Origin of the sequence: Proteus hauseri ATCC 700826 (genome assembly GCF_001654965.1) — a bacterium.
Classification (GTDB): domain Bacteria; phylum Pseudomonadota; class Gammaproteobacteria; order Enterobacterales; family Enterobacteriaceae; genus Proteus; species Proteus hauseri.
The window spans coordinates 1-57,671 of sequence record NZ_LXEV01000003.1; the positions used below are offsets into that span (position 1 = coordinate 1).

The following is a 57,671-nucleotide window of genomic DNA, read 5'->3' on the forward strand; positions in this document are numbered from 1 at the left end:
TAAACATAAGAAATAATAATATTATTAAAACCACTCTATTATTAAAATTAAATAAAATATTTATTAATATCGATAGATAAAAAAATAAGAGCAACATGAAATATCATATTGCTCTTATTTTATCAAATCTATACTTTTTTATTTAATGCTCTGCATTATCCTGTTCAACAGCAAAACAGGCAATTAACTGACCATCATATTCTTTCAATGTTGGCTGTAATTGACTGCAAATACCAAATGCTCGGCGACAACGCGCCGCAAACGCACATCCTGGCGGGGGATTTAATGGACTAGGTAATTCTCCTGTCAGTTTAATTCGCTCACGACGTAATTCTGGTGTTAATCTTGGCGTTGCAGATAACAAAGCTTGCGTATAAGGATGTTGAGGGTTTTCAAAAATCTGAGCTTTCGTACCTTTTTCAACACAACGCCCTAAATACATCACTATCACTTCATCAGCAATATGTTCAACAACGGAAAGATCGTGGGAAATAAAAACATAAGAAAGTCCCATATCACGCTGAAGATCCATCATTAAATTCAACACCTGTGCACGAACAGAGACATCAAGTGCAGAGACTGGCTCATCAGCAACCACAATATCAGGCTCTAACATTAATCCTCGAGCAATAGCGATACGCTGACGTTGCCCCCCTGAAAACATATGAGGATAACGACTATAGTGCTCTGTTTTTAAACCTACTTTTGCCATCATTGATAATACTTTGTCTTTACGCTGTTGCGCAGTTAACGACGTATTGATTAACAAAGGCTCTTCTAAGATCTGTCCCACTTTTTTACGTGGATTTAGTGATCCATAAGGATTTTGAAAAACGATTTGGATCTTTTGCCGGCGCAGTTTTTCAGCTGTTTTGTCTCTAACAAGCAAATTTTGCCCAAGATAAGAAAGTTCTCCTGATGTTGGGATCTCAATCATGGTCAACAATCGCCCTAGTGTCGATTTACCACAGCCCGACTCACCCACAATAGCCAATGTTTTTCCACGTTCAAGTTCAAAAGAAACGCCATCAAGTGCTTTAACGGTTTTCTCTTTGGAAAAGATCCCTCCTTTAACGCTGTAATATTTTGCTAAATTTACCGCTTTTAATAAGGGAGTGTGTAAGTTTGAATTATTTTCAGCCATGTGTTGGTCTCCCTGTACTATCCAACGGTGTGTGACATTTCACACGATGTGTTCCTATCTCTTTCAATTCAGGCTCAAATTGATAACACTCATCATGAGCATAGGGACATCGTGGATTTAACAAACATCCTGTTGGCCTATCATAGCGCCCCGGAACAACACCAGGCAAAGACTCTAGCCGTGCTTTATTCAGCGCAAATTCAGGTAAAGCCCTTAATAAAGCTTGTGTATAAGGGTGTCTAGGCGCTTTAAAAATCTCGCTTGCAAGCCCCGCCTCAACCACTTGCCCTGCATACATCACAATAATGGTATCCGCAGCTTCTGCAACTAAGGCCAGATCATGAGTTATCAGTACCAATGCCATATTTTCTTGCTTTTGCAAATCGAGCAGAAGCTCAATAATTTGCGCTTGAATGGTAACATCGAGTGCTGTTGTAGGTTCATCTGCAATTAATAGCTTAGGACGACAGGCTATCGCCATTGCAATCATCACCCGCTGACTCATGCCTCCTGAAAGTTGATGCGGATAAACATCTAAACGAGAAGCAGGATCAGGAATACCAACTAGCGTTAATAGGTCGATGGCTCTTTGCTTACGAGTTCGGCGGCTACCCCCTTGATGCACTTTTAAGGCTTCCATAATCTGATAGCCCACAGTAAAACAAGGATTAAGGCTTGTCATGGGATCTTGAAATATCATCGCCACTTCAGCACCAACCAGATTACGCCGCTCTGACGCTGAGATTTTCATTAAATCTCGTCCATCAAATTGTAATTCTTGTGCACTCACTCGCCCGGGAAAATCAATCAATCCCATTATTGCCAATGAGCTTACTGATTTACCCGAACCTGATTCACCCACAATACCAACAACTTGCCCTTCTTCCACTTGATAGCTAATACGGTCTACCGCTCGAAACGGAGTATCTTCATCACCAAAGTGAACAGATAATTGATTTATATTTAATAGTGCCATTTTATTACCCCGTTACTGCTTCAATTTCGGATCAAGAGCATCACGTAAACCATCGCCCATCAAGTTAAAGGCCAAAACGGTAAACAAAATTGCTAATCCCGGAAACGTTACTACCCACCACGCACTTTGTGTAAATTGAAGAACATCAGATAACATTGTTCCCCATTCTGGTGTTGGTGGTTGAGCGCCCATTCCTAAAAAGCCCAGAGCCGCCATATCTAAGATGGCATTAGAAAAACCTAAAGAAGCTTGGACAATCAAAGGAGCAAGGCAGTTAGGTAATATATTAATAAACATCTGACGGATCGCCCCTGCCCCTGCCACACGAGAAGCAACAACATAATCACGATTAACTTCGATAAGCACAGCAGCTCTGGTTAATCGAACATAGTGAGGCAAAGCAACAAAAGTCAGTGCAATAGAGGCATTAACAATAGAAGGTCCAAAAATAGCAACCAATACAAGTGCAAGTAGTAAGCTCGGTAATGCCAACATAATATCAACCACTCGCATGATTGAAATATCCACAATACCACCGAAATATCCCGCCATTAATCCAAGAATAATTCCAAGAATTAATGAAAGTACGACAACAATACAGCCAACTAATAACGAGAGACGAGCGCCGTACATTAAACGAGACAAAATATCTCGTCCCACATCGTCAGTACCTAAGATAAAACTCCAGTTTCCACCGTCTTGCCAAACAGGGGGATTGAGTAAAAAATCACGAAATTGTTCATTAGGAGCATGAGGCGCTAACACGCCAGCAAGTAAAGCAATCAGCAACATAATAACAATGTAAACCAATCCAACAACAGCACCTTTATTTTGTTTAAAATAGTGCCAAAATTCTTGAAAAGGTGTCATAGGCTCCGGTGCATTGATGACCGGTATTACTTTATTTTCAGCCATTATGCATTCCTTATTTCTTATGACGGATGCGAGGATTCACGATGCCATACAGAACATCGACTAGAAGATTGACAAAAATAATCATCGTCGCAATTAATAACACGCCGCCTTGCACCACGGGGTAATCACGACGTTGAAGTGCATCAATTAACCAGCGACCTAATCCTGGCCATGAGAAAATGGTTTCAGTTAAAATCGCGCCAGCTAACATCGTTCCAACTTGTAATCCGATAACAGTCACAACGGGTAACATCGCATTACGTAAGGCATGAATAAGGATGACTCGGCCACGGCTTAATCCTTTTGCTCTAGCCGTACGAATATAATCTTCACCTAATACTTCAAGCATCGATGAACGCGTCATTCGCACAATAACCGCAAGAGGAATGGTACCTAATACTATTGCAGGTAAAATAATGTGATGGATGGCATCCCAAAAATCGCCTTCTTCCCCCCAAAATAACGTGTCAATTAGCATAAAACCCGTTAAAGGGTAGCTATCATCCAAAAAGACACTGTCATCCAATCTTCCTGATACTGGAGTGAGATCCCACTGCACAGAAACCAGCATAATAAGCATGATCCCCCACCAGAAAATTGGCATAGAGTAACCAGCTAAAGAAACGCTTATCGCAGTATGATCAAAAATAGAACCGCGTTTTACAGCAGCAAGTACGCCGACAGGAATACCCACTGAAACCGCAAATATCATGGCGCAAACACCTAATTCTAGGGTTGCTTTAAAGCGAGGTAAAAACTCATCCCAAACAGCAATTCGACTTTTTAAAGAAATACCTAAATCACCATGAAGAACACCATTTAGGTAGTTCAAATATTGTTGCCATAAAGGTTTATCTAGTCCCAATTCTGCCATTAAATAGGCGTGACGCTCAGGTGATAAACCACGCTCACCCGCCATAATCATCACCGGATCACCGGGAATAAGATGGACGAAAATAAACGTCAGTAATGTAATTCCGATAAACGTTGGGATCACAAGTCCCAAGCGTTGAAGGATAAATTGCAGCATATCCTAATTCTCTTTTTAGACATCAGCTAAAAGATAGCGCTGATAAATCAGGAGAAATTCCCCTGCGCTCACAGTGTACTGAATGTATTCATTATTATTGAATTACGGTGTCTTCTTATAATCAGCAGACACCGTACTTAAGGCAGTTCAAACGTTATGACATCTCAATTATTTAACTGAAACATTGTCGAAGTGATGCTTTCCTAATGGATCAACCACATAGTTCTCAACTTTTTTGCTGACTGGCTCATAGACTATAGAGTGAGCAATAATCAGTGCGGGAGCTTGATCATGCATGACCACTTGAGCTTGTTTATACAACTCAACGCGCTTATCGTGATCTGCCGTAATTCGTGCAGGTTGGATTAAATCTTCAAATGGCTTATAGCACCATTTTGAATAGTTAGATCCCTGCTCTTTGGCTGCACAGCTAAACAGTGTGGCAAAGAAATTATCAGGATCACCATTATCCCCCGTCCATCCCATCATTACAGCTTGGTGTTCACCCGATTTAGCACGCTTAAGGTATTCACCCCACTCATAGCTAACAATCTTGGTTTTCACACCAATTTTTTCCCAATCCGCTTGTACCATTTCAGCCATACGACGTGCATTTGGGTTATATGGACGTTGTACTGGCATTGCCCATAAATCGATAGTGAAGCCATCGGCAAGGCCCGCTTCTTTTAGTAAAGCTTTGGCTTTCTCAGGGTTATATTCATAATCTGTAATATCATCGTTATAACCCCACATAGTAGGTGGTATTAAATTCTTTGCTTTTTGTCCTGCACCTTGATAAACCGCTTCAATAATGGCGTCTTTATTTACAGCCATGCTTAATGCTTGACGAACTTTTTGATTATCGAGAGGTTTTTTCTCAACGTTAAACGAGATATAACCGACGTTTAAACCCGGTTGTTCCAGTAAATTGATATCGTTATTTTGCTTCATTTTAGCGATATCAGCAGGGTTTGGATAAGGCATCGCCTGACACTCATTTTTTTGCAGTTTTGCATAGCGAACTGAAGCATCAGGAGTAATAGAGAAAACTAAACGATCAATTTCAGGTTTTTTACCCCAATATTGGTCATTCGCTTTAAAAAGAATACGAGAATCTTTTTGATACTGTAATAGTTGGAACGGCCCAGTACCGATAGGATCTAAATCGACTTTTTCTGGTGTACCCGCTTTCAGCATATTATCTGCATATTCAGCAGAAAGAATAGAAGCAAAGTCCATTGCCATATCAGCAATAAAAGGTGCTTCTGAACGAGTGAGGACGAAACGAACAGTGTAATCATCAACCTTTTCGATCTTCTCGATCATATTGTTCATATCCATTCCAGTGAAGTACTCATAACTTCCACCTGAAACTTTATGATATGGGTGTTTAGGATCCATTTGACGCATAAAGGTATACATAACGTCATCTGCATTAAATTCGCGGCTAGGTTTGAATGTTTTACTGGTATGCCAATTTACGCCTTTGCGTAAGTGAAAGGTATATACCTTACCGTCATCACTCACATCCCAACTTTCAGCTAAGCCAGGAATAATTTCTGTGGTACCTAATTTGAATTCAACTAAACGGTTATAAAGTGGTACCGAGCTTGCATCATAGGTTGTACCAGAAGTAAATAATTGAGGGTTAAAGCCTTCGGGTGAACCTTCAGAGCAATACACCAACGTTTTTGCCTGCACGCCAGCGGAAATAGCTAATGCTAATAATCCGATAGTTGCGGTTAAAATTCCTGCCTGCTTTTTGGAGCTTTTCATCATCACTCTCCGAAATTGTTCTGTTGTGTTTTTTGGCTTCCTATTTTTTAAAACGGAATGCCTTTTTATTTTGTCATTGTTCAATTAACCAACTGAATCCCCTGCCGTCAATAAGGGGCTCTAGGGTAAAAAGAACAAGTTATAAACATAAATTAAACGAATATTGAACAATTATAGGATAATAAAGTGACTCTTCACTCACTTTGCAGTTAATAAAACCACATATTCAGAGATACTTAAGTTAAATGACTATTTTAAAAAAAACGATGATTTGTGATTAACCGCTTAAATATTGAACGAATGTTTTGAAATAAAACAAAGAACTTGGTGATTTATTCTGCTAGTCGAGTTGAATAATCACATAACCAGAAGGTAAATACCCTAATAATTGTAAGGTAAATACAAAGAGAAATAACAACAGACCCGATTAACAAATAGCTCTGCTAACAGAGCTACTTTTTTTAGTGATTAACCAATACCTATTAATGAAAAAATAGTGAAAAATAATAAGTTAAATATCATTATCAGAAGTTCCATTGCCCATTAAAATGGAATTGAGAAGAATGATTGGAGTTTTTATTTGGCATTAATAAAGGAATTCCATAAGAAAATTGATAACTCAATTTTTGAAAACTTCCTTCTAGCCCCAACGCAATACCCACTAAATATTTTTTTTCATTATGGAAAATATTTCCACGAGACTCTGAAACAGAGCCATAATCTAAGGCAGAAAAAAGGATTTGATTATTAATCGGGGTTATCCAAGACAATTTTTGTCGAAATAGAAATTGATTTGCAGCTGAATATCCTTGGTCTGGAGAAAAACCATATACACTATAAAATCCACCGATAGTGCTTTTATCTAACAAACCATCAATAGCAGATTTTGTGAGTTGTATATTAATATTTGGCTGATAAAACAGTTGTTGCGACGCAATAGAAAATGGGATCACACTATCAAGATTAAAATTAAAAATAGGTACACCATTAACGGATTTTATTGGCGAGAGACGCGCACCGTTCAAAGGAACGCTCTGTTTATAATTAAACTTGACGTGAATATTTCCGCCACGTTGAAAACGGTAATTTTGTTCAATACTTGCGGTAATATACGGACTACGACGAGTATGCACAGAAATTTCTTTATTTAAAATACGATTTTGGTATGTGTAATATTGTAACCCACCCATTAGTGTTACAGTGCGCTGTGAAGAGGGTCGAAAGAAACGCTGTATTTCAAAAGAGAGATGTTGTTGTTGAGTCGTCTGTAATTTAGTGTCTCTTTCTATAATTTTATTTTTAGATTTAATATTGTAGCCAAACAATGAAAATCGCCAATAGTGATAAGGTACTTGTAGAAAGAAAATCTGTTTACTAATTCCTTGAAGCTTCATTTTATCTATGTTGCTAGAAAGAATAATACTAGCAGAATCATTCAGTTGAAATAAATTTCCAAAACTAAATCGGGCAGTACCAAACCAATCACCATAACTTTTTTGCTCTCTATTATGGATAGCTAGTGAGCCATTAAAAGTACCCTTACCTATGTGATTAATTGAAATTACCGTTTTTTTGTTTTCTTTATTATTCTCATTTGGAGAGGCCGCTTTTAATTCAATTTTTACATCACTATTTGGTTTATCTTTCAGATTCGCGATACCTTGTTCAATATCGCGAATATTTAATACCTCGCCCACTTTCACCGGCATTGCTTGCGAGATTAAATAATGTTTTGTCGATTTGTCAGATATTACTGCATCAATCATTCCTGCTTTTAAAGTAATATCTAACAACTCTCGATCTGCGAATAAATTTACTTCACCCACTTCGCTGGTTACATATCCTGCATCATAAAGTATCGCATTTAAGATATTTATATCTTGTTCTAATAACGCTTCAAAATGGCAATATCCTTCTAATTGCTGTTTCCACTGATTCAATGCTCGCTGAATTGAATACTGATTAAATACTTTTTGATTATGTAGAATCACATTTTTAATAGGAAAGCATTGAGGAGAAGATGAGGGAAAATGAATCTCTTTAGAGAGAGGAAGCTGAGGGGAAGAACCTTTATTTTGTTGTATGTTTTCCTTTCTAAACATATCTTCTGATGGAATGGAAAACGTTGTTGGTGCAATAGCCTCATTTCCATCAGCAAAAGAAGTGCTGTGATAAACAAAAAAAATACCAGTAATTAAGATAAGTAACCCAATATGCATCCACTTTATACTCTTATGCAGGAAAATAGGGTGCTAGATATAAGGTAAATAAGAGAACATTAATTTAGGAAAAACGTCATTTTAAATTAAAGGCGAAAACGAGATGAAAAATGAATGTTTTTTAGTAGAGAGGTTTACATTTTACTGAGCTAGAAATGACAAAACCCCGCTTTAAAAGCGGGGTTTTTAATATGGTCGGCGAGAGAGGATTCGAACCTCCGACCCACTGGTCCCAAACCAGTTGCGCTACCAGGCTGCGCTACTCGCCGAAATCGAGGTGCATCTTACTGCCAGAAGCCCATGTCGTCAATACTTTTTTACTAAACCCTGACCGTTCGTATGGTTTTCAATCAAAACGATTGATTTTTAACTTTTTTATCATCATTAGCGGCCATTTTTAGCGCTATTTTAACATTTAAATTTTACTAGCTATGCTTTATATGACTTTTTTACACCAACAAGAAAAATAGAAGAAAAATGACAAAATTATTCCTTAATCTTATCGTTTCTTTTATTCAATTTTTATATAATTATTTTATGTCAAATAAGGTTGGTTGTTTAGAGAATGAAATCACTATGGTTGGGCGTTGCATTGTTGCTATTATCAACAACACTTTCAGTTCAAGCGTCAACAGCACACACATGCCGTGTTTATTTCCAAGAAGCAGATAAATTTCTTGCGTATATTTCTACTCGTGATGATTTAAAGCATAACATGCCAGAAATTAGCAGTAACTTTGAACAAAATAAAAAGCAGATAAGTGCTGCTTCATTAACAAAGCAAAAAGAGATATGTGAAAAAGGAATGCAGGAATTAAAAAGTCTCAATGAAATGTTTGGACCGAAAGAAATCATCTCTAAAAAATAACAAATAATGGCTAACTTTAATTCTTTATTTTTTAGCCATTATTTTGCGATTAATTCTTATTTTCATGAGTAACATTATTTGAATTAGTGCTATCGAGTTTTTTGATACGTTCTTTTGGTGAGTTATCACTCTTATCATCAGATATTGTGTAATAATCATAAGGTAACAATAACGTATCTAATATTGCACTAAATGGGAAATCAAGAATAACTAATGGCTTTATTGCCCAGCCTGTTTCCTCATCAGAAAGCATACTTACGTTGTTTTTAGTGCCAGAATAAAGATCTTTATTAGGCCCAGCATGGGTCATGACACTAGAACAGCCCGTAAGCGATGTCATAAAAAGGGTTATTAAGGTTAATTTTTTAGTCGTTCTGTATATCATAAGGCACCTATAAAATGACAATAAAGGAATCAACTCCCTTTAACATATAGTTAAACCTGTTTTCTCCTATAGAACAAGAGAAAGATGATGTAAAAGATCTTATTTTAATAAAATTTAGATTCATTAATTATCACACTATGTAAATTAATTTTAGTTAATAACGGCACAGTAATATAATTTATTATTATGTTTCACTAATATTAAATTTCAACCCTATTTATTTTAAATACATGTTTAACCTATTTATTTATCTTTCTTATTTTTTTGATCTGCTTATATGCTGAATTTGTGCGATAAGACACAGTGGTTTTCTTATATTTTTGCCAAAATAAGTTTATCTCTTTTTAGTTATTATCATAACGTTTCTTTTCCTTATTTATGTTAATTAAAACAGGATGTACTTTTTATGAGTGATATTGCATTAACGATGGTAATGTTGTCATTGGCAGGCGCTCTAGGACTGTGGATTGGTAATATCAAAATCTACCGAGTTAGTTTAGGAATAGGCGGTGTATTATTTGGCGGTATTATTATCGGCCACATTGCTCAACGTTATGACCTATTACTTAATGCTCAAATGCTACATTTTATTCAAGAGTTTGGGCTTATTTTGTTTGTTTATACTATCGGGATCCAAGTTGGCCCTGGATTTTTTTCCTCTTTACGTGTGTCTGGTTTAAAACTAAATGCATTTGCTATCTTAATTATTCTACTTGGTTCAATCATTACCGCCTCTATTTACCGCCTATTTGATGTCCCTTTGCCTATTATTTTGGGTATTTTCTCTGGGGCTGTCACTAACACTCCTTCATTGGGTGCTGGTCAGCAGATACTCACCGACCTTCATGTTGATCCCTCTACAATAGGGCAAATGGGAATGGGCTATGCAATGGCATACCCAATGGGGATTTGCGGCATTCTATTAATAATGTGGTTAATTCGTGTCTTTTTTAAAGTTAATATTGAACAAGAGGCAAAAGTATTTAGTAGCTTGCAACATAGTGCTAAAGATGCGCTACACACCATTAATATTGCAATAAAAAATCCCAATTTAGATGGATTGTTAATGCAAGATATTCCTTTACTTAATGAGGATGCCATTGTTTGCTCTCGTTTAAAACGAGGTGACAATATAATGGTACCAATGCCTTCAACTATCATACAGTTGGGTGATTTACTTCATATCGTGGGTTCAAAAGAAGATCTAAATAAAGTACGCCTTGTATTAGGTGAAGAGGTTGATGCCTCTCTCTCAACATCGACAAACTTATTACAATCCGTTCGAATCGTTGTTACCAATGATTCTGTATTAAGTAAGCGCTTAAAAGATCTTGATCTAAAAAGAAAATATGATGTGGTTGTCACTCGACTCAATCGTGCAGGTATTGATCTTATTCCTAGTAATAACAGCACATTACAGTTCGGTGATATTCTTAATATTGTTGGTCGTCCTGAATCCATAGAGGCAATCACCGTATTATTAGGTAATGCACGCCAAAAATTAGAGCAAGTGCAAATGCTTCCGGTATTTATTGGTATTGGTTTAGGGGTTTTACTTGGGTCAATTCCAATTTTTATTCCCGGTATTCCTGTCGCACTTAAATTAGGATTGGCGGGTGGTCCTCTTGTTGTAGCTTTAATTTTGGGGCGCATTGGTACATTTGGAAAACTTTATTGGTTTATGCCACCTAGTGCAAATCTCGCATTGCGAGAATTAGGTATTGTCATGTTTCTGGCCGTGGTAGGGCTAAATTCTGGTGGGGATTTTATTGATACTCTTGTTTATGGGCAAGGGCTAAGCTGGGTAGGATACGGTATTTTAATCACTTTACTGCCTTTGCTGATTGTTGGTGTAATAGCGCGGGTTTTCTTTAAACTAAACTATCTTAGCCTTTGTGGCATGTTAGCCGGTTCAATGACAGATCCACCCGCTCTTGCTTTTGCTAATTCAATTCATAGCTCCAGTGGTGCTGCGGCTCTGTCTTATGCCACTGTTTATCCATTAGCCATGTTTTTACGAATTATCACGCCACAATTAATGGCGATAATAATTTGGACTTTGTAGCAAAAAGAATAAATATATTAACGAGTTGCATTGAATATGTTATCAAAATCACTATTTCACTTAGCAGTGGGATAATTAAGGCACCGAATGGCGCTTATTTAAGCCATAGATTTTATCAATATCTGTTTTAATACTTCCTGTGCTAAGAAATTTAGATTGAGACGGATTGCTAACTTTAGTAATCAATTTCTTTCCGTCAAACTTATGCTCAAAAGTCCTCGTTATTGTCTTTGCCCCTTCTTCTCGCTGAAGGGGCATTTTTATTTTTTATTAAATATTCACTGGCTGATAAGCGTTTTCGATTTCTTCAGCCAGAATTTTTATTCCCTTCTCAATTAATTCTGGTTCAGGCACATAATTCATACGCATGCATTGGTGAGCATGTTCCCAAGAATCTTCTAGTCCTGGAAAGAAATAATGCCCCGGAACCATTAAAATACCGCGTTTTTTCAGTCTGTTATAAAGTTCTTCGCAGGAAATGGGAAGGTCTTTAAACCATAACCAAAGGAAAATTGCCCCTTCAGGTTTGTGAATAAGGCAACGATCCTCAGGTAAGTATCGGCGGATAATATCAATTGTTTCCAGAACTCGCTGATGGTAAAAAGGGCCAATCACTTCTTGTGACAAACGAATTAAATCATCTCGTTTAAGCATTTCTAATGCCATCGCAGGCCCAATACCACCAGGTGCTAAACTAATAATACCGTTGATATTTGTTACTGCTGAAATTATCTCCTCATTCGCAATAATAATGCCACAACGCGTTCCTGGTAAGCCAAGCTTCGATAAGCTCATGCATAAAATAGTATTATCATTCCAATGTGGAGTTGCTTGCGTAAAGATAATTCCTGGGAAAGGAACACCATAAGCATTATCAATAATTAGAGGAATATTATGTTGTTTCGCTAATTCATCTAACTTTTTAACTTCATCATCAGTAATAACATTACCCGTAGGATTCGTTGGTCTTGATACACAAATGGCGCCAATATCATCACCAATCTCTAGATGAGCAAAATCGACATGATATTTAAATTGCCCATTAGGCAGCATTTCAATAGTAGGTTTATTCGCGATAAAGAGATCTTCATCTAAACCTGAATCGGTATAACCAATATATTCAGGTGCGATAGGAAAAAGAATTTTGCGTTTTTTCCCTTCTTTTGTAGTTCCACCTAATAAATTAAATAAATAAAAGAAAGCACATTGGCTGCCATTAGTCAGCGCAATATTTTTTGCCGAAATATTCCAACCTAATTTTTCTTTTAAACTTGCAGCCAATGCTTGCAGCATGGCATCTTTACCTTGAGGGCCATCGTAATTACACAGCGCATCACTTAAGGTGCCATTTTCTGTCATTTCTTTGAGTAATTGACGAAAATAATTATCCATTTCAGGAATATGAGCCGGATTTCCTCCCCCTAACATCACAGCGCCCGGGGTACGGATCCCATCATTTAAATCTTGCATTAAGCGAGCAATGCCTGAATGTCGGGCGAACTTCTGCCCAAATTGTGATAGTTGAGTCATCTTTGCAGGTTTCTTCTATGTTGCTTTTTGTTAGATAAACACCATACCGCGAGGATTACGCTGCATCAATAGTTAAAGTTGGGATAATTGAACAGCAATATCAACACGAAGGTAAATATTGAAATAGAAAACCATCAATAATCTAAACTATAGATAACTCAGCTAAATTATTACTTCTTATTCACTATATTCTCTGGTGATAGTCGACAAAAACAAGAAAGAATATGGTCATTTACCAGACCTACGGCTTGCATAAAAGCATAGCAAGTTGTGGTACCAACAAATTTAAATCCTTTTTTCTTTAACACTTTCGCCATTTTATCTGATACTTCGGTTGAAGCAGGGACTTGTGAAATATCATTCCATTGATTCACTATCGGTTGGCCTTCAACAAATTGCCAAATAAATTCGCTGAAATCTTCGCCTTGCTCTTCCATAGCTAGAAAAATACGGGCGTTATTGATGATGGCGTTAATTTTACCGCGATGGCGAATAATAGAAGGATCTTGTAATAGTGCTTCGACATCTTTTTCTGTCATCGCAGCAATTTTGTTTGGTGAAAAATCAAAAAAACAGCGACGATATCCCTCACGCTTCTTCAAAACGGTATACCAAGATAATCCTGCTTGTTGCCCTTCAAGGCAGAGCATCTCAAATAATTTATTTTTGTTTTTTTCTGGCACACCCCATTCATTGTCATGATAAGCAAGATATTCAGGATCACTCGTTACCCAATCACAGCGCGATTTACTCATTTTTTATTCCTTGTTTTAAATAACTATTAATATCACCATTTTATATACTGTATATATATACATGTAAATAAGTGAATAAAAAATCAATTTAATTATTTGAGCATAGTCATGAATAAGATTAAGGTATTATTTTTTTAATCGAAGAAAAATTGCCAGCATTCCTTGCTGTATATCTTTCGTCTAGAAGGTATACTGAAACCTTTCTTTTTATTCTAAGTATCGCCATGCGGATATAACATGCAAAAGTTTGATACCAAAACCTTTCAGGGGCTTATCCTGACACTACAGGATTACTGGGCTCGTCAAGGCTGTACCATTGTCCAACCATTAGATATGGAAGTTGGTGCAGGTACGTCACACCCAATGACCTGTTTACGAGCATTAGGTCCTGAACCTATTGCTGCGGCTTATGTACAACCTTCACGCCGTCCGACTGATGGACGTTACGGTGAAAACCCTAACCGTTTACAGCACTATTACCAATTCCAAGTTATCATTAAACCTTCTCCAGATAATATCCAGGAGCTCTATCTTGGTTCATTAAGAGAACTCGGTTTAGACCCAACTATTCACGATATTCGTTTTGTTGAAGATAACTGGGAAAACCCAACACTGGGTGCTTGGGGTTTAGGCTGGGAAGTTTGGCTCAACGGCATGGAAGTCACTCAGTTTACCTATTTCCAACAAGTCGGTGGATTAGAATGTAAACCAGTGACTGGCGAAATTACTTACGGTTTAGAACGCCTTGCGATGTATATTCAAGGTGTAGATAGTGTTTATGACTTAGTTTGGTGCGATGGCCTATTAGGCAAAACCACTTATGGTGATATTTATCATCAAAATGAAGTTGAGCAATCTACTTATAACTTTGAATATGCTGATGTGGATTTCTTATTCTCTTGCTTTGAGCAATATGAAAAAGAAGCTCGCGAGTTGTTAGCGTTAGAAAAACCTCTGCCTTTACCTGCTTACGAACGAATTTTAAAAGCAGGACACACCTTTAACTTATTGGATGCACGTAAAGCTATCTCTGTGACAGAGCGTCAGCGCTATATTTTACGTATCCGTACTTTAACCAAAGCGGTTGCTGAGGCTTATTATGCCTCTCGTGAAGCGCTTGGTTTCCCTATGTGTAAAAAGGACTAAGAGGCTATCATGACAACTGAGACTTTCCTTGTGGAAATCGGCACAGAAGAGTTACCGCCGAAAGCGCTTCGTTCTTTAGCCGAATCTTTTGCTGCCAACTTTACGACTGAATTAGATAACGCCAACGTTGCTCATGGTGATGTCACTTGGTTTGCAGCGCCTCGCCGTTTAGCTATCAAAGTGGCTAACCTTGCTAAATCGCAAGCAGATAGAATCGTTGAAAAACGCGGTCCTGCTATTTCACAAGCTTTTGATGCTGAGGGTAAAGCAACAAAAGCCGCTGAAGGTTGGGCAAGAGGTAATGGCATCACTGTTGATCAAGCTGAACGCTTATCAACAGACAAAGGCGAATGGCTATTTTATCGCGCGGAAGTAAAAGGCGAAGCTGTTAATAATTTGCTTATTGGCATGGTAAGCAACTCATTATCTAAACTGCCAATTCCAAAACTAATGCGCTGGGGCGATAAGGACACTCACTTTGTCCGCCCAGTTCATACTGTTACCTTATTATTAGGTGATACCGTTATTGATGGCGAAATTTTAGGCATCCAAAGTGACCGTATTATTCGTGGTCACCGCTTTATGGGTGAAGCAGAATTTACTATTGATAACGCTGATCAATATCCTGAAATTCTGTATGAGCGCGGAAAAGTAATTGCTGATTACGAAACACGTAAATCAATCATTTTGCATGATGCTCGTCTTGCCGCAGAAAAATTAGGCGGCATTGCCGATTTAAGCGATAGCTTAGTCGAAGAAGTGACTTCTTTGGTTGAATGGCCAGTGGTGTTAACAGCAAAATTTGAGGAAAAATTCCTCGAAGTGCCTGCTGAAGCACTCGTTTATACCATGAAAGGCGACCAAAAGTACTTCCCTGTTTACGATAAACAAGGCGCGCTGTTACCTAACTTTATTTTTGTTACTAACATTGAGTCTTCTGATCCACAACAGATTATCAGCGGTAACGAAAAAGTAGTACGCCCTCGTTTGGCTGATGCGGAATTCTTCTTTAAAACTGACCGTAAACAACGTTTAGAAGATAACTTGCCACGCCTTGAAACTGTTCTATTCCAAAAAGATTTAGGCACATTACGTGATAAAACAGATCGTATTCAAGCATTAGCTGGCTTTATTGCCGGTAAAATGGGGGCTGATGTTAATAAAGCCACCCGTGCGGGTTTACTATCAAAATGTGACTTAATGACCAATATGGTTTTCGAATTCACTGATACCCAAGGTGTTATGGGTATGCATTATGCGCGTCATGATGGTGAAGCAGAAGAAGTGGCCGTCGCACTAAAAGAACAGTATCAACCACGTTTTGCTGGTGATGAGCTACCATCAAACCCTGTCGCAAGTGCACTGGCTATTGCGGAAAAGATGGACACTCTTGCTGGTATCTTCGGTATTGGTCAACATCCTAAAGGGGATAAAGACCCATTCGCTCTGCGTCGCGCATCATTAGGTGTATTACGCATTATCGTCGAGCAAGATTTACCGTTAGATATTGAAGAGTTAACACAAGAAGCTGCTCGTCTTTATGGTGATAAGCTGACGAACAAAAATGTTGTCAGTGATGTGGTTGAGTTTATGTTAGGCCGTTTCCGTTCTTGGTATCAAGAACTGGGTTACAGCATTGATACTATTCAAGCTGTACTTGCTCGCCGCCCAACACAACCAGCAGACTTTAATGCGCGCGTAAAAGCGGTAACTTACTTCCGTTCTTTAGAAGAAGCATCGGCGCTTGCAGAAGCAAATAAACGTGTTTCTAATATTTTAGCGAAATCAGCTAACGTTAAATTAAACGATAAAGTATTAGCATCCGTATTAAAAGCACCAGAAGAAGTTCAATTAGCGGCTAATCTTGCTGTATTACAAGATAAATTAGCGCCGTTATTTGCAGAACGTAAATATCAAGAAGCATTAGTTGAATTAGCTTCTTTACGTGATGTTGTGAATAACTTCTTTGATAAAGTTATGGTAATGGATGAAGACGAAGCCATTCGTATTAACCGTTTAACCATGCTAAGTCAGTTACGTGAGTTATTCTTAAAAGTCGCTGATATTTCCGTTTTACAATAATCTGTAAAACTTAATTAAGCGTAAACCGGCATTGTAAAAGCAATGCCGGTTTTTTTATTTATTTCAAATGAGATTTATATAAAAATTTTTATTTGCACTCAAAAAAACACTTTTAATTTATTAACAGAGCCTATGTTATATAGACTCTGTTTTTCGAGTAGAGTAATAAAAACTACAACCCCGTTTCTACCGTAAATAATTGACGATATCCGTCAATATCACGCATAAAAGCAATATATTTATTATCTGGAGAAAATACGACAGCATCGCTACTTGGTGCTTGTGCCGTTTTTTCGGTTAATCGAGTTAACTCACCTGTTTTTACATTACATAACATCACACTGTTATCGCAAATAAAGGTCAGATATTGCCCATTATTATTCCATGTAAATGCAGATTGAATATCCCATACTTGAGACGTGATTTGTGTTATTTCTTTAGTGCTTGGCGAAACGGTATATAACTGCACAACACCGTTATCATCTTTCATTAAAAAGGCAATTGCACCATCTTGTGGTGAACTTCTTAACCAATGACGAGGCTGATTTAATACACCAGGATATTTTCTATCAGCAGTATAAGTCAGTCTAACTTGATGGATCCCTTTTGCGGGTGCGGGTAATGCAAAATCGGTTCCTGCCAAAGGCTTATCGCCCTCAATATTAAAATCCGCATTATCTTCAGGTAAATCAACTATAAAAATTTCAGGTATTTTTTCACCCTGTTCACTCACCGTATCGCCAATAAAAGCAATAGCCCAGCGTTGTTGTGAACCATCCTGTTTTATATAGCCGTGAGTTCCAATCCAACACTCTTCATAAGCTTTGTTGATTTCATCACTGCCTTTTTGTGGCTGAGTCACTGTTTGGCTAATAACAGTACAAAAATATTCTCCATCATATTCACGAGGATGTGTTTTTGAAACATTGACTGCTTTTAAAGGTACCGCTACTGCCACATTACGTTGATCATACCCGCTACCCAACTGATGCATAATATGATCGTTATAAGTAAAACTAAGGCGCGTACCATCTGGGCTAAATACATGGACATGCGTGCCACCACGTAATGCACCGGCTTGATATGGCGATGTAAGGGAACATGCATCAATATTAGCAGCACGATTATTTTTTGATTCATCAACAATCACACCTCGACGATGATGAAAATCATAATGCCATTCATCATCTGGATTTTCTGGCCCGTGAATAAAAGCATAACGTACTGGTTCTGTTGGGCTTACAGTGACAACGCCGGCATGAGCCCCCTCTTTAGCCGTGTAAATGATCTGTTGCTGTTTTGTTTTCGCATGAATTTTTTCTATGGTTAGACCCGTAAAAGTTCCCCCATTAGGACGCACATCATAAACTAACCACTGGCTATCTGGTGTCCAAACATTTATATTAGTTAACTGATGATGACGGCTATCAAACGTAATCTGGTGTTCCTGAAAAGACATATTTATCCTTATCGGGAAATAAATTTCCACATTATAAAAACTAATTGATTTTACCTGGCACTAAAAAAACTCAGTCGAGACTTTTTCGCAAGGTGATTACTCTATCCTCACTAAATAGTCAGAAAATTAAAAAATCATGTTACTTAGTGTTCTCTATATTATCGGTATTACCGCAGAAGCCATGACTGGCGCGCTTGCAGCTGGTCGTCGTAAAATGGATGTCTTTGGCGTTATCATTATTGCATCAGCAACCGCAATTGGCGGTGGCTCTGTAAGAGATATTTTGCTCGGACACTACCCCTTAGGTTGGGTAAAACATCCTGAATATATCGTCACTGTTGCATGTGCTGCTGTTATTACCATGTGGGTAGCCCCCATGATGAAACATCTACAGCGGTTATTCCTCATCTTAGATGCCATTGGCCTTATGGTTTTCTCTATCATTGGTGCACAAATCGCTCTTGATATGGAATATGGCCCTATTATTGCTGCCATTGCTGCTGTTATTACAGGTGCTTTTGGTGGTGTTTTAAGAGATATGCTCTGTAATACTATTCCACTCGTTTTCCAAAAAGAAATTTATGCCGGTATTGCCTTTGGCGCAGCGTGGCTTTATATGGGACTTCAGTTCTACACGCCCCTTCCTAAAGACGTTATTATTATTATTACACTTGTCGCTGGGCTAACTGCTCGCTTACTTGCTATTCGTTATAAACTGGGATTACCTGTATTTAATTATGAGAATCAAGATTAACTAATCGCTGTTTTAACAACAGTAGTTATTGTAGATTCTGTGGTGTATCTCAAAATATAACTTATCCCACCTATTATGATAAAAGGTGATTCCTATCACTTCGCCTTTAATTGTATGTTAATATTGAGATAGTTTAATTTTTCTCTTGTTTAAATTGGCATAAGAATAATGCTATAAGAAAAAAATAGTCCGGTATTCAGCATGGACACTGTATGTGATCCGTTGTACGTGTATAATATGCTAGGGACTTGCACCCTAAACATGTATTTATACTTAATTCTCCAGTCAAATTCAGAAAGTCATCATGATCCAAGGAACACTTTATATTGTTTCCGCCCCAAGCGGTGCGGGTAAATCAAGTCTTATTCAGGCACTGTTAAAAACACAGCCTTTATATGACACTCAGGTTTCTGTCTCTCATACAACGCGTCCAATGCGACCGGGAGAGAACCATGGTGAACATTATTTCTTTGTCACTGAAGCCGAATTTAAAAGCATGATCGAAAGCGGTGATTTCCTCGAACATGCTTGTGTGTTTGGTAACTATTACGGTACTTCGGGTAAAGTTATCAATGAGATATTAGCCAGTGGTGTTGATGTTTTTCTTGATATCGATTGGCAGGGGGCTCAGCAAGTTCGCAATAAAATGCCAGAAGCCCGCAGTATTTTTATTCTGCCACCTTCAAAAGAAGAGCTTTATCGTAGACTTCGTGGACGTGGACAAGATAGCGAAGAAGTTATTGCAAAACGCATGTCGCAAGCTGTATCTGAAATGGATCATTTTAATGAGTATGATTATTTGCTCATCAATGATGATTTCAATACTGCGCTTGCTGATTTACAATCAATTATTCGCTCTGAAAAATTACGCCGTGATCGTCAAACGCTACGACATGGTGATTTAATCAGCAAATTATTGGCAGACTGAGATAAGTTTCAGTATTATGCCCAGTCATTTCGTTAATGGTGGAGTAACACAAATATGGCACGCGTAACCGTTCAAGACGCTGTAGAAAAAATTGGTAACCGTTTTGACCTCGTTCTGGTCGCTGCACGTCGTGCGCGTCAGTTACAAATTGGCGCTAAAGATCCTTTAGTTCCAGAAGAGAATGATAAAATGACTGTTGTCGCGCTACGTGAAATTGAAGAAGGCCTGATCAACGGCAAAATTCTTGATGCTCGTGAACGCCAAGAGCAACAAGAACAAGAAGCAGCTGAATTACAAGCTGTTTCAGCGATAGCAGAAGGTCGTCGTTAGTCGTTTATAAAATAGGGGTAGGTCTGCCTTGTACCTGTTTGAAAGCCTGAATCAAATTGTTCAAAAATATTTGCCTGATGAGCAAGTAGAACAACTAAAAAAAGCCTTTATCGTCGCCAGAGATGCCCACGAGGGACAAGCTCGCTCAAGTGGTGAGCCTTATATCACTCACCCCGTTGCTGTGGCTTGTATTCTTGCCGATATGCGATTAGACCATCAAACCTTGATGGCCGCATTACTGCATGATGTTATCGAAGACACACCTGCGACGTTCCAAGATATCGAAAACCTTTTTGGTAATACGGTTGCGGGTCTTGTTGAAGGCGTTTCTAAGCTTGATAAACTCAAATTTAGAGACAAAAAAGAAGCTCAGGCAGAAAACTTCCGAAAAATGATCATGGCGATGGTAAAAGATATCCGCGTCATTTTGATCAAGCTGGCAGACCGCACTCACAATATGCGCACACTGGGCTCATTACGCCCAGATAAACGTCGCCGTATTGCGCGTGAGACACTCGAAATCTACAGTCCTCTTGCTCACCGTTTAGGTATACATCATATCAAAACCGAACTTGAAGAGCTGGGTTTCGAGGCACTCCACCCTAATCGCTACCGAGTTATCAAAGAAGTCGTTAAGGCTGCTCGTGGTAACCGTAAAGAGATGATTAATAAAATCCTCTCTGAGATAGACGGGCGTTTAACCGAAGCACATATTGAGTGTAAAGTTAACGGTCGCGAAAAACACCTCTACTCTATCTACCGGAAAATGTTACTTAAAGAGCAACGTTTTCACTCGATAATGGATATTTATGCTTTTCGCGTTATCGTGAAAGAAGTGGATACCTGTTATCGCGTCTTAGGTCAGATGCACAGTCTTTATAAACCCCGTCCAGGTCGAGTCAAAGATTACATTGCAATTCCTAAAGCCAATGGCTATCAATCCCTGCATACTTCATTAATTGGCCCTCATGGTGTCCCTGTTGAAGTGCAAATCCGTACTGAAGATATGGATCAAATGACTGAAATGGGTGTTGCGGCACATTGGGCTTATAAAGAGCAAGGTGAGCAACCTGGTACTACCGCACAAGTTAGAGCCCAACGTTGGATGCAAAGTCTACTTGAATTACAACAAAGTGCAGGTAGTTCTTTTGAATTTATTGAAAACGTAAAATCAGATCTCTTTCCTGATGAAATTTACGTTTTTACCCCAGAAGGCCGCATTGTTGAGTTACCAACAGGCGCAACTCCTGTCGATTTCGCTTATGCTGTACACACTGATATTGGTCATGCTTGTGTTGGTGCTAGGGTTGATAGACAACCTTATCCGCTTTCTCAATCATTGCGTACGGGTCAGACAGTTGAAATTATTACCGCCCCAGGTGCGAGACCAAATGCAGCGTGGCTAAATTTTGTCGTCAGCTCCAGAGCACGATCTAAAATTAGGCAACTGCTAAAAAATCTAAAACGCGAAGACTCCATCAACCTTGGCCGTCGTTTACTAAATCATGCTTTAGGCAATAGTAAATTAGCCGATATTTCAGCTGAAAATATTGAACGCGAATTGAAGCGAATGAAGCTACATTCAGTCGATGATTTGATGGCTGAAATTGGTTTAGGTAACGCAATGAGTGTCGTAGTGGCGCGTAACTTACTCTTAGATTTACAACATCAAGATGAAGCCACAACAACCAATGGCGAAACACCGAAATTACCGATTAAAGGTGCTGATGGCGTACTTATCTCGTTTGCGAAATGTTGTCGCCCTATTCCGGGTGACCCCATTGTTGCTCATATTAGCCCTGGTAAAGGTTTAGTTATTCACCATGAATCTTGTCGTAATATTCGTGGCTACCAAAAAGAACCTGAAAAATTTATGCCTGTTGAGTGGGATAAAGATATTGATAGCGATTTTATTACTGAAATTAAAGTCGATATGATAAACCACCAAGGTGCTTTAGCGAATTTAACTGCTGCTATTAATGATGCAAACTCAAGTATTCAAAGCATGAATACAGAAGAGAAAGATGGCCGAGTTTATTGCGCATTTATACGATTAACCGCAAAAGACCGTATCCAACTCGCCAATATCATGCGTAAGCTGCGTATCATGCCTGACGTATTACGCGTTAGCCGCAATAAAAATTAATAATGAATCCAATTCGATATGCCCGCATCTGCCAAATGATGGCGATGCGGCAACCTGACCTCACTGTTTGCCTTGAAGAAGTGCATAAATCCCATAATGTTGCGGCCGTAATCAGAACTGCTGATGCTGTTGGTATTCCTAAAATTCATGCTATTTGGCCTGAAGAAAAAATGCGTATGTTGGTATCACCCGCAGCGGGTAGTAATAGCTGGGTGAATGTTGAAACACACCCGACGATTACTGATGCAGTGTCTTCATTTCGCAATAACGGAATGCAAATTCTTGCTACGCATCTTTCTGATAAAGCGATTGATTTTCGTGACATTGATTACACCCGCCCTACCTGTATTATTATGGGACAAGAGAAAACGGGTATTTCACAAGATGCCATTGCACTTGCCGATCAAGATATTATCGTTCCCATGATGGGGATGGTACAATCGCTCAATGTTTCTGTTGCTAGCGCCCTGATTTTATATGAGGCACAACGCCAACGTCAGGCTGCGGGTATGTATAATCGGACAGAAAGCACCCTAACAGCAGAAGAACAGCAAATTTTGTTGTTTGAAGGCGGCTATCCGGTATTAGCTGAAGTTTCTCGTCGTAAAGGATTAACTCGCCCTTATATTAATGATTGCGGTGAAATTGAAGCACCCGACTCATGGTGGGCACAGATGCAAATGACGCAGAAACAACTTAGGAAATTAAAAAAGACGGAGTGACTTTCCCATGAAAGGAAAACTGCTTGATGCAATCCCCTTAACCACTCTTCACGGCGTAGGTGCAAGTCAGGCAGATAAACTGGCAAAAATAGGGTTAGTGACTATTGAAGATTTACTTCTTCACCTTCCTTTACGTTATGAAGATCAAACTCATCTTTACGCAATAAGCGACTTACTTGCGGGTATTCCTGCAACTGTTTCAGGTGAAATATTACGTACAGAAGTCAGTTTTGGCCGTCGCAAAATGATGACATGCCAAATTTCGGATGGCTCTGGTATTCTCACCTTGCGATTCTTTAATTTTACTGCTGCGATGAAAAATAACCTTGCTCAAGGTAAACAAGTCACTGCGTATGGTGAAGTCAAACGCGGAAGTCGCGGCCCTGAAATTATTCATCCTGAATACAAAATCAAAGTTGCTGGCACTGATGTTGAATTACAAGAAACACTCACACCAATTTATTCAACTACTGAAGGTCTGCGACAAACGTCATTACGCAAGTTAATTGATCAAGCGCTTGAATTACTTGATACTTGTGCTATTAACGAATTACTTCCTGAGCAATTTATTCATGGTTTACCACCATTAGCGGACGCATTACGAACGTTACACACCCCGCCTCCTGATATTGAATTTGCTGAACTCGAAAAAGGACAGCATCCTGCTCAAAAACGTCTCATCATTGAAGAACTGCTTGCTCATAATTTAGGAATGTTAAATGCACGCGCAGGAGCGCAGTCTTACCGCGCTGAGCCGTTATTTATGCCAGAATCATCCACATTGAGACAACAATTTCTCGCTTCATTACCATTCACACCAACTCATGCACAACAACGAGTTGTACATGAAATTGAAGTGGATTTAGAAAAAAACTACCCGATGATGCGATTAATCCAAGGCGATGTAGGATCAGGAAAAACATTAGTTGCTGCATTAAGCGCATTACGTGCAATTGCCAACGGTAAACAAGTGGCGTTAATGGCGCCCACAGAATTGCTCGCTGAACAACATGCTTTAACTTTTAGAAAATGGTTTGAACCTTTTGGTATTCAAGTTGGTTGGTTGGCGGGTAAGCAAAAAGGCAAAGCCAGAGAAGCGCAACAAAATGCTATCGCCAATGGTGAAGTCTCTATCATTATTGGTACACATGCGATTTTCCAAGAACAGGTAAAATTCCATTCTCTAGCACTCGTTATTATTGATGAGCAACATCGTTTTGGCGTACACCAACGTCTTGCTTTATGGAAAAAAGGGGAAGAACAAGGTTTTCATCCTCATCAATTAGTCATGACCGCAACCCCCATTCCACGCACATTAGCGATGACCGCTTATGCGGATATGGATACGTCTATTATTGACGAACTACCACCAGGTAGAACACCCGTTACCACTGTAGCTATTCCAGATACACGACGAGATGAAATCATCGAACGAATTCGACTTGCTTGTACAGAAGAAAAACGCCAAGCCTATTGGGTATGTACCTTAATCGAAGATTCAGAGGTTTTAGAAGCCCAAGCGGCACAAGTTATCTATGAAGAGCTTACGCTAGCACTGCCTGAGATTAAAATAGGCTTAGTTCATGGCCGAATGAAACCCGTTGAAAAACAAGCCGTGATGGCTGCATTTAAAGAAAATGAGTTACAACTGTTAGTGGCAACAACTGTTATTGAAGTTGGGGTAGATGTGCCTAATGCCAGCTTAATGATTATAGATAATCCTGAGCGATTAGGATTAGCGCAATTACACCAATTACGCGGTCGAGTGGGTCGAGGAGCTATCGCATCACATTGCGTGCTGCTCTATAAAACACCATTAACACAGACAGCGCGATTGCGTTTACAGGTTTTAAGAGATAGTAACGATGGCTTTGTTATCGCGCAAAAAGATCTTGAAATTCGTGGGCCAGGGGAGCTATTAGGAACAAGACAAACCGGAAATGCCGAATTTAAAGTCGCCGACCTATTACGCGACCAAGGACTAATTCCTGAAGTACAACGAATTGCGCGTTATTTACATCAACATTATCCTAAGCACTCGCAAGCCCTCATCGAACGCTGGCTACCTGCAAAGACACAGTATAGCCAAGCTTAGGTTATTCATAATTAATCGCTGTAGCATTGCTTTAAGGCGCTAACAGCGATTATTTATCCTATGTCAGCTCATCTTGCTTATATATCAAGGCAATATTTCTGAAATTATCTCTCAATATCTCAATATGATAAATAACATGAGATATTAGTATCTTTATCTATAAAACACAGAATATTACAACAGAAAATGCCACAGAATAATCTGTGGCATTGATCAATTTACAAAGAATTTATAACGAAATAACTTACCCAGCAATAGTAGGGAAGAATGGTAAAAGTAAATAAAGCTTTATCACTATCGCATTCACTATATCAATAAAGAATGCTCCAACCATTGGAACCACTAAGAACGCGAGATGTGAAGGTCCAAAACGATCTGTGACCGCTTGCATATTAGCGATAGCGGTTGGTGTTGCACCTAAGCCAAAACCACAGTGACCCGCAGCTAAAATGGCAGCATCGTAGTTTTTACCCATAACACGGAAGGTGACAAAAATAGCGTATAGAGCCATCACACCCGCCTGCACACCTAAGATCACAATCATAGGTAGTGCCAAGGATGCCAGCTCCCATAGTTTTAAGCTCATTAATGCCATCGCTAAAAAGAGCGATAAACTAACGTTACCTAAAACAGAAACCGCCCTATCAAATACACGATAAAAACCAAGCATTGATAAACTGTTACTTAAAATCACACCAATAAAAAGAACACAGACAAACGTGGGTAGTGAGAATGCGGTGCCTTCAAGTAATTGCGATAAGAAGGTTCCCGCCATTAAACAGATAGCAATCATCGCAATGGTTTCTAGCAATACCATTGAGGTTATCATTCTACCTGTTGTTGGCTTTTCAAATGCTGTTGGCATTTCGTGATCATCAGCACCCAATCCTGGAGTAGGAATATTGCGGATAAGATAACGAGCAACAGGGCCACCTATGAGTCCCCCTAAAACCAATCCAAATGTTGCACACGCCATTGCGACTTCTGAAGCACTCTTAAAACCATAGCTTTCAACAAAGGTTTTACCCCAAGCAGCACCTGTACCGTGCCCACCAGATAACGTTATCGAACCAGCAAGTAATCCCATTAAAGGATCAAGACCTAACATTTTTGCCAGTGCAATACCCACCGTGTTTTGGACAAGCAGTAACCCAACAACAACAAAAACAAAAACAAAAAGTGCTTTTCCTCCCGCTTTTAAGCTTGAAAGGTTTGCGTTCAAACCAATGGTTGCAAAAAAAGCGAGCATTAATGGATCTTTTAATGAGAGATCAAAACTGACCTCCCAATCCATCAATGATTTAAAAGCTAATAAAAGAACTGCAACAAGTAATCCACCTGCAACGGGTTCTGGGATCGTATATCGTTCTAAAAAAGGAACAGATTTCACTAACTTACGTCCGAGCAATAGAACCAAAGTGGCCGCGACTAGCGTGCCATAAACATCGAGATGATACATTTATGTACCCCGTCTTATTTGTTAATTTTATATAAAAATACTACGACGCTACGTTCATCCATAAACAACGCCAAAAGCAGGTAACCCCGATTAGAAAAAAAATCCGCGACAAACACAAGTTAAAACATATAAAAATGTGAGCCTCTCTTATGCATTTTAATAACATTAATCTTGCGCAAACGATTGCTTTTGTGGCGGAGATCATTAAAATACGTTTTTTGTCGGATAAGAAATTCACATCATGGTTACTTCAGAAAATCAAAAATTGCCACAAAGTAGTGATCTTGCCAGTAAAGCAAATAGCGAGCTCCTTTTTGCTCTTGAAGAAAAGCCGCCATTACCCCAAACTCTTTTTGCCGCAGGGCAACATTTATTAGCGATGTTTGTCGCTGTTATTACACCTGCAATTTTAATTTGCCAAGCTTTAGGGCTGCCGGCTCACGATACTCAGCGCATTATCAGTATGTCGTTATTTGCATCAGGTATTGCGTCACTGATCCAAATTCGTGCTTGGGGGCCGGTGGGCTCAGGCTTACTTTCTATTCAAGGTACGAGTTTTAATTTTGTCGCCCCCTTAATTATGGGTGGGTTAGCGCTGAAAAATGGGGGTGCTGATACCCCAACGATGATGGCCGCACTCTTTGGTACCTTAATGGTAGCATCGCTGACCGAAATAGTTCTTTCTCGTGTACTGCATCTAGCAAGACGGATTATCACCCCTTTAGTTTCTGGCATTGTAGTGATGATTATCGGACTTTCTTTAATTCAAGTCGGTTTAACATCCATTGGTGGAGGTTATGCGGCTATTGAAAATAATACCTTTGGTTCACCAGAAAATTTATTACTGGCCGGTTCCGTACTTGCTGTCATTATTCTTCTTAACCGTCAAAAAAATCCTTATTTACGCGTCGCGTCGTTAGTTATCGCAATGGCTGTAGGTTACCTTCTTGCATGGGTATTAGATATGCTGCCGACACCGCCAGAGCATCAAGAAACACCATTTATTACCATTCCTGAGCCATTTTATTATGGATTATCATTTGATTGGCATTTGCTGGTTCCACTGATGCTAGTCTTTATGATCACATCCCTTGAAACCATCGGCGATATTACCGCGACCTCAGATGTATCAGAGCAACCTGTTAGTGGCCCTGTATATATGAAACGAATTAAAGGTGGTGTGTTAGCCAATGGTATAAATTCTATGGTATCGGCTTTTTTCAATACCTTTCCAAATTCGTGTTTTGGTCAAAACAATGGTGTGATTCAATTAACCGGTGTCGCCAGCCGTTATGTGGGTTATTTTGTTGCAGCACTACTTATCCTTCTTGGCCTATTTCCTTCAGTTGCAGAATTTGTGCAGAAAATTCCAGAACCCGTATTAGGTGGTGCAACACTGGTGATGTTTGGTACTATCGCCGCATCCGGTGTACGAATTGTCTCTAAAGAGGCGCTAAATCGCCGAGCTGTCATGATCCTCGCTATTTCATTAGCGATAGGCTTAGGGGTTTCACAACAACCTCAAATATTGCAATTTGCACCTGATTGGTTAAAAACTTTATTATCATCGGGTATTGCAGCTGGGGGATTAACTGCAATTATTCTTAACCTGATTTTTCCACAAGAAAAATAATCTTATTGATACCAATTATATTTGATCTAAATACAAAACGTAGTTTCTTTATAATAAATAGGAACTACGTTTTTAGATCTCAAGCACTTGTATTTTTTCTGAAAGATTTTCCTTTTTATATTTATTATTTCTTAGCTATCAATATCATAGTCGAGAAAAATATGCCTATTCATAGTGGTATTTCAAACAGTCCATCACTTCGTTTTTTGAAAACACATTCATCAACATCGCAATATGAAATTACCAGTTTACGGAAATTTTTTATTCGCATAAAAGATGAGTTTTTAGCCCTGTTTAATTCTAACCACAAATTTACCTCTTTAGAAAATAAGACCGTGGCAGAGTTTAATTTAACAATGATGGTAAAAGATGTTGTTACCTTTATTAAAAATACGGATCTTAACGATAATTCAAAAAAAGATAATGCGAACTATGTAAATTACGCTTTTGCATATTTGCTAACGCAATCCAAAATTCAAGTTAACCTCTATAATATTTATCACTCAGGTGATTCTGAGCCCAATGAACTCCTTACCCAACTAATTAACTACATTAATAATGCAGATAAAAATTCACTCGACCAAACGGAATATATTCAACTTGCTAAAAAAGGAATGAAAGAGATAGCTGACGATTTTATAAATATTAAACCTCCGACACCAGAAGCAAAAGATGATGACAACACCATAGAGAAAAGATCTGAGCAATTTATTTCATTACAAAAAAAAATAGCAGCAATTGCTATGGAGGTTAAAAATAATTAAGCTTTAATCCGGTGAATACTTGAGCATAGCTCAGTTTTCAGGCATAAATGTATAATCTTTTGGAGGGTGGTAAACAGGAGAAATACAATGCGCTGGCTGATAAAAAGTTTGGTATCTCTGATACTTATCGTCATTTTATTTATTATTATAATTTATGCCTTTATTCAAACCCAATGGGGCGCGCAAAAAACCAGCGAATGGTTAACCGAATATAGCGATTATGATGTGCGTTTTTCGGGTGTAGAGCATAATTTTACTCAGCCAGAACAGATCGTTGTACACGATTTCTCTATCAATCCTAAACAAAATAAAACCATAGTTTCTGCAAAATCAGCGCAAATAAAATTTAACTGGCAGTTTTTTACCACACCTTCTCATCTACAAAAAATCACCTTAGAAAACGGCAATATTGTTTTAGCTGAAACAACACTCGCTATCCCTTTAAGTGCTGATATTTTACAATTTAAAAATATGGCATTAAGTCGCGTTAAATCAGAGTTGTCTTTTACTGCTGAAAAAATAACAGGTGGAATAGCACCTTGGAAACCAACATCAACAGATACACTGGGTTCTGGGCATTTTCAGTTTTCAATAGCAGAAGGAACCATAAATAATAACAATTTCAGTAATTTTATTATTTCAGGCGAATATAAACCTAATGATATTAACATTGAGAAATTAGGTACAAAATTACTAAATGGTACCTTATCGTTAACGGGGCGATATCAAGATAACCACTGGAAATTAAACGAAGTATATTTAAACGGCATACGTTGGCAGTCACCTCAAACCTTAGAGGAGTTAATCCACTCATTTAACCAATACCCACCGATTAATATAAGACTATTAAATATCATCGATTTTACAGCAGAAGGTAAACAGTGGGCTGTGAGTGGGTTTGATGGGAAATTTGCTCAATTAAATATTGATAAAAAGGTTTCTTTTACTTCGGGTGAATTTAACACCAATGATGTAGTGATAGACAATCAACATTTTACTGATGTCATTACTAAAATGAACCAACAAAATAATCGACTTAATCTCGATTTATTAAGCCTACGCTATGAAAAAGGATTGATTAAATTAGCAGGCAGTTGGGATCAAAATAATAAAACCTTAACCATTCAAGACGGTACACTTTCGGGTATTTTATATACACTGCCTGAAAATTGGTTATCTACTTTTGCATCTCCTCTCAATAGCGATATTCAAAATATCAATATTGAGCAGCTCTCTATTAATCAATCCATACTCATTGATATTAGCCCAAGCTTTCCATTCCAATTCACTGGATTAACGGGAAAACTGCAAAATCTAACAGTTGCAAAAGAAGGCGAATGGGGATTATGGCAGGGCTCTGCCATATTAAATGCGGATAGCGGAACACTAAACCGTATTGAGTTGCGCCGCCCAGATTTAAAAATTGCTACTTTGCAAGATAATGCAATCGCAGAACAATTTTCCGCATTTATTGATGAAGGTATAGTTCGAGGGTCAGCCGCATTAGTACAATCGAATAACCAAAGAACCTTTTCATTAATAGCGAATGGGTTAAACGTACCCTTATCTATCCCCAATGAAATGGGATGGAAAACAGCACCATTAAATGAAAAAGGCCAATTCACATTAAAATTGAGCGGAGATTTACGCGCTAAGACGATTACCCCTACATTAAATGGCTCATTACTGGGTAAAAAAGACGAGCAACAAATCATCAATGCGACCATGAAAAATGGTGAAATAATTAATAACTTATAATCTCTATTTTCAGGGGGAGCACGGATTGCTCCCTTAATAAAAAGCGTTACAATGCATTATCTTCCCTGTTTTCTTATTGCGGAGTTTTCATGTCTGACGACGATTTTTCCCCACAAAAAATATCTTTGACCAAGTTCCAACACTCTCCTTTAACTGCGCTTGAAGAAAACAGCACCGTTGAAGTTTGCGATACGGATAAAACCCCTCTGTTTTATTGCCTTTCTAAACAAGATTATGATTCTCTGATTAGCCGCGTGATGGATGCAGAACTTGCAGCTATTGTACTTGAACGCCGCCAAAAGAAACTTGATGAACTTGATTTAGACTAATTAATATTTTTATAACGACGCTCAAACAAAAAAACACCTAATAAGGTGTTTTTTATTCTCAATAAAAAATGAGCGACTGCAACTAACGTTTTTTCTTTTTACGGCCAGGCTGAACAAAACGTTTACGAGAATTATTTTCTGTCTCTTTCACTTTAGTTTGAGGAATATGGATCCCTAATGCTTTAGCATTACTGAGCTGTTTTTTAGGTTTATTTTGTTTCGCTTTTGGCGCTTCAGAGCTCGATTTTTCAATAGCATCAAATAACGTAATTAACTCATCATCCGTTAAGTCACGCCATTCACCAACAGGCAACCCAGACAAACTTACATTCATAATTCGAATGCGTTCTAGTTTAGTCACCTCATAACCAAAATATTCACACATCCGACGAATTTGGCGATTTAAACCTTGTACTAAAGTAATACGAAACACCATTGGTGCTTCTTTTTTTACTTTACACTTTTTGGTTTTTTGCCCCATTATCGGAACGCCGGCAGCCATTCCATGAATAAACTCATCAGTGATTGGTTTATTAACCGTGACAAGGTACTCTTTCTCGTGATCATTCCCTGCACGTAAGATTTTATTTACTAAATCTCCGTGGTTAGTCAGAAAAATAAGACCTTGAGAATCTTTATCTAAGCGACCGATAGGAAACACTCGAGTACTGTGGTTTACATAATCAACAATATTATCTTTCTCGCCATCATCAGTGGTACTCACAATACCAACAGGCTTATTTAGTGCGATTAAAACTAATTCAGAGTTATTCTCTGCCTCAATCAATCGACCATTAACTTTGACTTCATCGCCAGCAAAAACTTGATCGCCAATACTGGCGCGTTTGCCATTAATCACAACAAGCCCTTGCTCAATATAGCGATCAGCCTCGCGCCGAGAGCAAATCCCACTTTCACTGATATATTTATTAAGACGAGTAGATAAATTGGTGTCCATGCTTCCCTCCGTAAACTGCGAAATATACATCAATTGGATAGCGATAGAAACTCTATAAGATAAGCATTAAAGCATAGATTTTTTATATCCATACTTTAAGAGTAAAAAAAGGAGGTTAATAGATAAAAAAGTAATTTAATTTCAATTCATTAATGTGTGATATGACTAGCACTGCTTATTTAATGACGGCAAAACAAGATAAGTACCACTAAATACCGCGCCAACACCTTCATCACCACAAATATCAACATCCAACTTAATTCTCGCTTTACTGCCTTTTGCTAATCGCCCTAAATCACCGCTTAAGTTTTCCATATCTGCAATAGCCGCAGGACGCCCAGAGACTGGTTTTCGATAACGAATATGCGCATCCACCAGCACAATATCGCCTTGAAGTTTATGTTCTTGCATCAATAACCAAATAAGTCCCCAGCCTGTTAAGGTTGCTAAAGAAAATTGGCTTCCAGCAAAAATAGTATGGTGCGGGTTTTGATTTCCAGCCTCAGGAATGGTGGTGTAAAAACGGGTTCCTGTGTATTGCGTAATACGTAATCCCATTTTTTCACTTAATGGAATATGCTGATGCCACTGTTTTTGTAATTCAGCACACCAATCTGGCCGGTGTAAAATATCATCTAAAGACTCAATACTTTTTTTCATAAAGTAATGTTTAATGGGCGTTGTCTGTGGCCCAGTCACTAATCCACAATTCTCATACCCTAACTTTTGAAAAAAACTGACAGATTCTTCTCGTGCACTACATACAATCCGTTTTACGCCTTCTTGTCGTGCTAAAGACTCCAATGCCATAGCAACAAGCGTGCCTAATCCTTTGCCTTGTGCATCCGTTCGTACTGCCATAAAACGAATAGCACCTTCATTATCAGCATTAATATAAAGTCGCCCTATCGCAACAGGTTGCCCCTCTTCATCAACAACCATTTGGTGATGCGCAATGGTGTCATAGCCATCTTTTTCGGAGCCTTCAGGCTGATGTAATGGTTTACGAAGCATTTCCCAGCGAAAAGAGTAATAGGCTGCGAATTCAGCCTCTGTTTTTGGGGTTCGTAAATGGTACATATCTGTGCTCCTTCTCACATGACTGTCGTTAAAATTAAACCTGTAGCCAGAATGTCACGGGGCCATCATTTGTTAGAGTAATTTGCATATCCGCAGCAAATTGCCCTGTTTGTGTTTCTAAACCTTGTTGCTGACACTGTTTAATAAAATAATGATAAAGCTTTTCAGCTAATTCAGGAGGGGCTCCATTAGAAAAACCGGGACGCATACCTTTTTGTGTTTCTGCCGCAAGGGTAAATTGAGAGACAACCAATAAGCCGCCGCCTGCTTGCTGTACATTCAGATTCATTTTGTCATTTTCGTCACTGAATATACGGTAGCCACACACTTTCTCACATAATCTTTTCGCTTTTTGCTCGTTGTCTTCTTTTTCAACACCCAATAAAACTAACAAACCTTGATTAATCGCCCCGACGGTTTCACCGCCAATATCTACTTTTGCTTGTGTGACTCGCTGAATTAACGCAATCATGCTCTCTTCCTGATAAATACATGAAAAAATAAACCAATAAAAAAGGATAACAATTTCAATCTATTGTTATCCTTACGATATCATTATTCTTCCACCGAAAGGGTAAAATCATGATCTTTGAAGTAGTCTACTACTGTGTGTTTATCAATGACATGTACGCCTTTCATCCCTACAGCGATTGCCGCATCAACATTTTCTTTTATATCATCAAAGAAAACGGCATCTTGAGCGTCAACGTCTTCAGATTGTAAAACGTATTTGTAAATTTCAGGATCAGGTTTTCTCATGCCAAGATCTTGAGATAAATAAAGGAAATCAGCAGAGGCTGCAATTTCAGGATAATGTTGAGGCCAGTAGTCTTGATGTAATCGATTAGTATTTGATAGTACTACAACCCGATGTCCTTGCTCTCTTAATTTATTCATTATATCAATAACTTCTGGGCGTAGTGCAACAAAAATGGCGTGCCATCCCTCAGCAAATTGTTCAAAGCTTAAGCTAATACCTAATTCTGAACTAATTGCTTCAGCAAATTCTATATCGGTAATATTGCCGCGTTCGTGTAATTTAAAGGTTTCTCCCGCAGTAAAATTACTTTTTATGTTTGCTAATGGAACACCACTGAGCTTACCCCATACCGCGAATACCCGATTAAAATCGATATCAATAATCACATTACCCATATCAAAGATATAAAGCATAAATCCTCTCCATTGTAGAAAACTCGTTTTACTTTAATCATAAATCATCTTACTGAACAGGCTTAAACAATAAAAAAGTACAAGAATCGCTCTTAATTTTTTTGTAAAACATAAAACCAGAACAGTGATATAGGAAAAACAATATGAGATGCACAATTATTTCAAAATAAATGTTGTTCTCCATCACTGATAATAGACAGCGATAAAATAACACTTAAGTTAAAAGTTAATAAAAGAAAATAAATTGGCAATAAAAAGGAAGAGACGAAAAAGAGATAAAAAGTAGGAAAAGAACAATATATAGAGAAAGAACAATATATAAGAAAACTTATGCGGTGGTGATTATTTTCCACCGCATTCGTCTTATCACATAAAGAACTCAGGGCGCTAACGCGCCCTAAGAATTATGTTGTCTAAAACAATCAATTAGTCTTTGCTACGGTAAGCGCGACGACGATCATTTTCAGACAGATAACGTTTACGCAGACGGATAGACTGCGGAGTAACTTCAACTAACTCATCGTCATCAATAAATTCTAACGCTTGCTCTAATGTTTGTTTCAGGTGCGGAGTCAGCGTTGTCGCCTCATCCGTACCAGAAGCACGCATATTGGTCAGTTTCTTACCTGTTAAGCAGTTTACTGTTAAGTCATTAGAACGAGTATGAATACCAATGACTTGGCCTTCATAAACTTCGGCACCATGAGTAACAAATAATTTACCACGATCTTGTAAGCTATACAGAGCGTAAGCAACGGCTTTACCTTGACCATTAGAGATCATAACACCATTATTACGGCGACCAATTTCACCTGGACGAACATCATCATAATGACTGAATGTTGCATACAGTAAACCAGTACCTGATGTCATCGTCATAAATTCAGTACGGAAACCAATCAGACCACGGCTAGGGATAATGTAGTCTAAACGTACACGACCTTTACCATCTGGTTGCATATCACGCATTTCGCCTTTACGTTCACCCATCGCTTGCATCACATCACCTTGGTGCTGTTCTTCAATGTCGATAGTAACTTGTTCAAAAGGCTCTTGTTTACGACCGTCGATATCACGGAAAATAACTTTAGGGCGAGATACACCTAATTCGAAACCTTCACGACGCATATTTTCAATCAGAACTGACAGGTGAAGCTCACCACGACCTGATACACGGAATGCATCTGGATCTTCAGTTTCTTCTACGCGTAGTGCAACGTTATGAACTAACTCTTTCTTCAGACGATCTAAAATCTGACGAGAAGTTACGAATTTACCTTCACGACCACAGAAAGGTGAGGTGTTAACACAGAAATACATGCTAACTGTTGGTTCATCAACGGCTAATGCAGGCAGCGCTTCAACAGCACCTGTTTCACAAATAGTATCTGAAATATTCAGTTCACCTAAACCAGTAATTGCGATGATATCGCCTGCTTCAGCAACTTCAACTTCGATACGCTCTAAGCCAAGATGACCTAACACTTTACCGACTTTACCGTTACGGGTTTTACCTTCACTATCAATGATAGTGACTTGTTGGTTAGGTTTAACCTTACCACGCTTAATACGGCCGATACCGATAACGCCCATATAGTTGTTGTAGTCCAACTGAGAAATTTGCATCTGGAATGTACCATCCAGATCCACTTTCGGTGGCTCTACATATTTGACAATAGCTTCATATAACGGAGTCATATCTTCAGCCATGTCATTATAATCTGTTCCCGCAATACCATTTAATGCAGATGCATAAATGATAGGGAAATCAAGTTGTTCGTCGGTCGCACCAAGGTTAACGAACAGGTCAAATACCTGATCAACAACCCAGTCTGGACGCGCACCAGGGCGGTCAACTTTATTGATAACAACAATAGGTTTTAAGTTGTTAGCAAACGCTTTTTGTGTCACAAAACGAGTTTGTGGCATTGGGCCATCCATCGCGTCAACCAGCAATAGAACGCAGTCTACCATAGACATAACACGTTCTACCTCACCACCGAAATCGGCGTGTCCTGGGGTATCTACGATATTGATACGATAGTCATTCCATTTAATCGCTGTATTTTTCGCAAGAATAGTAATTCCGCGCTCTCTTTCGAGATCATTTGAATCCATCACGCGCTCAGCCAGCGTCTCACGTTCACCGAACGTACCGGACTGCTGTAGTAATTTATCGACGATAGTAGTTTTACCATGGTCAACGTGGGCGATGATGGCGATATTACGCAAGTTTTCGATCACAAAATTTGCCTCAGGCATTGTAGAAATAAGCGCGTTATTGTACACGCTTTAGACGAGAGACTAAACAAGATCACAATAATGATTGCTTAACAATATGCAATTAATTGAATTGTGATCCTTTTCACGCCTCAGAATTTAGTGGCATTACATGATTGCACCAAAATAGTGCACTCAATTAGGCTTAATTTGCACCAGTATTGTGCAATAATTAAAAAATCACATGAGGTATTCTACACTAAACTTCATGAATACAGTATATATCCCTTTTTATATAAGTTGGCATGGTTTTCGCAATAGTATTTTGGTGAGCAAAAAATTCACCAAAAAATGTGTAAGGCCACTGCACTAAATAAAACCACTCGCCAGGAGAGTTTATATGTCCCTTGAACATGTATTATCCATGATTGAAGAACATAAAGTTAGATATATTGACTTACGTTTTACTGATACCCGCGGCAAAGAACAACATCTGACTATTCCTGCCCATCAGGTTAACGATGATTTCTTTGAAGAAGGAAAAATGTTCGATGGATCTTCTATTGGCGGTTGGAAAGGCATTAACGAATCAGACATGGTACTGATGCCTGATGCTTCTACAGCAATGCTTGACCCATTTTTTCAAGATCCAACACTGATTATTCGTTGTGATGTATTAGAACCAGGCACAATGCAAGGTTATGATCGCGACCCTCGTTCAATCTCAAAACGAGCTGAAGATTACCTAAAATCAAGCGGTATCGCCGACACTGTTTTATTTGGGCCAGAACCTGAATTCTTCTTATTTGATGATATTCGTTTTAAAAATGATATTTCAGGCGCGTCATACGCTATCAATGACATTGAAGCAGCATGGAACACTAATACCAAATATGAAGATGGTAACAAAGGCCATCGTCCTATGGTAAAAGGGGGTTATTTCCCATTACCACCCGTTGATTCATCTCAAGATATTCGCTCTACCATGTGTAACATTATGGAAGAGATGGGATTAGTGGTTGAAGCTCATCACCACGAAGTCGCAACGGCAGGTCAAAACGAAGTCGCAACACGTTTTAATACCATGACCAAAAAAGCAGATGAAACCCAAATTTATAAATACGTAGTACAAAACGTTGCTCACGTATTTGGCAAAACGGCGACCTTTATGCCAAAACCACTCGTGGGTGATAACGGTTCAGGTATGCACTGCCATATGTCACTGTCTAAAAATGGAACCAATCTATTTGCGGGTGACAAATACGGCGGATTATCTGAAATGGCGCTGTACTACATTGGCGGCATTATCAAACATGCTCGCGCATTAAATGCGTTTACCAACCCGACAACCAACTCATACAAACGCTTAGTTCCGGGTTTTGAAGCGCCTGTTATGCTGGCTTACTCTGCACGTAACCGCTCAGCGTCTATTCGTATCCCAGTTGTTGCCAGCATGAAAGCGCGTCGTATTGAAGTACGTTTCCCAGATCCACTCGCGAACCCTTATCTTGCTTTTGCTGCTCAGTTAATGGCCGGTCTTGATGGCATTACCAATAAAATTCACCCAGGTGATGCTATGGATAAAAACCTCTATGACTTACCGCCAGAAGAAGCAAAAGAGATCCCAACAGTAGCGGGTTCATTAGAAGAAGCACTGAATGCATTAGATGCAGACCGTGAATTCTTAACTCATGGTGGTGTATTCACTAATGACTCAATTGATGCCTATTTAGCGCTTTTACGTACTGACGTTCAGCGTGTTCGTATGGCACCACATCCTCTTGAATTTGAAATGTATTACAGCGCTTAAACTTTTTTGCATTACATTTAATGCATTGCTGTAGATAATGATTTTTTGTTGCCGTGAAGCTATTTTGCCCATCTTCGGATGGGCACTTTTCTCCCACTTAAGGAGTCGGTCAGTTCGCTTACGCATCTGTTCATTTATAAAAAAAAAGGTAAGATGCACTAAAATGGTGCAATGGGGTATTCAATATGGAAACGGCAAACTTACCTGATAACACACTGATTTTAGACTCTTTAATCCATTCAGTGCTGGTTATCAATCAAGAATTCATTATTTGTTATGCAAACCACGCTGCGTTACAAGTTTTGGCACAAAGCCGTCGCAAATTATTTGAAACACCTTTTACCGATTTGTTTAGTTATCATTCATTTGATGCTGAACTTATGCAAGAAACCTTAGCAAACGGACAAAGTTTCACTGATAACGAAGTGATTTTGGTTATTCATAACCAATCACACACTATGTCGCTCAGTGCCCAACCTATTTCCGAGCAACATATTTTGCTGGAACTGGCGCCTATGGATAGTCAACGTCGGTTAAGCCAAGAGCAGATCCAACAAGCCCAGCAAATAGCTGCAAGGGAATTGGTTCGGGGACTGGCACATGAAATTAAAAACCCGCTAGGGGGATTGCGAGGTGCCGCACAATTACTGGCAAAATCGTTACCTGATCCCGCGCTGACGGAATATACACAAGTCATTATCGAACAAGCAGACCGTTTGCGTACACTGGTTGATAGACTGTTAGGCCCTCAGCACCCTGGTAAAAAAACACATCAAAGCATTCATCATGTTGTTGAGCGTGTAGCCCAATTAATTTCATTGGAATGCCCAGAAAATGTCACATTATTAAAAGATTACGACCCAAGCTTACCTGAACTTTCTCATTACCCGGATCAAATAGAACAAGTCCTACTCAATATTACGCGTAATGCCTTACAAGCGGTTGAAAAAACAGGCGGGACGATAATTTTACGTACTCGCACCGCGTTTCAAATCACGCTACATGGTGAGCGTCACAGACTTGTTGCACGCATCGATGTGATAGATACCGGAAGCGGTATTCCCCCACATTTACAAGATACCCTTTTCTATCCAATGGTAAGCGGAAGAGAAGACGGAAATGGCTTAGGATTATCTATCGCTCGTAATTTAGTTGATCAGCACGCAGGTAAAATTGAATTTACTAGTTGGCCGGGTAATACCGAATTTTCTATTTACCTGCCAATAAAATAGGAGATAACCAATGCAAAAAGGAAATGTATGGGTTGTTGATGATGACAGCTCAATTCGCTGGGTTCTTGAACGCGCAATTACACGAGAAGGTATGTTATGTCGTGCTTTTGAACATGCTAACGATGTACTCAAGGCGCTAAATAGCGAACAGCCTGATGTATTATTATCAGACATTCGTATGCCTGATATGGATGGTTTATCTCTACTTAAAATAATAAAAGAACAATATCCTACACTGCCCGTTATTATTATGACTGCACATTCTGATCTTGATGCCGCAGTGAATGCTTATCAACAAGGTGCTTTTGATTACTTACCAAAACCTTTTGATATCGATGAAACGCTTGCACTAATAGAGAGAGCAATCACACACTATCGAGAGCAAAAGCAGCCGAATAATGCTGAAAATATACTTCAATCTGTTTCTGATATGATTGGCGAAGCCCCTGCAATGCAAGAAGTTTATCGTATTATCGGTCGACTTTCTCGCTCATCTATTAGTGTGCTAATTAATGGAGAATCGGGTACAGGTAAAGAGCTTGTTGCTCACGCACTGCATCGTCATAGCCCTCGTGCTTTGGCTCCTTTTATTGCCCTAAATATGGCAGCGATCCCCAAAGATTTAATTGAATCTGAACTCTTTGGTCATGAAAAAGGTGCGTTTACTGGTGCTTCTCAAGTACGCCAAGGCCGTTTTGAACAAGCCAATGGTGGTTCTCTTTTTCTGGATGAAATTGGTGATATGCCATTAGATATCCAAACTCGTTTATTACGCGTATTGGCTGAAGGGCAATTTTATCGAGTTGGAGGCTATGCCCCTGTTAAAGTGGATGTCCGAATTATTGCAGCAACCCATCAGGATTTAGAAAAACGAGTGAATGAAGGCGATTTTCGTGAAGATCTCTACCATCGCCTAAATGTGATTCGTATCCAATTACCACCTCTTCGCGATAGAACAGAAGATATTCCTAGTTTAGCGCGCTACTTTCTGCAAAAAACGGCAAAAGAGCTGGGTGTTGAAACCAAATCTCTGCATGAACAAAGCTTAAAAACCATGATGGAATACGTTTGGTCTGGAAACGTAAGACAACTCGAAAATGTGTGTCGTTGGCTGACGGTTATGACTGCAAGCCAAGAAATCATGCCACAAGATTTACCGTCTGAGATCCGTTTAGCAGATGAGAAAGCAAAAAATATTAATCGGCTTACATCTCAACATTGGTCGCAGCATCTCTCTTTATGGGCAGATGAAGCTTTAGGTGAAGGCAAAGAAAATATTCTTAATGATGCACTGCCACAATTTGAACGCACGCTATTATTAAGCGCCCTTGCTTATACACAAGGCCATAAACAAGACGCAGCGCGGCTGTTAGGTTGGGGTAGAAATACGCTAACACGCAAACTTAAAGAATTGGGTATAGAGGATTATTAACCCTCCATACCTTAATGAATTAGATCACGCGCGAAAATTGACGCTGACGCATTTGATTACGCAAATAAGTATCAAAGCACATACAAATATTGCGAATCAGTAAACGTCCTCTTGGCGTAACTTGAATATGACTATTTGTAATTTCGATTAAACCATCGTTTTCCATTGGTACAAGCAATTCTAAATCTTCTTTAAAATAATCTTTGAAAACAATATTATAAGATTTTTCAATCTCCATAAAATGGAGACTAAAATTACAAATAAGTGTTTTAATAACATCACGGCGAATACAATCATCGTTAGTTAAAGAAAGTCCACGCCATAAGGCATTTCCTTCATTATTCACACGCGCATAATAGTCCTTTAGAACTTTTTCATTCTGCGCATAGTTATCGCCTAACATACTAATCGCGGAAACACCCATACCTAATAAATCGCACTCTTCATGAGTGGTATACCCTTGAAAATTTCGATGTAAAATACCGTTACGTTGAGCAATAGCCAGTTCATCATCAGGTTTAGCAAAGTGATCCATCCCGATAAATTGATAGCCATTTGTCGTCAATGTTGAAATAGTTTCTTGCAAAATATCGAGTTTTTCTTCTGCTAAAGGAAGGTCTTCATCTTTTATTTTTCGTTGGGCTGCAAATAAATTGGGTAGGTGTGCATAATTGAACACACTTAAACGGTCTGGCGATAACTCAATAACGCGTTTTAGTGTAAAAGCGAAACTCTCTTTAGTTTGCTTTGGTAAACCATAAATTAAATCGATACTGGTTGAATGAAATCCAACTTCGCGAGCTCGTTCAATAAGCGAAAAAATAAAAGCTTCGTCTTGTTCACGATTAACTTTTTGCTGTACTTCTTTATTGAAATCTTGCACACCCATGCTTAAGCGATTGAAACCTTCATTACGTAAATGATCGATAACATCTAATTCAATCTCACGTGGATCTATTTCTATCGAAAGCTCAGCATCTTCTACAAAATGAAAATACTTACGTAATAAAGCAACTAATCGGCTGATCTGTTTTTTATCAAGGAATGTAGGCGTTCCACCACCCCAATGCATTTGGGTTACACATCTATCTTGAAAATAAGTTGCTCTATTAATTATTTCTTTTTCTAGCACATCAAGATATTCATCTGCTTTATGTTTATGCCGAGTAATGATTTTATTGCAACCACAGAAGTAGCACAGCTTATGGCAGAAAGGAATATGAATATAGAGTGATAACGGGCGCTCAGGATAACGTTGAGTCGCTTTAATAAAATCAGCATCACCGTATTGTTGATTAAATTCCAGTGCTGTTGGATATGATGTGTAGCGAGGACCTGAATAGTTATACTTATGGATCAGGTCAAGATCCCAAATAATTGTTTGCTCTGACATGCCTCTACCTTCCAAAAGTGAACTGCTGGTGTGTCATACCAGCAAACAGATATTATTAACATCTGAAATAGTAGTGTAACCAATAAATGATTGGCTGAATATGAAAGAAAGATCTGATAAAAACAAAGGTATCTCTCTTTTTATAGCGATGCTAATCAACGCACTCACTGGATGTGACATAAATCACATTATAATAAAATAATCTTATTTTTTAAAAAAATTTGTTAATAAATTAAGTTTATTCAATATGTTAGTCGTTTATTCTAATTAGATAATTTCTTATGACTATTTTTACGCCGACTTTTTAAAAAGAAATTACTCAAAATACGATTTAAATTAATTCATTATATCGTTATCTTAATTTTATTATTCTTTTATTCTCTCATAATCCGATGATTGTAATAATAGTAACAATTATACCTTTACCTCATTTATAATATTACATACTCTAGATTCAAACATTGATTAATATCCAGTTAAGTCGTGTTTTGATTTAAATTCGAGAATCATTTAAAGAATAAAGGTCGCTATATTACATGGAAAGATAGCATCCCCCATACCTTATCTTATTCTTTTTTATATACCTCTTATTTGATCAGTCTCTTTTATACCCGATTAAGGATTATTAACCACGGAAGGATACGGACAAGCAACCAAGGATGGTTTATCTTTTCATAGCAATGCCTATTTAATTCCTTTTATACTTTTATATTTTTAAAATCAAAAAAATATTCTCTTTTATTTTGATATTTTAGAAATTCTCTATTATTTAATAACCAGTAATAAGAATAATTATTGTTTACTTATAAAAAAGACCTCGTTTATTTTAATAATATAATCGAGGCCCTTTGAATGATACTTTTATAACGAAAATTTACTTAGCATCTTTACCATAGTTAGGAGAACGTGGCCCGTATAAAATGCCATTCGCGCCACCAGCAGAAAGTAAACGAACACTCGTTATTCCTGCAATTTGATGGCTTTTATCTGCTACTGTATTCACGACTTGATTCACAACCGCAGAGACTAACATTCCCACTAAGCTGCTTGATGAAGAATCATTTTCTGTACTTGAAGCCGTTGCAGTACCACTCCAAAGCAATTCACCATTGCGCAAATCAACTAATTTAGCGCCAACAGTGACTCGAGTATCACTAGAAATAATTTGATAAGTCGTACCATATTCAGTGATATCTAAATATAACACGGCATCAGCACCAAAAATTTCACGTAACTTATTAGGGCTGACGGCTTGGATATCACCGGCTGTGGATAACCCATTGTGCTTAAATGTCTCTTCTACAACCGCAACAGGGAAAACGTAGTAACCTGCTTCCGCTAAAGGATAAGTCACTTGAGATAGGAAGCTATGCCCAGCATCAACTTCTGGCGTGTGATTTTGTGGCAATAAAACTAAAATACTTTTTGGCTTACTCTGTTTAAATGCACTGTAGTCCGTTTTCACGGGTTCAGCACAACCGGTCAATACAAAAGCAAATACCACACACATCAAGGTTAACAAGCGTCTCATTTTTGCATTCCTTTGTTTTTCATCAGGCGATCCATAAACGCTGCAGATTCAGGGTAAAGCGTTTTCTCTTCATTAAACTCTGCCATCGCTAAATCTAATGCACCTGTAGCCCCATATAACATACCTAAATGTGCATGTAATCCCGGTGGGATACCCAATGATTTAGCACGAGAAAGCTCAATACTTTTCTTCAACGCATCAATCTGAGATTGGGGGTCGCTTTCACTTTGTTGATAGTACTGATACACAACACTTTGATAACTATCCCAGTTATAAAGTGGTTTTGGAGCACTAGTACAACCTGTTAGTAGCAACACGCCCACAGCAAGACTTATCAATGATTTTGACATTTTCTATATCCTTATAAAATTAAGCGTTACTTAGACGGCTGCCAAGCATTACTTTCAATTCCTGCAACAAGATTATTTACTGCTTCACGGATAGCTAAATCGAGCACTTTACCGTTTAATGTTGAGTCATAGCTTGCTGTTCCACCAAAACCGATGATTTCACGGTTAGATAACTCATATTCACCCGCACCTTGGGAAGAGAAAACAACTTCTGAAGTGTGAACATTAACCACGTTTAAATTGACTTTTGCATAGGCTACTTGGGTTTTTCCACGACCTAAAATACCGAATAATTGACGGTCACCCACTTCTTTACGACCAAACTCAGTAACATCACCCGTAATAACGTAAGTCGCACCTTTTAATTGTTGGGTTTGACCTTTAATTCCTGCTTCTTCTTTTAACTCAGACAAGTTAGCGCGATCTAATACATTAAAGCGGCCAGTCTGTTGTAAATGAGTCATTAAAATCGTTTTGGATTGATTACCTAATCGATCAACACCATCCGAAAAAATACCATTCATATAACTTGAACGGTTATCAAACTTACCAATTGAAATAGCGCTTTTAGGCCCCGCATAAGTTGTATTATAAGTTGCAACTTTAGCGACTTCTAAAGAACGTGATGATTCCGATGCACACCCAGCAAGTAATGTTGCTGAAATGACAATCACACCTAGAGATAACTGTTTTAGTTTCATTTTAATGACCTAGTAAAGATGAAGTGGAGATCTAAATACATACTTTTTATTTATTGGTATAAAAAGCAAAATAGATAACGATGATACTTTCTGTTTTTTAATATTATTTAACATAAAAGCTATAACCCTAAAAGTTATAAGGTTAAATAAGCCAGATAACAATAATATAATGACATTGTATAACAGAGGAAATAGCTAAAGGAATAGAAAAACAATAACAAATAAATATAGGATAAAGCGAAAATCATACTCTTTATTATCTTGAAAATATACCTTAAGTCAGTTTTATTTTAACGCTGGTTTTAATAATTAAGAGTAAGAATATCCTTATAAGATAATTCATATTCTTTCTACATGCATTGCCTCATTCTTCTTTTCAATAATCTTAAAAACAAAAATAAAAAAGGAGAAATAATAAATTATTCCTCCTCTCTTTATATTTGATTTCAGAAAAAAATTATCGCGCAATTAATAATAAACATTATTAGCGTTTTTTGCCAAATGCAGCAGCTAATGCATCGCTCATTGCGCTATTGCCTGAATTACTACCTGTATTATTTATTGATGAACGACTACTTCTCGCTGGCTTTTGTCCTTTGCTTTTTGAGTTATCTGCTTTTACTGTACTTGGTGTAGCACGGCTATGACTATCAGCAGCAACTTCATCTAAACGCATCGTTAAAGCAATACGCTTACGCGCTAAATCAACTTCGAGTACTTTTACTTTGACGATATCGCCGGTTTTTACTACCGTATGAGGATCTTCAATAAATCTATCTGCTAAAGATGAAATATGAACTAAGCCATCTTGGTGAACACCAATATCCACAAATGCACCAAAATTAGTGACGTTAGTCACTGTTCCTTCAAGGATCATTCCACTAACAAGGTCATTCATCGTTTCAACACCCTCTGCAAAAGTTGCAGTTTTAAACTCAGGGCGAGGGTCGCGGCCTGGTTTTGCTAACTCTTTTAAGATGTCATTAATCGTCGGAAGACCAAATTGCTCAGTAATAAAATCTCTCGCATTAACTTGTGCTAATAGCGTGCTATTTCCCATCAGGTCAGCTATTTTTTGATTCGTTGCTTGCAGAATATTTTCTACTACAGGATAGGTTTCTGGGTGAACAGTAGAAGCATCAAGCGGATTTTTACCATCACGAATACGTAAAAAACCAGCACATTGTTCAAACGCTTTTGGTCCTAAACGTGCTACTTTTAATAGCTGTTTTCTATCGACAAAACGGCCATTTTCATCGCGCCAATTAATAATATTTTGTGCAATAGATTGGCTAAGACCTGCAACTCTGGTTAATAGCGGTACTGATGCCGTATTTAAATCAACACCAACGCCATTAACACAGTCCTCAACCACAGTATCAAGCTTTCTTGCTAACAGGGTTTGGCTAACATCATGCTGGTATTGACCCACACCAATAGATTTAGGATCAATTTTAACTAATTCAGCTAACGGATCTTGTAAACGGCGAGCAATAGAAACTGCACCACGAATTGATACATCTAAATCAGGAAATTCATTAGCCGCAAGTTCAGATGCAGAATAAACAGAAGCACCCGCTTCGCTAACAATCACTTTTTGCGCTTTTATCTCAGGGTAACGTTTTACTGTTTCAGCAAAGAAACGTTCTGTTTCACGAGATGCTGTACCATTTCCTATCGCAACAAGTTCCACATTATGCTTTATACACAGTGCTGCAACACTTGCCGCTGCTTTATCAGTTTGTCCTGTATGAGGATAAATTGTATCAATTGCAATAAGTTTACCGGTGTTATCAACCACCGCAACTTTTACCCCAGTACGCAAACCAGGATCAAGTCCCATGGTTGTGCGCATTCCAGCAGGTGCCGCCATTAATAAATCATTTAAATTACGGGCAAAAACATTAATTGCTTCTTCTTCTGCCTTTTCACGCAACTGCCCCATAAGCTCCGTTTCGATATGCATTAATACTTTAATACGCCAAGTCCAACTAACAACGGCTTTACGCCAGCTATCAGCAGGTTGGTTATTTAAACGTAGACCTAAGTGCTCTGTAATGAGTTGCTCGCCATAGCTCTCTTTTGGCGCTTCTTCAAATTGAGGGTCTGGATTAAGTGATAATTGAAGAATGCCTTCATTACGACCGCGAAACATAGCTAATGCGCGATGAGAAGGTACATTAGCAATAGGCTCATGATGATCAAAATAATCACTAAATTTAGCGCCTTCCGCTTCTTTCCCATCAATCACTTTGGCCACAAGATGTGCATTTTTCCATAAATATTGACGTACTTTTGCCAATAATCCAGCATCTTCAGCAAAGCGTTCCATTAAAATATAACGCGCACCATCAAGGGCTGATTTTGTATCATTAATCCCTTTCTCTGCATCTATATAAGCGCTAGCCGCTTCTTCTGGCGAGTTTTGTGGTTCATTCCACAATAAATCGGCTAATGGCTCTAAACCATTTTCTATCGCGATTTGCCCACGGGTGCGTCTTTTAGGTTTATAAGGAAGATAGAGATCTTCAAGTTCAGTTTTACTTTGGGTCTCATTGATTGAAGATAATAATTCTGGTGTTAATTTACCCTGTTCTTCAATCGATTTTAAAATAGTTTGGCGACGATCATTGAGTTCCCGTAAGTAACTCAGGCGGGTTTCCAATTGACGTAGCTGAGTGTCATCTAACCCTTCCGTCACCTCTTTTCGGTAACGGGCAATAAACGGCACCGTATTCCCTTCATCCAGTAACGTAATGGCCGAAAGTACTTGCTGAGGCTTAACTGTCAGCTCTTGAGCAATAATTCGGCTTAATGATTCATTCATAATATATTTTACCTACCGAGAGGAGTGGTTAAAAAAGATGGCTATTATACACGCTGAACACCAGAAAAATTCTGCTTATTGCAAATCAACCTCAACAATTATGAGGAAAATAACAGATTATTTTATCATTCACGCTATAGTATCTTTATAAAATTCAATGTTGATGATAATTTTTATCTGTAATGGCAAAAAGTAACTATATTACCCGTGATGGCTGGCATGCTTTAGACAAAGAGCTAAAATATCTTTGGAAAGTAGAGCGCCCGATAGTCACACAATCCGTTTCAGAAGCAGCGGCACAAGGTGACCGTTCAGAAAATGCTGAATATATTTATGGAAAAAAGCGACTACGTGAAATAGATAGACGGGTTCGTTTTTTATCTAAACGTCTTGATGAGCTGAAAATTGTTGACCCAGATCCTCGCCAAGAAGGCAAAGTCTATTTTGGTGCCTGGGTAACCCTTGAAGATGATGACGAGAACGTCAAAACCTTTAGACTAGTAGGGCCTGACGAGTTTGATCCGTCAAAACAGTGGATTTCAATTGATTCTCCCGTTGCCAGAGCACTTATTGGTAAAAAGGTTGATGACGAAATTAGTGTTCAAACACCGGGTGGTGAGGTTAACTACCACATATTATCTATCAAATATCATTCGGAATAAGATAAATAAAAAGTTGTTTTGTCTTTAAATTAATGGCAAGACAAGTTTTCTCTGTAAATCATTAACGTTTATTCTTTGTTTTTGGTTTAATATTCTTATCAATGATAGAATTCGCTAATAAGAGCATTTGCACTTCGGGGGCTTAAAAAATGCAAGAAAGTTACAAAGTTTTAATCGTGGATGACGATTTGCGTTTACGTTCACTATTAGAGCGCTATTTAACAGAGCAAGGTTTTCAAATCCGTACTGCTGCAAACGCCGATCAAATGGATCGTCTATTAACTCGCGAATCTATCCACCTTATCGTACTTGATTTAATGCTTCCAGGTGAAGATGGATTATCTATTTGCCGCCGGTTGCGCAGCCAAAATAACCCAATCCCTATTATTATGGTTACTGCTAAAGGGGAAGAGGTTGATAGAATTGTTGGGCTAGAAATCGGGGCTGATGATTATATATCCAAACCGTTTAACCCAAGAGAATTACTTGCTCGTATTCGTGCGGTGCTTCGTCGCCAAGCTAACGAATTACCCGGCGCACCATCTCAAGATAACGCCATTATTTCTTTCGGTAAATTTAAGCTGAATTTAGGTACACGTGAAATGTTCCACGAAGAAGAGCATATGCCTCTGACCAGTGGTGAGTTTGCAGTACTTAAAGTGTTGGTATCTCACCCTCGTGAGCCACTGTCACGAGACAAACTCATGAGCCTAGCTCGTGGTCGTGAATACAGCGCAATGGAACGCTCTATCGACGTTCAAATTTCGCGTTTACGCCGCATGATTGAAGAAGATCCAACTCATCCACGTTATATTCAAACGGTTTGGGGGCTAGGCTACGTATTTGTGCCAGATGGAACCAGCGTGCAATGAGAAGGCTGAGGCTTTCACCACACAATAAGCTAACGCGTTCTCTGTTTCTGGTTATCTCACTACTTTTTTTTAGTTTGATAGCCAGTTACCTTGTTGTACAGCATCTTATTGTGGGTCCAAGCCTACAGCAATTTAATAAAGTATTAGCTTATGAGATACGAACTTTCATCCCCGAGGAGCTCATTTTAGTTGATGGCACTCCGCTTAAAATTTCCCCAGCTCTGCGTAATAAAATCTACAATGAATTAGGTATTTCCTTTTTTGATAAAAAAACAGCATTAAAAGAAGGGCTTCATTGGGCGAAAGAAGATGATGAGCTTAGCCAACAGATGTCTGAATACCTTAATGGTGAAACCGTAATTTGGATTGAGAGCACACTGGAATATCCTGTTTTATGGATTAACACCTATATTTCACCTTCTTTATGGATCCGGGTTCCACTCACTGAATTAGGGCAAAATTTCTTACTGCCAGTTTATCGCCAAGCAATTATTTTTATTATTATTGTTATTGCCTTTTTCTGGTTATATAACCGTTTTCAAAATCGCCCATTAAACGAAGTGGAATATGCAGCTCGTCGTATTGGTAAAGGCGTTATTCCTCCCCCTATCCCAGAATCAGGTTCATCAGAGATGCGTTCGATCATTCGAGCATTTAATCAAATGTCATCAGGTATTCGCTCTTTAGATAATGATCGAACCTTAGTTATGGCCGGTGTCAGTCACGATTTGCGAACACCTTTAACACGAATTCGTCTGGCAACTGAAATGATGAGCTCAGAAGATAGCTATCTTGCTGATTCTATTAATAAAGATATTGAAGACTGTGACGCCATTATTGGACGATTTTTAGACTATATACGCACAGGAAAAGAGATGTCATTAGAACTGTGCGACATGAACTGTTTATTACAAGAAGTTCTCTGTGCTGAATCTAACTCTGGCAAAATTAGCGAAGAACATCTTTATCCTTATCCTATTAATATTACGGCGAATCCCATCGCGGTGAAACGCGCACTCGCCAATATGATTGTGAATGCGACTCGTTACGGCAATGGTTGGATAAGTGTTTCTAGCGGTAAAAATGAAGAGTTTGCATGGTTTCAAGTAGAAGACGATGGCCCCGGTATTCCATTAGAAGATAGACAGCGGTTATTTCAACCTTTTGTTCAAGGTGAACAAGCAAGAAGTACGACGGGAGCAGGTTTAGGGCTTTCGATTATTCGCCGTATTATGGATGCTCATGGTGGTTATGTTGAACTTGATGATAGCGTCAAGGGCGGGTTATTAATCAGAGCAAACTTCCCATTAAAAGAACGTGAAGATGACGATGATTAAACATCATTACTAATCTCATTTTTCTCTATTTATTATTTTTTCCCGCAATTCCTCACTATTTTTCATCATTTTTTCTCATTGTCATAAAACTGTCACAATTAAGACATTTAATTGTCATCTAACTGACCTATTGTCTGTGCGTACCGAAACCGAAGTTGATAGATGTCGAAGTTATTCTACCTATCCCACAGGAGGGATTATGAAACTGATGCGTACCACCCTGACTAGTGTCATTGCCGCTGCGTTTTCAATGACCGCTCTTTCTGCACAGGCAACGACCTCGCTGACTGGTGCTGGCGCAACGTTCCCTGCCCCAGTTTATGCTAAATGGGCAGATTCCTATCAAAAAGAAACAGGTAACAAAATTAACTATCAGGGCATTGGTTCCTCTGGTGGTGTAAAACAAATTCTTGCCAACACTGTTGATTTTGGTGCTTCAGATGCGCCATTAACAGATGAAAAATTAAAAGCTGATGGCTTGTTCCAATTTCCAACCGTTATTGGTGGCGTTGTACTTGCAGTTAACATCCCAGGCATTAAATCCGGTGAATTAACCTTAGATGGTGAAACTGTTGGTAATATCTACTTGGGTAAAATCCAAAAATGGAATGACCCCGCTATCACTAAGCTCAATCCTAACGTTAAACTACCTGACCAAAATATCGCCGTTATCCGTCGTGCTGATGGTTCAGGAACTTCATTCGTTTTCACTAGCTACTTAGCAAAAGTAAATAGCACATGGAAAGATGAAGTCGGCGCAGGTTCTACTGTGAAATGGCCAACAGGTTTAGGTGGAAAAGGTAACGATGGCATTGCGGCTTTTGTTCAGCGTGTACCGGGTTCTATCGGATATGTTGAATATGCGTACGCAAAACAAAATAGCCTTGCTTATACTAAATTGGTGACTGCTGATGGTGAAATTATCTCACCAACTGCGGATAGCTTTAGTGCAGCAGCAAGAAAAATTGATTGGAGTAAAAGCTTTGCACAAGACCTGACTAACCAGAAAGGTGAGAATGCATGGCCAATTACTTCAACCACCTTTATTTTAGTGCACCAAACTCAGAAAGATGCAGTAAAAGGAAAAGAAGTGCTGAACTTCTTCAACTGGGCTTACGATAAGGGTAATCAGGAAGCGAAAAACCTCGATTACGCAGTATTGCCAACAGAAGTTGTAGAACAAATTCGCGCAGCATGGAAAACCAGTATCAAAGACAGTAATGGTCAGCCAATTTACTAATAACACGGCAACCATTGAGAGATAAGTTAACGTTCACCCCCTGCTAAAACAGGGGGTACTAAATAAAAGAGGCTTTATGGCCGAGCACACAACGGTAATAAAGGCCCCTAGTAAACGAGGGGACGTTATTTTCAGCGCACTAGTCCGACTAGCTGCGTTGATTACGCTTTTGCTTTTAACAGGTATCATTGTTTCACTGATTTTTGCTTCATGGCCAAGTATTCAACAATTCGGCCTTTCCTTCTTATGGACAAAAGAGTGGGATCCACCGGCACAAGAATTTGGTGCTTTAGTTCCTATTTACGGCACCATTATCACCTCAATAATTGCACTCGTTATTGCAGTTCCGGTGAGCTTTGGTATTGCACTCTTTTTAACAGAACTAGCACCTAATTGGTTAAAACGCCCGTTAGGGATAGCCATTGAGCTGTTAGCGGCTATTCCAAGTATTGTTTATGGTATGTGGGGACTTTTTGTCTTTGCACCACTATTTGCAACCTACTTTCAAGAACCCGTTGGTAATGTGTTATCTACAATTCCTATTGTTGGTGAATTGTTCTCTGGCCCAGCCTTCGGTATTGGTATTTTGGCTGCCGGTGTTATTTTGGCCATCATGATCATTCCTTATATCGCCTCTGTTATGCGTGATGTGTTTGAACAAACACCGACCATGATGAAAGAATCCGCTTACGGTATTGGTTGCACAACATGGGAAGTTATCTGGAATATCGTTCTACCTTACACTCGTAATGGGGTAATAGGTGGCGTAATGCTAGGTTTAGGTCGAGCATTAGGGGAAACGATGGCAGTGACCTTTATCATCGGTAATACCTACCAATTAGATTCCGTATCTCTGTTTATGCCGGGTAACAGTATCACCTCTGCATTAGCAAACGAATTTGCAGAAGCAGAAACCGGATTACATACTGCGGCGTTAATGGAATTGGGTCTTATCCTGTTTGTCATTACGTTTATTGTGTTAGCGATATCTAAATTTATGACACTACGTTTATCTAAAAATGAAGGAGCGCGTTGATATGTCTAGAACATCACCTGCTTCATTACAGAGTCAAACAGAAGGCCAATTACGTACACGCCATAAACGCCAGCTATGGCGTCGTCAGAAAAACCGTATTGCACTATTTCTTTCTGTTTCAACAATGGCATTTGGCCTTTTTTGGCTAGTTTGGATCCTATTTTCTACGGTAACCAAAGGTTTTGATGGCATGTCGCTGGCTCTGTTTACAGAGATGACACCACCACCAAATACAGAAGGTGGCGGTCTTGCAAATGCGATAGTAGGTAGTGGCCTATTAATTTTATGGGCAACGGTTATCGGAACACCATTAGGTATTCTTGCAGGTATCTATCTTGCAGAATATGGTCGCCGGTCGTGGCTAGCAGAAGTCACACGATTTATTAATGATATTTTGCTGTCAGCACCTTCGATAGTGGTCGGCTTATTTGTTTACACCATCGTTGTCGCACAAATGCAGCACTTTTCAGGTTGGGCCGGTATTGTGGCATTAGCACTATTACAAATACCTATTGTTATCCGTACCACTGAAAACATGTTGAAATTGGTTCCTGATAGCTTACGTGAAGCCGCTTACGCTTTAGGTACACCTAAGTGGAAGATGATCTTAAAGATCACCTTAAAAGCATCGGTGTCGGGCATTATTACAGGGGTTTTATTAGCGATAGCTCGTATAGCTGGCGAAACAGCACCTCTATTATTTACTTCACTATCAAACCAATTCTGGAGCACAGATTTAAACGAACCGATAGCCAACTTACCAGTGACTATCTTTAAGTTCGCCATGAGTCCATTTGCGGAGTGGCAACAACTTGCCTGGGCTGGCGTATTACTTATCACCCTCTGTGTTCTATTTATCAATATTATTGCGCGCGTGCTGTTTGCTAAAAACAAGCATGGTTAACGCCAAAGCTAAGTAAGAGAGAACGTTTAATGACAATGGTTAATGATAACGCTGGAAATAAAATCCAAGTTCGTGACTTGAACTTCTACTACGGTAAATTCCATGCGCTAAAGAACATCTCGTTAGATATTGCCAAGAATAAAGTCACTGCATTTATCGGGCCTTCTGGCTGTGGTAAATCAACCTTACTACGTACTTTTAATAAAATGTACGAGCTTTATGGCGAGCAACGTGCAGAAGGTGAGATCCTGTTAGATGGCAACAATATCCTGACAGATAAGCAAGATATCGCACTTTTGCGTGCCAAAGTCGGTATGGTGTTCCAAAAACCAACACCATTCCCAATGTCGATTTATGACAATATTGCCTTTGGTGTGCGCTTATTTGAAAAATTATCTCGTGCTGATATGGATGATCGCGTTCAGTGGGCTTTGACTAAAGCCGCATTATGGAATGAAACAAAAGATAAACTACATCAAAGTGGATATAGTTTGTCTGGCGGTCAACAACAACGTTTATGCATCGCTAGAGGTATTGCAATTCGCCCTGAAGTATTGCTTCTTGATGAGCCGTGTTCAGCATTAGACCCCATTTCTACAGGCCGCATTGAAGAACTGATTAGCGAACTTAAATCAGAATATACCGTCGTTATCGTTACGCATAATATGCAACAAGCCGCACGTTGTTCAGACCACACTGCATTTATGTATTTAGGCGAATTAATTGAATTTAGCGATACGGATACGTTATTTACGCGTCCTGCGAAAAAACAAACTGAAGATTACATCACTGGGCGTTATGGCTGATAACGAGGCAAAGAATGGATAATTTAAATCACAATAAGCATATTTCTGGTCAATTTAATGCTGAGTTAGAGCATATCCGCACTGAATTAATGGTTATGGGCGGTTTAGTCGAAGAACAGCTAAAAAAAGCCATTATGGCGATGCATAACCAAGACCAAGCATTAGCGAATGAAGTGATTCAAGATGACCACAAAGTCAATATGATGGAAGTGGCTATTGATGATGCTTGTGTTCGCATTATTGCAAAACGCCAGCCAACAGCCAGTGATTTGCGCTTAATTATGTCGATTTCAAAAACTATCGCCGAATTAGAACGCATCGGTGATGTGGCTGAAAAAATTTGTCATACCGCACTTGAGAAGTTTTCACATCAGCATCAACCACTGTTAGTGAGCTTAGAATCTTTAGGTCAACACGCGGTGCAAATGTTGCATGATGTTCTTGATGCTTTTGCGCGAATGGATTTAGAAGAGGCAGTGCGTATTTATCATGAAGATGCCAAAATCGACAATGAATACGAAGGTATTGTGCGTCAGCTAATGACATATATGATGGAAGATCCTCGCACCATCCCTAGCGTACTTACAGCGCTGTTTTGCGCGCGTTCTATTGAGCGTATTGGCGACCGTTGCCAAAATATTTGTGAGTTTATTTTCTACTACGTTAAAGGCCATGATTTCCGCCATATTGGTGGTGACCAAGTTGAAAAAATGCTGACAAGAAATGATGACAATTCATCATCTCAATAAATAAACCGATCAATCTCTTTACTCTCTTATTTTACAGAGGCTTTTTAGCCTCTGTTTTTTTATTTATTACCTTTCACTTTCCTAATTTTGAATCAAATTAACGCAACAACTTTCTAAGGCTTATTCCACAAAAGAATATTCATATCAGTTTTTATTATTTTATGAACTTAGAACAACTTGATAGCGTGATACTCAACATAACAATGATGATAATTCTTTTTCTGGGGTGAATAATGAAATTACGTGTTCTGGCAACTGCATTAATTGCAGGCTCTGTATTATTTTCTGGTATCGCAAAAGCCGATAAATTAGATGACATAAAAAAAGCAGGTGTAGTTCGTATTGCTATTTTTGATAGTAACCCGCCTTTTGGTTTTGTTGATCCGCAAACCAAAAAGCTAGCCGGTTATGATGCTGATATCGCGAATGAAATCGCAAAAGATTTAGGTGTTAAACTTGAGTTACGTCCTACTAATCCGGCAAACCGAATTCCTCTTCTTAGCTCAAAGAAAATTGATTTAATTGCAGCTAACTTCACGATTACTGAAGAACGAGCCAAACAAGTTGATTTCTCAGTACCTTATTTTGCAACGGGACAAAAATTTATTGCGCGTAAAGGCGTGTTAACTAACCCAGACCAAATTCACTCGCTGCGTATTGGTGCAGATAAAGGCACAGTGCAAGAAATTACGCTGCGTGAGCGTTATCCTGACACCAAAGTTATCTCATACGATGATACTCCTCTTGCCTTCGCTGCATTGCGTAATGGTAACGTCCAAGCAATTACCCAAGACGATGCTAAGCTGGTGGGATTATTAGCAAATCTGCCTGATGCAATAAAAGCAGACTTTGAAATTTCACCTTTTAGTATAACTCGTGAATACCAAGCCGTTGCAGCCGCAAAAGGTGAAGATCGCTTAATCAATGAAATTAATAACACGCTATTAAGATTAGAAAAAGAAGGTAAAGCAGACGAGATTTATAACCGTTGGTTTGGCCCTGAAACAAAATCAGCGCAGCCTCGTGGCGACTTTAAATTTGCACCATTATCTGAGCAAGCACCACAATCTTAATTATCTAAGAATTAATTAATAACTCAGCTAATTAATAAAAAAATTATTCTTTTATTAAAACATCGGCCCCGCTTAAGCGGGGTTTGGTGTCTGCATAGGTAATATTATGTTTGAGCAATTTCTTACCCACTACCTTCTTGAGCCTCATTATTTGAGTTGGCTATGGAATGGTTTTTTAATCACCTTGCTCATCTCTTTTTGGACGATAATCATCGCTACGTTATTGGGTTTTTTACTCACTGCGGCACGCGACAGCACATTGGCTCCTTTACGCTGGTTAGCAGCAATTTATACATCTCTATTTCGCAATACCCCCTTGTTAGTACAACTCTTTTTTTGGTATTTTGCTTCCGGCGAAATTTTGCCACAAGCTGCGATGATATGGCTAAACACACCTCATGAAGTCTCATTACTCGGTCTCACACTCTCTTGGCCTTCTTTTGAATTTTTAGCAGGCGTTATTGGGCTGACATTTTATTCTGCACCTTTTATTGCGGAAGAATTACGCGCGGGTATTCAAGGGGTAAAACAAGGGCAAAAATACGCATCTCTGGCATTAGGTTTAACGCAATGGCAATCAATGCGTTATGTCATTTTGCCTCAAGCATTTCGCATCGCGCTTCCTCCTTTGTTAGGTCAGTATATGAATGTGATAAAGAACTCATCACTAACAATGGCAATTGGTGTCGCAGAACTCTCTTATGCGTCTCGACAAGTAGAAACAGAATCACTACGCACTTTTGAGGCTTTTGGTGTTGCAACAATACTTTATATTGCTGCTATTGCGCTAATGGAAGCGTGGGGACAATGGCACCAACAACGTAAATTAGCACAGGGGTATTGATATGGACTTTACTGTTATTGCTGATAATTGGCAGTACCTCCTGTTTGGCGCTTATCCAGAGGGGCCTTTAGAAGGCGCTGCACTCACGATTTTTATTAGTCTAATCGCAGGCATTGCTTCTATTATTTTAGGCACATTGGGAGGCATTGCATTAGCGATGCTAAGAGGTGTAT

General features: G+C 38.8%; 49 protein-coding genes and 1 tRNA gene (1 of these 50 running past the window's edge). 28 read left to right on the forward strand and 22 right to left on the reverse strand.

The window, feature by feature from the left end:
- Positions 1 to 142: 142 nt before the first annotated feature.
- From dppF to M997_RS00415, 7 genes are all read right to left on the reverse strand, one after another.
- A complete protein-coding gene (gene dppF / locus M997_RS00385) occupies positions 143 to 1,144 on the reverse strand; it encodes a dipeptide ABC transporter ATP-binding subunit DppF (RefSeq protein ID WP_064718146.1) in 1,002 nt (333 codons plus the stop codon).
- On the reverse strand, positions 1,137 to 2,120 hold the full coding sequence (dppD, locus tag M997_RS00390; RefSeq protein ID WP_064718147.1) for a dipeptide ABC transporter ATP-binding protein: 984 nt from the start codon (positions 2,118 to 2,120) through the stop codon (positions 1,137 to 1,139). Before dppD ends, dppF begins: the two co-directional genes overlap by 8 nt.
- Before the next feature lie 12 nt (positions 2,121 to 2,132).
- Positions 2,133 to 3,035, reverse strand: coding sequence for a dipeptide ABC transporter permease DppC (dppC, locus tag M997_RS00395; RefSeq protein WP_064718148.1), 903 nt, complete (start codon positions 3,033 to 3,035; stop codon positions 2,133 to 2,135).
- A gap of 10 nt (positions 3,036 to 3,045) precedes the next feature.
- A complete protein-coding gene (gene dppB / locus M997_RS00400; protein ID WP_064718149.1) occupies positions 3,046 to 4,065 on the reverse strand; it encodes a dipeptide ABC transporter permease DppB in 1,020 nt (339 codons plus the stop codon).
- A 168-nt stretch (positions 4,066 to 4,233) separates the two neighbouring features.
- Positions 4,234 to 5,841: a dipeptide ABC transporter periplasmic-binding protein DppA gene (dppA, locus tag M997_RS00405; protein WP_064718150.1), complete on the reverse strand. Its 1,608-nt coding sequence runs from the start codon at positions 5,839 to 5,841 to the stop codon at positions 4,234 to 4,236.
- A 524-nt stretch (positions 5,842 to 6,365) separates the two neighbouring features.
- Positions 6,366 to 8,060 carry a ShlB/FhaC/HecB family hemolysin secretion/activation protein gene (locus M997_RS00410; RefSeq protein ID WP_064718151.1) on the reverse strand — a complete coding sequence of 565 codons (1,695 nt, stop codon included), beginning with the start codon at positions 8,058 to 8,060 and terminating at the stop codon, positions 6,366 to 6,368.
- 192 nt (positions 8,061 to 8,252) lie between these two features.
- Positions 8,253 to 8,329: transfer RNA gene (locus M997_RS00415), tRNA-Pro, on the reverse strand.
- A gap of 296 nt (positions 8,330 to 8,625) precedes the next feature.
- On the opposite strand from M997_RS00415, the gene M997_RS00420 reads away from it, so the two are divergent.
- Complete coding sequence (locus M997_RS00420) at positions 8,626 to 8,928, forward strand: DUF5339 family protein (protein ID WP_064718152.1); 303 nt, start codon at positions 8,626 to 8,628, stop codon at positions 8,926 to 8,928.
- Positions 8,929 to 8,977: 49 nt separating this feature from the next.
- On the opposite strand, the gene M997_RS00425 is transcribed toward M997_RS00420, so the two are convergent.
- Positions 8,978 to 9,313, reverse strand: coding sequence for a YceK/YidQ family lipoprotein (locus tag M997_RS00425; protein ID WP_064718153.1), 336 nt, complete (start codon positions 9,311 to 9,313; stop codon positions 8,978 to 8,980).
- A 406-nt stretch (positions 9,314 to 9,719) separates the two neighbouring features.
- Here M997_RS00425 and M997_RS00430 point away from each other — a divergent pair, with 406 nt between their 5' ends.
- The gene (locus tag M997_RS00430; protein WP_064718154.1) at positions 9,720 to 11,378 is read left to right on the forward strand and encodes a putative transporter; all 1,659 of its coding nucleotides are present in this window, start codon (positions 9,720 to 9,722) and stop codon (positions 11,376 to 11,378) included.
- A 270-nt stretch (positions 11,379 to 11,648) separates the two neighbouring features.
- Here the strand turns inward: M997_RS00430 and M997_RS00435 are convergent, their stop codons facing one another.
- Positions 11,649 to 12,908 (reverse strand): valine--pyruvate transaminase, encoded by a 1,260-nt coding sequence (locus M997_RS00435; protein WP_064718155.1) that lies wholly within the window; start codon positions 12,906 to 12,908, stop codon positions 11,649 to 11,651.
- A gap of 170 nt (positions 12,909 to 13,078) precedes the next feature.
- Positions 13,079 to 13,663, reverse strand: coding sequence for a DNA-3-methyladenine glycosylase I (locus M997_RS00440; RefSeq protein ID WP_064718156.1), 585 nt, complete (start codon positions 13,661 to 13,663; stop codon positions 13,079 to 13,081).
- A 237-nt stretch (positions 13,664 to 13,900) separates the two neighbouring features.
- On the opposite strand from M997_RS00440, the gene glyQ reads away from it, so the two are divergent.
- Both glyQ and glyS read left to right on the forward strand, forming a co-directional pair.
- Positions 13,901 to 14,809 (forward strand): glycine--tRNA ligase subunit alpha, encoded by a 909-nt coding sequence (glyQ, locus tag M997_RS00445; RefSeq protein WP_064718157.1) that lies wholly within the window; start codon positions 13,901 to 13,903, stop codon positions 14,807 to 14,809.
- A 9-nt stretch (positions 14,810 to 14,818) separates the two neighbouring features.
- On the forward strand, positions 14,819 to 16,891 hold the full coding sequence (gene glyS, locus M997_RS00450) for a glycine--tRNA ligase subunit beta (RefSeq protein ID WP_064718158.1): 2,073 nt from the start codon (positions 14,819 to 14,821) through the stop codon (positions 16,889 to 16,891).
- A gap of 172 nt (positions 16,892 to 17,063) precedes the next feature.
- On the opposite strand, the gene M997_RS00455 is transcribed toward glyS, so the two are convergent.
- A complete protein-coding gene (locus M997_RS00455) occupies positions 17,064 to 18,350 on the reverse strand; it encodes a YidR family protein (RefSeq protein WP_064718159.1) in 1,287 nt (428 codons plus the stop codon).
- Positions 18,351 to 18,486: 136 nt separating this feature from the next.
- On the opposite strand from M997_RS00455, the gene M997_RS00460 reads away from it, so the two are divergent.
- From M997_RS00460 to recG, 6 genes are all read left to right on the forward strand, one after another.
- Complete coding sequence (locus M997_RS00460; protein ID WP_064718160.1) at positions 18,487 to 19,104, forward strand: trimeric intracellular cation channel family protein; 618 nt, start codon at positions 18,487 to 18,489, stop codon at positions 19,102 to 19,104.
- A gap of 304 nt (positions 19,105 to 19,408) precedes the next feature.
- Positions 19,409 to 20,032, forward strand: a complete 624-nt coding sequence (gmk, locus tag M997_RS00465; RefSeq protein WP_064718161.1) for a guanylate kinase — start codon at positions 19,409 to 19,411, stop codon at positions 20,030 to 20,032.
- A 54-nt stretch (positions 20,033 to 20,086) separates the two neighbouring features.
- The gene (gene rpoZ / locus M997_RS00470; protein ID WP_064718162.1) at positions 20,087 to 20,362 is read left to right on the forward strand and encodes a DNA-directed RNA polymerase subunit omega; all 276 of its coding nucleotides are present in this window, start codon (positions 20,087 to 20,089) and stop codon (positions 20,360 to 20,362) included.
- Between the two features lie 28 nt (positions 20,363 to 20,390).
- The gene (spoT, locus tag M997_RS00475) at positions 20,391 to 22,508 is read left to right on the forward strand and encodes a bifunctional GTP diphosphokinase/guanosine-3',5'-bis pyrophosphate 3'-pyrophosphohydrolase (protein ID WP_064718163.1); all 2,118 of its coding nucleotides are present in this window, start codon (positions 20,391 to 20,393) and stop codon (positions 22,506 to 22,508) included.
- Between the two features lie 2 nt (positions 22,509 to 22,510).
- Complete coding sequence (trmH, locus tag M997_RS00480; RefSeq protein ID WP_064718164.1) at positions 22,511 to 23,230, forward strand: tRNA (guanosine(18)-2'-O)-methyltransferase TrmH; 720 nt, start codon at positions 22,511 to 22,513, stop codon at positions 23,228 to 23,230.
- A 7-nt stretch (positions 23,231 to 23,237) separates the two neighbouring features.
- Entirely contained in the window at positions 23,238 to 25,325 is a 2,088-nt protein-coding gene (recG, locus tag M997_RS00485; protein ID WP_064718165.1) for an ATP-dependent DNA helicase RecG, read from the forward strand.
- Positions 25,326 to 25,569: 244 nt separating this feature from the next.
- On the opposite strand, the gene gltS is transcribed toward recG, so the two are convergent.
- Positions 25,570 to 26,784 (reverse strand): sodium/glutamate symporter, encoded by a 1,215-nt coding sequence (gltS, locus tag M997_RS00490; RefSeq protein ID WP_064718166.1) that lies wholly within the window; start codon positions 26,782 to 26,784, stop codon positions 25,570 to 25,572.
- A 241-nt stretch (positions 26,785 to 27,025) separates the two neighbouring features.
- Between gltS and M997_RS00495 the strand changes: the two genes are divergently transcribed.
- From M997_RS00495 to M997_RS00510, 4 genes are all read left to right on the forward strand, one after another.
- A complete protein-coding gene (locus M997_RS00495) occupies positions 27,026 to 28,417 on the forward strand; it encodes a uracil-xanthine permease family protein (protein ID WP_064718167.1) in 1,392 nt (463 codons plus the stop codon).
- A gap of 161 nt (positions 28,418 to 28,578) precedes the next feature.
- A complete protein-coding gene (locus M997_RS00500) occupies positions 28,579 to 29,181 on the forward strand; it encodes a hypothetical protein (protein ID WP_064718168.1) in 603 nt (200 codons plus the stop codon).
- Positions 29,182 to 29,268: 87 nt separating this feature from the next.
- A complete protein-coding gene (locus tag M997_RS00505) occupies positions 29,269 to 30,939 on the forward strand; it encodes a hypothetical protein (RefSeq protein WP_064718169.1) in 1,671 nt (556 codons plus the stop codon).
- Between the two features lie 89 nt (positions 30,940 to 31,028).
- On the forward strand, positions 31,029 to 31,268 hold the full coding sequence (locus tag M997_RS00510; RefSeq protein WP_064718170.1) for a hypothetical protein: 240 nt from the start codon (positions 31,029 to 31,031) through the stop codon (positions 31,266 to 31,268).
- Between the two features lie 82 nt (positions 31,269 to 31,350).
- Here M997_RS00510 and rluF read toward each other — a convergent pair whose 3' ends face one another.
- From rluF to typA, 5 genes are all read right to left on the reverse strand, one after another.
- A complete protein-coding gene (gene rluF, locus M997_RS00515) occupies positions 31,351 to 32,226 on the reverse strand; it encodes a 23S rRNA pseudouridine(2604) synthase RluF (RefSeq protein ID WP_064718171.1) in 876 nt (291 codons plus the stop codon).
- Between the two features lie 165 nt (positions 32,227 to 32,391).
- A complete protein-coding gene (gene fabY, locus M997_RS00520) occupies positions 32,392 to 33,306 on the reverse strand; it encodes a fatty acid biosynthesis protein FabY (protein WP_064718172.1) in 915 nt (304 codons plus the stop codon).
- Between the two features lie 34 nt (positions 33,307 to 33,340).
- Positions 33,341 to 33,778, reverse strand: a complete 438-nt coding sequence (gene dtd / locus M997_RS00525) for a D-aminoacyl-tRNA deacylase (RefSeq protein ID WP_064718173.1) — start codon at positions 33,776 to 33,778, stop codon at positions 33,341 to 33,343.
- Positions 33,779 to 33,861: 83 nt separating this feature from the next.
- Complete coding sequence (gene yihX, locus M997_RS00530) at positions 33,862 to 34,479, reverse strand: glucose-1-phosphatase (protein WP_064718174.1); 618 nt, start codon at positions 34,477 to 34,479, stop codon at positions 33,862 to 33,864.
- A 426-nt stretch (positions 34,480 to 34,905) separates the two neighbouring features.
- Positions 34,906 to 36,741 carry a ribosome-dependent GTPase TypA gene (gene typA, locus M997_RS00535; protein ID WP_064718175.1) on the reverse strand — a complete coding sequence of 612 codons (1,836 nt, stop codon included), beginning with the start codon at positions 36,739 to 36,741 and terminating at the stop codon, positions 34,906 to 34,908.
- Positions 36,742 to 37,099: 358 nt separating this feature from the next.
- Here typA and glnA point away from each other — a divergent pair, with 358 nt between their 5' ends.
- The 3 genes from glnA to glnG all read left to right on the forward strand — a co-directional run bounded on the left by glnA (position 37,100) and on the right by glnG (position 41,173).
- Entirely contained in the window at positions 37,100 to 38,509 is a 1,410-nt protein-coding gene (glnA, locus tag M997_RS00540; RefSeq protein ID WP_064718176.1) for a glutamate--ammonia ligase, read from the forward strand.
- Between the two features lie 185 nt (positions 38,510 to 38,694).
- Complete coding sequence (gene glnL / locus M997_RS00545; protein ID WP_064718177.1) at positions 38,695 to 39,741, forward strand: nitrogen regulation protein NR(II); 1,047 nt, start codon at positions 38,695 to 38,697, stop codon at positions 39,739 to 39,741.
- A 10-nt stretch (positions 39,742 to 39,751) separates the two neighbouring features.
- Positions 39,752 to 41,173, forward strand: coding sequence for a nitrogen regulation protein NR(I) (gene glnG / locus M997_RS00550; protein ID WP_064718178.1), 1,422 nt, complete (start codon positions 39,752 to 39,754; stop codon positions 41,171 to 41,173).
- 19 nt (positions 41,174 to 41,192) lie between these two features.
- Here the strand turns inward: glnG and hemN are convergent, their stop codons facing one another.
- From hemN to M997_RS00575, 5 genes are all read right to left on the reverse strand, one after another.
- Entirely contained in the window at positions 41,193 to 42,566 is a 1,374-nt protein-coding gene (gene hemN, locus M997_RS00555) for an oxygen-independent coproporphyrinogen III oxidase (protein WP_064718179.1), read from the reverse strand.
- A gap of 874 nt (positions 42,567 to 43,440) precedes the next feature.
- Positions 43,441 to 44,097 (reverse strand): DUF799 domain-containing protein, encoded by a 657-nt coding sequence (locus M997_RS00560; protein WP_064718180.1) that lies wholly within the window; start codon positions 44,095 to 44,097, stop codon positions 43,441 to 43,443.
- Complete coding sequence (locus tag M997_RS00565; protein ID WP_064718181.1) at positions 44,094 to 44,447, reverse strand: DUF4810 domain-containing protein; 354 nt, start codon at positions 44,445 to 44,447, stop codon at positions 44,094 to 44,096. The genes M997_RS00560 and M997_RS00565 overlap by 4 nt, the downstream gene beginning before the upstream one ends.
- Positions 44,448 to 44,473: 26 nt before the next feature.
- Positions 44,474 to 45,148 (reverse strand): CsgG/HfaB family protein, encoded by a 675-nt coding sequence (locus M997_RS00570; RefSeq protein WP_064718182.1) that lies wholly within the window; start codon positions 45,146 to 45,148, stop codon positions 44,474 to 44,476.
- Between the two features lie 484 nt (positions 45,149 to 45,632).
- Complete coding sequence (locus tag M997_RS00575) at positions 45,633 to 47,975, reverse strand: Tex family protein (protein ID WP_064718183.1); 2,343 nt, start codon at positions 47,973 to 47,975, stop codon at positions 45,633 to 45,635.
- A 182-nt stretch (positions 47,976 to 48,157) separates the two neighbouring features.
- On the opposite strand from M997_RS00575, the gene greB reads away from it, so the two are divergent.
- The 11 genes from greB to M997_RS00630 all read left to right on the forward strand — a co-directional run.
- On the forward strand, positions 48,158 to 48,637 hold the full coding sequence (greB, locus tag M997_RS00580) for a transcription elongation factor GreB (protein WP_064718184.1): 480 nt from the start codon (positions 48,158 to 48,160) through the stop codon (positions 48,635 to 48,637).
- Between the two features lie 149 nt (positions 48,638 to 48,786).
- Entirely contained in the window at positions 48,787 to 49,509 is a 723-nt protein-coding gene (gene ompR / locus M997_RS00585; RefSeq protein WP_023583230.1) for an osmolarity response regulator transcription factor OmpR, read from the forward strand.
- The gene (gene envZ, locus M997_RS00590; protein WP_064718185.1) at positions 49,506 to 50,846 is read left to right on the forward strand and encodes a two-component system sensor histidine kinase EnvZ; all 1,341 of its coding nucleotides are present in this window, start codon (positions 49,506 to 49,508) and stop codon (positions 50,844 to 50,846) included. Before ompR ends, envZ begins: the two co-directional genes overlap by 4 nt.
- A gap of 199 nt (positions 50,847 to 51,045) precedes the next feature.
- On the forward strand, positions 51,046 to 52,086 hold the full coding sequence (gene pstS, locus M997_RS00595) for a phosphate ABC transporter substrate-binding protein PstS (protein WP_064718186.1): 1,041 nt from the start codon (positions 51,046 to 51,048) through the stop codon (positions 52,084 to 52,086).
- A gap of 76 nt (positions 52,087 to 52,162) precedes the next feature.
- Positions 52,163 to 53,122 carry a phosphate ABC transporter permease PstC gene (gene pstC / locus M997_RS00600; protein ID WP_064718187.1) on the forward strand — a complete coding sequence of 320 codons (960 nt, stop codon included), beginning with the start codon at positions 52,163 to 52,165 and terminating at the stop codon, positions 53,120 to 53,122.
- 1 nt (position 53,123) lies between these two features.
- Positions 53,124 to 54,026, forward strand: coding sequence for a phosphate ABC transporter permease PstA (gene pstA / locus M997_RS00605; protein WP_064718188.1), 903 nt, complete (start codon positions 53,124 to 53,126; stop codon positions 54,024 to 54,026).
- Positions 54,027 to 54,055: 29 nt separating this feature from the next.
- Positions 54,056 to 54,832, forward strand: a complete 777-nt coding sequence (gene pstB / locus M997_RS00610) for a phosphate ABC transporter ATP-binding protein PstB (protein WP_064718189.1) — start codon at positions 54,056 to 54,058, stop codon at positions 54,830 to 54,832.
- 14 nt (positions 54,833 to 54,846) lie between these two features.
- Positions 54,847 to 55,581 (forward strand): phosphate signaling complex protein PhoU, encoded by a 735-nt coding sequence (gene phoU, locus M997_RS00615; RefSeq protein WP_064718190.1) that lies wholly within the window; start codon positions 54,847 to 54,849, stop codon positions 55,579 to 55,581.
- A gap of 233 nt (positions 55,582 to 55,814) precedes the next feature.
- Entirely contained in the window at positions 55,815 to 56,654 is an 840-nt protein-coding gene (locus M997_RS00620; protein WP_064718191.1) for an ABC transporter substrate-binding protein, read from the forward strand.
- Between the two features lie 106 nt (positions 56,655 to 56,760).
- Positions 56,761 to 57,498 (forward strand): amino acid ABC transporter permease, encoded by a 738-nt coding sequence (locus M997_RS00625; protein ID WP_064718192.1) that lies wholly within the window; start codon positions 56,761 to 56,763, stop codon positions 57,496 to 57,498.
- A 1-nt stretch (position 57,499) separates the two neighbouring features.
- Positions 57,500 to 57,671: the 5' portion of an amino acid ABC transporter permease gene (locus tag M997_RS00630; protein ID WP_064718193.1), read on the forward strand. 581 nt of this gene lie beyond the right edge of the window; the window shows 172 of its 753 coding nt (coding positions 1-172); its start codon is at positions 57,500 to 57,502; its stop codon lies off the right edge, out of view.

Coding starts and splice junctions, on each gene's coding strand:
- recG (WP_064718165.1), top strand. CDS start 23,238: ATGAAAGGAAAACTGCTTGATGCAATCCCCTTAACCACTCTTCACGGC.
- M997_RS00440 (WP_064718156.1), bottom strand. CDS start 13,663: ATGAGTAAATCGCGCTGTGATTGGGTAACGAGTGATCCTGAATATCTT.
- phoU (WP_064718190.1), top strand. CDS start 54,847: ATGGATAATTTAAATCACAATAAGCATATTTCTGGTCAATTTAATGCT.
- M997_RS00560 (WP_064718180.1), bottom strand. CDS start 44,097: ATGAGACGCTTGTTAACCTTGATGTGTGTGGTATTTGCTTTTGTATTG.
- dppD (WP_064718147.1), bottom strand. CDS start 2,120: ATGGCACTATTAAATATAAATCAATTATCTGTTCACTTTGGTGATGAA.
- M997_RS00495 (WP_064718167.1), top strand. CDS start 27,026: ATGGTTACTTCAGAAAATCAAAAATTGCCACAAAGTAGTGATCTTGCC.
- pstS (WP_064718186.1), top strand. CDS start 51,046: ATGAAACTGATGCGTACCACCCTGACTAGTGTCATTGCCGCTGCGTTT.
- glyQ (WP_064718157.1), top strand. CDS start 13,901: ATGCAAAAGTTTGATACCAAAACCTTTCAGGGGCTTATCCTGACACTA.
- dppA (WP_064718150.1), bottom strand. CDS start 5,841: ATGAAAAGCTCCAAAAAGCAGGCAGGAATTTTAACCGCAACTATCGGA.
- dppC (WP_064718148.1), bottom strand. CDS start 3,035: ATGGCTGAAAATAAAGTAATACCGGTCATCAATGCACCGGAGCCTATG.
- M997_RS00500 (WP_064718168.1), top strand. CDS start 28,579: ATGCCTATTCATAGTGGTATTTCAAACAGTCCATCACTTCGTTTTTTG.
- dppB (WP_064718149.1), bottom strand. CDS start 4,065: ATGCTGCAATTTATCCTTCAACGCTTGGGACTTGTGATCCCAACGTTT.
- M997_RS00510 (WP_064718170.1), top strand. CDS start 31,029: ATGTCTGACGACGATTTTTCCCCACAAAAAATATCTTTGACCAAGTTC.
- M997_RS00425 (WP_064718153.1), bottom strand. CDS start 9,313: ATGATATACAGAACGACTAAAAAATTAACCTTAATAACCCTTTTTATG.
- rpoZ (WP_064718162.1), top strand. CDS start 20,087: ATGGCACGCGTAACCGTTCAAGACGCTGTAGAAAAAATTGGTAACCGT.
- glnA (WP_064718176.1), top strand. CDS start 37,100: ATGTCCCTTGAACATGTATTATCCATGATTGAAGAACATAAAGTTAGA.
- M997_RS00565 (WP_064718181.1), bottom strand. CDS start 44,447: ATGTCAAAATCATTGATAAGTCTTGCTGTGGGCGTGTTGCTACTAACA.
- M997_RS00505 (WP_064718169.1), top strand. CDS start 29,269: ATGCGCTGGCTGATAAAAAGTTTGGTATCTCTGATACTTATCGTCATT.
- M997_RS00420 (WP_064718152.1), top strand. CDS start 8,626: ATGAAATCACTATGGTTGGGCGTTGCATTGTTGCTATTATCAACAACA.
- ompR (WP_023583230.1), top strand. CDS start 48,787: ATGCAAGAAAGTTACAAAGTTTTAATCGTGGATGACGATTTGCGTTTA.
- typA (WP_064718175.1), bottom strand. CDS start 36,741: ATGCCTGAGGCAAATTTTGTGATCGAAAACTTGCGTAATATCGCCATC.
- M997_RS00430 (WP_064718154.1), top strand. CDS start 9,720: ATGAGTGATATTGCATTAACGATGGTAATGTTGTCATTGGCAGGCGCT.
- dppF (WP_064718146.1), bottom strand. CDS start 1,144: ATGGCTGAAAATAATTCAAACTTACACACTCCCTTATTAAAAGCGGTA.
- M997_RS00455 (WP_064718159.1), bottom strand. CDS start 18,350: ATGTCTTTTCAGGAACACCAGATTACGTTTGATAGCCGTCATCATCAG.
- M997_RS00625 (WP_064718192.1), top strand. CDS start 56,761: ATGTTTGAGCAATTTCTTACCCACTACCTTCTTGAGCCTCATTATTTG.
- pstC (WP_064718187.1), top strand. CDS start 52,163: ATGGCCGAGCACACAACGGTAATAAAGGCCCCTAGTAAACGAGGGGAC.
- rluF (WP_064718171.1), bottom strand. CDS start 32,226: ATGGACACCAATTTATCTACTCGTCTTAATAAATATATCAGTGAAAGT.
- M997_RS00620 (WP_064718191.1), top strand. CDS start 55,815: ATGAAATTACGTGTTCTGGCAACTGCATTAATTGCAGGCTCTGTATTA.
- M997_RS00575 (WP_064718183.1), bottom strand. CDS start 47,975: ATGAATGAATCATTAAGCCGAATTATTGCTCAAGAGCTGACAGTTAAG.
- gltS (WP_064718166.1), bottom strand. CDS start 26,784: ATGTATCATCTCGATGTTTATGGCACGCTAGTCGCGGCCACTTTGGTT.
- trmH (WP_064718164.1), top strand. CDS start 22,511: ATGAATCCAATTCGATATGCCCGCATCTGCCAAATGATGGCGATGCGG.
- yihX (WP_064718174.1), bottom strand. CDS start 34,479: ATGCTTTATATCTTTGATATGGGTAATGTGATTATTGATATCGATTTT.
- M997_RS00570 (WP_064718182.1), bottom strand. CDS start 45,148: ATGAAACTAAAACAGTTATCTCTAGGTGTGATTGTCATTTCAGCAACA.
- envZ (WP_064718185.1), top strand. CDS start 49,506: ATGAGAAGGCTGAGGCTTTCACCACACAATAAGCTAACGCGTTCTCTG.
- glnL (WP_064718177.1), top strand. CDS start 38,695: ATGGAAACGGCAAACTTACCTGATAACACACTGATTTTAGACTCTTTA.
- fabY (WP_064718172.1), bottom strand. CDS start 33,306: ATGTACCATTTACGAACCCCAAAAACAGAGGCTGAATTCGCAGCCTAT.
- gmk (WP_064718161.1), top strand. CDS start 19,409: ATGATCCAAGGAACACTTTATATTGTTTCCGCCCCAAGCGGTGCGGGT.
- greB (WP_064718184.1), top strand. CDS start 48,158: ATGGCAAAAAGTAACTATATTACCCGTGATGGCTGGCATGCTTTAGAC.
- dtd (WP_064718173.1), bottom strand. CDS start 33,778: ATGATTGCGTTAATTCAGCGAGTCACACAAGCAAAAGTAGATATTGGC.
- pstB (WP_064718189.1), top strand. CDS start 54,056: ATGACAATGGTTAATGATAACGCTGGAAATAAAATCCAAGTTCGTGAC.
- M997_RS00460 (WP_064718160.1), top strand. CDS start 18,487: ATGTTACTTAGTGTTCTCTATATTATCGGTATTACCGCAGAAGCCATG.
- M997_RS00410 (WP_064718151.1), bottom strand. CDS start 8,060: ATGCATATTGGGTTACTTATCTTAATTACTGGTATTTTTTTTGTTTAT.
- M997_RS00435 (WP_064718155.1), bottom strand. CDS start 12,908: ATGACTCAACTATCACAATTTGGGCAGAAGTTCGCCCGACATTCAGGC.
- hemN (WP_064718179.1), bottom strand. CDS start 42,566: ATGTCAGAGCAAACAATTATTTGGGATCTTGACCTGATCCATAAGTAT.
- glnG (WP_064718178.1), top strand. CDS start 39,752: ATGCAAAAAGGAAATGTATGGGTTGTTGATGATGACAGCTCAATTCGC.
- glyS (WP_064718158.1), top strand. CDS start 14,819: ATGACAACTGAGACTTTCCTTGTGGAAATCGGCACAGAAGAGTTACCG.
- pstA (WP_064718188.1), top strand. CDS start 53,124: ATGTCTAGAACATCACCTGCTTCATTACAGAGTCAAACAGAAGGCCAA.